This window comes from Pseudoduganella namucuonensis (genome assembly GCF_900116645.1).
Taxonomy (GTDB): Bacteria; Pseudomonadota; Gammaproteobacteria; order Burkholderiales; family Burkholderiaceae_D; genus Rugamonas; species Rugamonas namucuonensis.
The window spans coordinates 1-57,671 of the sequence record NZ_FPBO01000013.1 but is presented as its reverse complement, the minus strand read 5'-3'; the positions used below and the strand labels follow the sequence as shown (position 1 = coordinate 57,671).

At 68.9% G+C, this 57,671-nt stretch carries 42 protein-coding genes and 1 tRNA gene (1 of these 43 running past the window's edge); 24 read left to right on the top strand and 19 right to left on the bottom strand.

The genetic code is table 11. The features are described 5' to 3' along the window. The 9 genes from BM436_RS15440 to ada form a co-directional block, all read right to left on the bottom strand. Window positions 1–2,699, bottom strand: partial view of a zinc-dependent metalloprotease gene (locus BM436_RS15440; RefSeq protein ID WP_093556427.1) — the 5' portion only. Its footprint begins 46 nt before the window's first position; only the first 2,699 of its 2,745 coding nucleotides appear in the window; its start codon is at window positions 2,697–2,699; its stop codon lies beyond the left edge, outside the window. 71 nt (window positions 2,700–2,770) lie between these two features. Beyond that, window positions 2,771–3,991, bottom strand: coding sequence for an imidazolonepropionase (hutI, locus tag BM436_RS15435; protein ID WP_093556426.1), 1,221 nt, complete (start codon window positions 3,989–3,991; stop codon window positions 2,771–2,773). Then, window positions 3,988–4,587: a HutD/Ves family protein gene (locus BM436_RS15430; RefSeq protein WP_093556425.1), complete on the bottom strand. Its 600-nt coding sequence runs from the start codon at window positions 4,585–4,587 to the stop codon at window positions 3,988–3,990. Before BM436_RS15430 ends, hutI begins: the two co-directional genes overlap by 4 nt. Next, window positions 4,587–6,020 carry a formimidoylglutamate deiminase gene (locus tag BM436_RS15425; protein WP_093556424.1) on the bottom strand — a complete coding sequence of 478 codons (1,434 nt, stop codon included), beginning with the start codon at window positions 6,018–6,020 and terminating at the stop codon, window positions 4,587–4,589. The genes BM436_RS15430 and BM436_RS15425 overlap by 1 nt, the downstream gene beginning before the upstream one ends. Next, window positions 6,017–6,826 (bottom strand): N-formylglutamate deformylase, encoded by an 810-nt coding sequence (hutG, locus tag BM436_RS15420; RefSeq protein ID WP_093556423.1) that lies wholly within the window; start codon window positions 6,824–6,826, stop codon window positions 6,017–6,019. Before hutG ends, BM436_RS15425 begins: the two co-directional genes overlap by 4 nt. Before the next feature lie 15 nt (window positions 6,827–6,841). After that, on the bottom strand, window positions 6,842–8,398 hold the full coding sequence (hutH, locus tag BM436_RS15415) for a histidine ammonia-lyase (RefSeq protein ID WP_093556422.1): 1,557 nt from the start codon (window positions 8,396–8,398) through the stop codon (window positions 6,842–6,844). Window positions 8,399–8,496: 98 nt separating this feature from the next. Continuing rightward, on the bottom strand, window positions 8,497–10,200 hold the full coding sequence (gene hutU / locus BM436_RS15410; protein ID WP_093556421.1) for a urocanate hydratase: 1,704 nt from the start codon (window positions 10,198–10,200) through the stop codon (window positions 8,497–8,499). A gap of 229 nt (window positions 10,201–10,429) precedes the next feature. Continuing rightward, window positions 10,430–11,278: a 2OG-Fe(II) oxygenase gene (locus tag BM436_RS15405; RefSeq protein WP_093556420.1), complete on the bottom strand. Its 849-nt coding sequence runs from the start codon at window positions 11,276–11,278 to the stop codon at window positions 10,430–10,432. Next, window positions 11,275–12,378: a bifunctional DNA-binding transcriptional regulator/O6-methylguanine-DNA methyltransferase Ada gene (gene ada, locus BM436_RS15400; protein ID WP_093556512.1), complete on the bottom strand. Its 1,104-nt coding sequence runs from the start codon at window positions 12,376–12,378 to the stop codon at window positions 11,275–11,277. The genes BM436_RS15405 and ada overlap by 4 nt, the downstream gene beginning before the upstream one ends. A gap of 161 nt (window positions 12,379–12,539) precedes the next feature. On the opposite strand from ada, the gene hutC reads away from it, so the two are divergent. From hutC to BM436_RS15355, 9 genes are all read left to right on the top strand, one after another. Further along, window positions 12,540–13,259 carry a histidine utilization transcriptional repressor HutC gene (gene hutC / locus BM436_RS15395; RefSeq protein WP_093556419.1) on the top strand — a complete coding sequence of 240 codons (720 nt, stop codon included), beginning with the start codon at window positions 12,540–12,542 and terminating at the stop codon, window positions 13,257–13,259. A 174-nt stretch (window positions 13,260–13,433) separates the two neighbouring features. Beyond that, window positions 13,434–18,104, top strand: a complete 4,671-nt coding sequence (locus BM436_RS15390; RefSeq protein WP_143133154.1) for a PAS domain S-box protein — start codon at window positions 13,434–13,436, stop codon at window positions 18,102–18,104. Beyond that, window positions 18,094–18,555: a response regulator gene (locus BM436_RS15385; RefSeq protein ID WP_229490335.1), complete on the top strand. Its 462-nt coding sequence runs from the start codon at window positions 18,094–18,096 to the stop codon at window positions 18,553–18,555. Before BM436_RS15390 ends, BM436_RS15385 begins: the two co-directional genes overlap by 11 nt. Window positions 18,556–18,796: 241 nt before the next feature. Then, window positions 18,797–19,123, top strand: a complete 327-nt coding sequence (trxA, locus tag BM436_RS15380; RefSeq protein ID WP_093556417.1) for a thioredoxin TrxA — start codon at window positions 18,797–18,799, stop codon at window positions 19,121–19,123. A gap of 143 nt (window positions 19,124–19,266) precedes the next feature. Further along, the gene (rho, locus tag BM436_RS15375; protein WP_056402102.1) at window positions 19,267–20,529 is read left to right on the top strand and encodes a transcription termination factor Rho; all 1,263 of its coding nucleotides are present in this window, start codon (window positions 19,267–19,269) and stop codon (window positions 20,527–20,529) included. A 236-nt stretch (window positions 20,530–20,765) separates the two neighbouring features. Further along, on the top strand, window positions 20,766–21,035 hold the full coding sequence (locus BM436_RS15370; protein WP_093556416.1) for a type B 50S ribosomal protein L31: 270 nt from the start codon (window positions 20,766–20,768) through the stop codon (window positions 21,033–21,035). A gap of 80 nt (window positions 21,036–21,115) precedes the next feature. Further along, window positions 21,116–22,843 carry an ArnT family glycosyltransferase gene (locus BM436_RS15365; protein ID WP_093556415.1) on the top strand — a complete coding sequence of 576 codons (1,728 nt, stop codon included), beginning with the start codon at window positions 21,116–21,118 and terminating at the stop codon, window positions 22,841–22,843. An 87-nt stretch (window positions 22,844–22,930) separates the two neighbouring features. Then, window positions 22,931–23,662, top strand: coding sequence for a substrate-binding periplasmic protein (locus BM436_RS15360; RefSeq protein ID WP_093556414.1), 732 nt, complete (start codon window positions 22,931–22,933; stop codon window positions 23,660–23,662). Window positions 23,663–23,893: 231 nt separating this feature from the next. After that, window positions 23,894–25,825, top strand: a complete 1,932-nt coding sequence (locus tag BM436_RS15355) for an AAA family ATPase (protein ID WP_093556413.1) — start codon at window positions 23,894–23,896, stop codon at window positions 25,823–25,825. A gap of 25 nt (window positions 25,826–25,850) precedes the next feature. Here the strand turns inward: BM436_RS15355 and BM436_RS15350 are convergent, their stop codons facing one another. From BM436_RS15350 to BM436_RS15340, 3 genes are all read right to left on the bottom strand, one after another. Continuing rightward, a complete protein-coding gene (locus BM436_RS15350) occupies window positions 25,851–26,252 on the bottom strand; it encodes a hypothetical protein (protein ID WP_093556412.1) in 402 nt (133 codons plus the stop codon). Window positions 26,253–26,354: 102 nt separating this feature from the next. Further along, window positions 26,355–26,762, bottom strand: a complete 408-nt coding sequence (locus BM436_RS15345; protein ID WP_093556411.1) for a hypothetical protein — start codon at window positions 26,760–26,762, stop codon at window positions 26,355–26,357. Between the two features lie 123 nt (window positions 26,763–26,885). Further along, window positions 26,886–27,305, bottom strand: a complete 420-nt coding sequence (locus tag BM436_RS15340) for a hypothetical protein (protein WP_093556410.1) — start codon at window positions 27,303–27,305, stop codon at window positions 26,886–26,888. A gap of 201 nt (window positions 27,306–27,506) precedes the next feature. On the opposite strand from BM436_RS15340, the gene BM436_RS15335 reads away from it, so the two are divergent. Genes BM436_RS15335 through BM436_RS15325 form a run of 3 tightly spaced genes read left to right on the top strand, consistent with a single transcriptional unit; the run spans window position 27,507 to window position 33,229 of the window. Beyond that, the gene (locus BM436_RS15335) at window positions 27,507–28,022 is read left to right on the top strand and encodes a GNAT family N-acetyltransferase (RefSeq protein ID WP_093556409.1); all 516 of its coding nucleotides are present in this window, start codon (window positions 27,507–27,509) and stop codon (window positions 28,020–28,022) included. A gap of 43 nt (window positions 28,023–28,065) precedes the next feature. Continuing rightward, the gene (locus BM436_RS15330) at window positions 28,066–32,205 is read left to right on the top strand and encodes a CheR family methyltransferase (RefSeq protein WP_093556408.1); all 4,140 of its coding nucleotides are present in this window, start codon (window positions 28,066–28,068) and stop codon (window positions 32,203–32,205) included. Further along, entirely contained in the window at window positions 32,195–33,229 is a 1,035-nt protein-coding gene (locus BM436_RS15325; RefSeq protein WP_093556407.1) for a chemotaxis protein CheB, read from the top strand. Before BM436_RS15330 ends, BM436_RS15325 begins: the two co-directional genes overlap by 11 nt. 21 nt (window positions 33,230–33,250) lie before the next feature. On the opposite strand, the gene BM436_RS15320 is transcribed toward BM436_RS15325, so the two are convergent. Next, on the bottom strand, window positions 33,251–33,841 hold the full coding sequence (locus BM436_RS15320; RefSeq protein WP_093556406.1) for a hemerythrin domain-containing protein: 591 nt from the start codon (window positions 33,839–33,841) through the stop codon (window positions 33,251–33,253). Window positions 33,842–34,084: 243 nt separating this feature from the next. Here BM436_RS15320 and BM436_RS15315 point away from each other — a divergent pair, with 243 nt between their 5' ends. Next, a complete protein-coding gene (locus BM436_RS15315; protein ID WP_093556405.1) occupies window positions 34,085–34,993 on the top strand; it encodes a manganese catalase family protein in 909 nt (302 codons plus the stop codon). 2 nt (window positions 34,994–34,995) lie between these two features. Beyond that, window positions 34,996–35,886, top strand: coding sequence for a ZIP family metal transporter (locus BM436_RS15310; protein ID WP_229490333.1), 891 nt, complete (start codon window positions 34,996–34,998; stop codon window positions 35,884–35,886). 12 nt (window positions 35,887–35,898) lie between these two features. Here the strand turns inward: BM436_RS15310 and BM436_RS15305 are convergent, their stop codons facing one another. Then, window positions 35,899–36,942: an acyltransferase family protein gene (locus BM436_RS15305; RefSeq protein ID WP_093556404.1), complete on the bottom strand. Its 1,044-nt coding sequence runs from the start codon at window positions 36,940–36,942 to the stop codon at window positions 35,899–35,901. Window position 36,943: 1 nt separating this feature from the next. Continuing rightward, on the bottom strand, window positions 36,944–38,905 hold the full coding sequence (locus tag BM436_RS15300; RefSeq protein WP_093556403.1) for an APC family permease: 1,962 nt from the start codon (window positions 38,903–38,905) through the stop codon (window positions 36,944–36,946). Window positions 38,906–39,055: 150 nt separating this feature from the next. Here BM436_RS15300 and BM436_RS15295 point away from each other — a divergent pair. From BM436_RS15295 to BM436_RS15250, 10 genes are all read left to right on the top strand, one after another. Continuing rightward, window positions 39,056–39,140: transfer RNA gene (locus BM436_RS15295), tRNA-Leu, on the top strand. A 138-nt stretch (window positions 39,141–39,278) separates the two neighbouring features. Beyond that, window positions 39,279–42,128, top strand: a complete 2,850-nt coding sequence (locus BM436_RS15290; RefSeq protein WP_093556402.1) for a type VI secretion system Vgr family protein — start codon at window positions 39,279–39,281, stop codon at window positions 42,126–42,128. 3 nt (window positions 42,129–42,131) lie between these two features. Next, window positions 42,132–42,950, top strand: a complete 819-nt coding sequence (locus BM436_RS15285; RefSeq protein WP_093556401.1) for a DUF4123 domain-containing protein — start codon at window positions 42,132–42,134, stop codon at window positions 42,948–42,950. Beyond that, complete coding sequence (locus tag BM436_RS15280) at window positions 42,951–43,724, top strand: DUF3304 domain-containing protein (RefSeq protein WP_093556400.1); 774 nt, start codon at window positions 42,951–42,953, stop codon at window positions 43,722–43,724. Window positions 43,725–43,843: 119 nt separating this feature from the next. Next, window positions 43,844–45,850: a T6SS phospholipase effector Tle1-like catalytic domain-containing protein gene (locus tag BM436_RS15275; RefSeq protein WP_177307218.1), complete on the top strand. Its 2,007-nt coding sequence runs from the start codon at window positions 43,844–43,846 to the stop codon at window positions 45,848–45,850. Window positions 45,851–45,925: 75 nt separating this feature from the next. Beyond that, entirely contained in the window at window positions 45,926–46,894 is a 969-nt protein-coding gene (pip, locus tag BM436_RS15270; protein ID WP_093556398.1) for a prolyl aminopeptidase, read from the top strand. A gap of 80 nt (window positions 46,895–46,974) precedes the next feature. Next, complete coding sequence (locus BM436_RS15265; RefSeq protein ID WP_093556397.1) at window positions 46,975–48,369, top strand: MBOAT family O-acyltransferase; 1,395 nt, start codon at window positions 46,975–46,977, stop codon at window positions 48,367–48,369. After that, the gene (locus BM436_RS15260; protein WP_093556396.1) at window positions 48,369–49,574 is read left to right on the top strand and encodes an alginate O-acetyltransferase AlgX-related protein; all 1,206 of its coding nucleotides are present in this window, start codon (window positions 48,369–48,371) and stop codon (window positions 49,572–49,574) included. Before BM436_RS15265 ends, BM436_RS15260 begins: the two co-directional genes overlap by 1 nt. Window positions 49,575–49,683: 109 nt before the next feature. Then, window positions 49,684–53,289: a PAS domain S-box protein gene (locus tag BM436_RS15255; RefSeq protein ID WP_093556395.1), complete on the top strand. Its 3,606-nt coding sequence runs from the start codon at window positions 49,684–49,686 to the stop codon at window positions 53,287–53,289. Beyond that, window positions 53,286–54,278, top strand: coding sequence for an HD domain-containing phosphohydrolase (locus BM436_RS15250; RefSeq protein WP_093556394.1), 993 nt, complete (start codon window positions 53,286–53,288; stop codon window positions 54,276–54,278). The genes BM436_RS15255 and BM436_RS15250 overlap by 4 nt, the downstream gene beginning before the upstream one ends. 4 nt (window positions 54,279–54,282) lie before the next feature. Here the strand turns inward: BM436_RS15250 and BM436_RS15245 are convergent, their stop codons facing one another. From BM436_RS15245 to BM436_RS15230, 4 genes are all read right to left on the bottom strand, one after another. Continuing rightward, window positions 54,283–55,392 (bottom strand): glycosyltransferase family 4 protein, encoded by a 1,110-nt coding sequence (locus BM436_RS15245; protein ID WP_093556393.1) that lies wholly within the window; start codon window positions 55,390–55,392, stop codon window positions 54,283–54,285. Window positions 55,393–55,406: 14 nt separating this feature from the next. Next, a complete protein-coding gene (locus BM436_RS15240; RefSeq protein ID WP_093556392.1) occupies window positions 55,407–56,549 on the bottom strand; it encodes a glycosyltransferase family 4 protein in 1,143 nt (380 codons plus the stop codon). Further along, complete coding sequence (locus BM436_RS15235) at window positions 56,546–57,487, bottom strand: NAD-dependent epimerase/dehydratase family protein (protein WP_093556391.1); 942 nt, start codon at window positions 57,485–57,487, stop codon at window positions 56,546–56,548. The genes BM436_RS15240 and BM436_RS15235 overlap by 4 nt, the downstream gene beginning before the upstream one ends. Next, window positions 57,487–57,671, bottom strand: a 185-nt coding sequence (locus BM436_RS15230; RefSeq protein WP_177307216.1) for a GDP-mannose 4,6-dehydratase, incomplete at its 5' end; no start/stop codon positions are given. The genes BM436_RS15230 and BM436_RS15235, both read right to left, overlap by 1 nt.

The following is a 57,671-nucleotide window of genomic DNA, read 5'->3' as shown; positions in this document are numbered from 1 at the left end:
GTCTCGTAGCATTCCGACAGGTGCGCCTTGGCCTCCGTGCCGATGGCGCCCGACATGGCGCCGCGTATGTCGCGCTGCAGTTCCAGCGCGTGCATGCGCTGCAGGCTGCGCGCGTCCGCCCGCATGCCGGGCGTGGAGCGCAGCAGCGTGGCGGCGACCCGCTTCAGGTGTTCGCGCTGCAGGTTGCGCCGCATGCCGCCGATGTCCTTGCCGCTCTTGAGCTCACTCCACACCGCCGCCTGCAGCGTGGTGTACAGCTCGTCCAGCGACAAGGCCCGCTTCGGATCATCGACCTTTTCCTGCGAGTCGAGCAGCCGCCCCGCCACCGCGTCCGACAGCAGCTGGTCCATCGCGGCGGCCTGCAGGAACAGCACGGCGCTGTTGATCGAGATGTCCGGCCGCAGGCGGAACTCCAGCTGGTCGCCGCCCAGGCGGCTCAGCAGCGAAGGGGGAAACTTGAAGCTGTCCGCCTTGAACAGGTTGTTGGTGAGGAGCTTGAGCGCGTCGCGCTGGCGCTCCACCGGCACCGGCGTGAACGACGCGCGGCCCGTGCCCGCGTGGTCGCGCAGGTGCGTGACGCCGCCCACGTACTTGACCACCACCGGCATCGTGCGCGCGAACTGGTCGAAGCCGTAGATGAAGCTGCGGCGCAGCGATTCATAGCTCTCGCCGGGCTTCAGCTTGCGCGTCTGCACGCGGTCCCACAGTTCGCGCGAGATGGCCAGCCGGCGCTGGAAGTAGGCCAGCGGGTCGCTGCCCAGGTCGAACAGGTTCACGTCCGGATCGGACATGCCGTAATAGGCTTCCTGGTCCGTGGCGAAGGCGAACTGTGGCTCGTTGGAGCGGCTGGCGATGCGCGCCAGTTCGTCCTTCTCCTGTTCCTCCGGGATCGGCTTGTAGGCGTATTCGATGGCCCAGTAGTCGTACGGCCCCAGCGTGGACATCACGTACTCGCCCTGCTGCTCGCCCTTGATGGCGATGTTGAACGGCGTGTAGTCCATCACGGAGCCGCTCAGGCCATTCCTGGCGGTGAAGTCCTTGTCCCTCAGCTGGAACAGGCTGTAGATGGTGGACGAGCGGAAGTTGTGCCGCAGTCCGAGCGTGTGGCCGACCTCGTGCATGATGACCGAACGCACATAGGCTTGCGCCACAGCCTCGGCCTTGGGGCTGTCCATCTCGAACTCGCCGCGCGCCTCCATCAGCTCCATGGCGAAGCCCATTTCCTGCGCCGATTCCATACCGAAGTCGCAGCGGGATTCGTCGTGCGGGCCCGGCGCCGTGACGGCCGCCGAATTGGACGCCTGGGACGCGCCGTAGGCCTGCCAGCGCGAGTCCTCGCTCGCCATGCGGCGCGCGCCGCGGGCGAAGATGTCGGACATGGCGATGTCCGCGTCCAGTATCTCGCCGCTGCGCGGGTCCACTTGGCGCGGGCCGATGGCCATGCTGGCGTCGGCGCCCACGTACCAGCGCACCGACGCGTGGCGCGCGTCCATGGTGTCGAAGTTGTCCTGCGCGGTCTGCTGCTTGACCACGATGGCGTCCTTGAAGCCGATGCGCTCGAAGGCGGCGTTCCAGGCCAGCACGCCCTGCCTCACCGACTCGCGGTACTTCTCCGGGATGTTCTTGTCCAGCCAGTAGACGATGGGCTGCCTCGGTTCGGACAGCGGCAGCGACGGGTCCTTCTTCTCCAGGCGCCAGCGGTTCACCACGTGCGTGGTGAGCGTGGGCCGGACGTCGTCCGTGAAATCATAGGCCGTGGTGACGAAGTGGCCGAGGCGGTCGTCCGCCGGGCGGCCATGCATGGGCTGCTCGGGCAGCGGCGCGAAGCTGTAATAGAAGCCCAGGAACATGCTGCGCGGGTCCGGCGTGTGGCGCGGCGGCGGCACGTAGGGCGCGGTCAGGGACGGCACCATGGGCGCGGCCGCCAGGCGCGGCACGAAGTAGTGCGCGTTGACGTGGAAGCCGGTCATGCCCTCGTCGCTGCGGACGCTGGCGAAGCTGCTGTTGCGCGCGTCCAGCGCGTACTGCATGCGGAAGGCGTATTCCAGCCGCGTGGAGAAGGAGGGGATGTCGGTGAACAGCAGCGCGTTGGCCTCGATCAGCACACCCTTGGTGCGCGCATGCGGCGCGCTGACGATGGGCACGGAGCCGAGCAGGCTGTCCGTGAAGCCCTGCGAGACGGCCAGCGCCAGCGGCGTGCCGGCCTTGGCGCGGAAATCGGTGTTGAGCGCCACCAGCTGCACCAGGTTGCCCAGCCGGCGGAACGCCACCACCTCGCTGCGCTCCATCTGGCTGCCATAGACGCTGCGCTCGCCGATGCCGGTGGCCACGTTGGCGGACAGGAAGAAGGGCTTGTCGAACTGCTCCGGACGTATCTCTATCCAGACCTTTTCATCGCGCTGGTACAGCGAGAAAAAACCGCCCATGTGCTGGGCGCCCTTGACGATGTCCGCGAACGGCTTGGCGGCGGGGTCCACGCGCGCGGCGGCGGCGGCGGCCGCGGCGGCGATCGCCGCCACCGTGGCCTGCGAAGCGGACGCCGCCGGCGCCGGGGGCGCGACAGGGGCTGGCGGCGTCTCCGGCGTGGGCGCGGGAACGGGGGCGGGTGGCGTGGGCGTTGGCGAGTCTTGCGCCATGGCCTGGGAGGCCATGGCCAGCGTGACGGCGAGGCTGATAGCCTTCAGGAAGAGCGGGCGCATGATGATTCTGTGGCGGATGCTGACGATCGTATTAATGTACACGATCGCGGCCGGCCGTGGCGGCTTTCGAGCTACACCGCGGGCCGGCGCGGCACACCGCCGTAGACCACGCCCTTGCACGGATTGAAACCTATCGCGTACGACAAGTCCGCCGGCCGGGCGATGTTCCACAGCGCGAAATCGGCGCGCTTGCCCACCTCCAGCGTGCCGACGCTGTCGCGCCGTCCCAGCGCGGCGGCCGCGTGCACGGTGCAGCCGGCCAGGGCCTCCAGCGGCGTCAGCCGCCACAGCGTGCAGGCCATGTTCATCGCCAGCAGCAGGGAGGTCATCGGCGAGGTGCCGGGATTGTTGTCGGTGGCCACGGCCATGGCCACGCCGGCCGCGCGCAGGGCCGCCACCGGCGGCGGCGTGGTGTCGCGCAGGAAGTAATAGGCGCCGGGCAGCAGCACCGCGACGGTGCCGCCGCTTGCCATGGCGGCGATGCCGTCGGCCGTCAGGTGCTCCAGGTGGTCCGCCGACAGGCCTTGATACTTCGCCACCAGTTCCGCGCCGCGCTGGTCCGACAGCTGTTCGGCGTGCAGCTTGACCGGCAGCCCGCGGGCCGCCGCGGCCTGGAACACCCGCTCCGTCTGCGCGTGGCTGAAGCCGATGCGCTCGCAGAACGCGTCCACGGCGTCCACCAGGCCCTGTTCGGCGAGCGGCGCGATCATGGCGCACACCTCGTCCACGTAGTCGTCCGCCCTGCCCGCGAACTCCGGCGGCACCGCGTGCGCGCCCAGGAAGGTGGTGGCGACGCCGACCGGCAGCGTGGCGCCCACGCGCCGCGCCACGCGCAGCATCCTGGCCTCCGCCTCCAGCGTCAGGCCGTAGCCGGACTTGATCTCCAGCGTGGTCACGCCCTCGGCCAGCAAACTGAGGATGCGCGGCAGGCTTTGCGCGTACAGTTCGTCCTCGGAAGCGGCGCGCGTGGCGCGCACGGTGGACATGATGCCGCCGCCGGCCCGGGCGATGTCCTCGTAGGTGGCGCCGTTCAGGCGCGCCTCGAATTCATCGCTGCGGTTGCCCGCGTGGACGATGTGGGTGTGGCAGTCGATCAGTCCCGGCGTGAGCCAGCAGCCGGCGCCGTCGTGCACCACGGCGGCGTCGCCCGCCGCCCGCGCCTCCGCCGCCGCGCCCAGCCAGGCGATGCGGCCATCCTTGACGGCGATGGCGCCGCCGCGCATTTCACCGTAGCCGTCCACCATGGTGGCCAGGTTCACATTCGTGTACAGCGCATCCCAAACCACACTCATTCCTCTTCGCCCTCTTCTTCGTTCGGGATGATATCGACGATGAACACGGTGGCCTGCCCGGCCTCCAGCGTCCACACGTCCTCGGTGCTCAGCACCACCGCGTCGTAGCGCACCATGGAGACGCGCTCGCTGGCGCTGCTGATGAACAGGCTCTCGCCCTCGGCCAGGAACACCACGGTGGTGGCGCTGCGCCGCTCCAGTTGGGAGAAGTCGCGCACCACGCGGCGCTCCAGCTGGTGGCTGCAGCGCGCGCGGCGCGTCATCACGTTGAAATCGGTGGTGGGGCCGGAGGCCACGGTGGCGTAGACCTCGGTCTCGCCGGGGAAGGCCAATACAGGTTCGCGTTCGCTGAGCGCCACCTGGCGCTCGTTGCCCACATCCAGCACCACGCCCGGGCCGGACACCAGCGTCAGCGTGCGGTCTATCCCCGGGAACACCGAGAACGGGCCGCTGTGCGCGATGGTGGCCAGGCTGACGCGCCAGTCGAAGTTGTCGAAGGTCGCGCCGGTGGGCGCGATGGTGATCTCCGTGGTGCTGCCGCCGCCGTTTTTCCAGGGCGTGGCATGCAGGCTTGCGTACTGTATCAGCTTGCTCATTAGCGGAACTCCCGAAGTTCGGCCAGCGTCTGTCTGAACCGCGCGGCGATGGCCTGTTGCGCCGCGTGCCTCTGGCCGCGCACCACCCACCGGCCGCCGACCATTACGTCTTTCACCAGATTGTCATTGCCGCTGAAAACAAAGCCGCCGAGGACCTCGTCCGCCGCCAGCCCGTACAGATTCGGGTGCTCGCCGTCGAGCACGATCACATCGGCGCGCCTGCCCGCCTCCAGCGCGCCGACCGGGCGTCCCGCCGCCTGCGCGCCGCCCCGCAGCGCGCCCTGCCACAGGAAGTCGCCCACGTTGCGCTGGGTGGCCGACACCGCGATGTTGCGGCGCCGCTCACTCAGGCGCTGGCCATATTCCAGCCAGCGCAACTCCTCCACCGGGCTTTGCGAGATGTGGCTGTCGCTGCCCACGCCGAAGCGGCCGCCCCGCTCCAGGAAGGACCGCAGCGGGAACAGGCCGTCGCCCAGGTTGGCCTCCGTGGTGGGGCAGATGCCCGCCACGGCGCCGCTGCGCGCGATCGCCGCCACTTCCGTTTCCACCAGGTGGGTGGCGTGCACCAGGCACCAGCGATCGTCCACCTCCAGCTCATCATACAGGTATTGCACCGGCCGCCGCGCGCAGTAACCGAGCGACTGCTCCACCTCCCCCTGCTGCTCGGCGATGTGGATGTGCACCGGCCGATCGCGCGGCAGGCCCGCCAGCACCTCCTGGATTTGGCCCACCGAGGCCGCCCGCAGCGAATGCGGCGCGAAACCCACCTCCGTTTGAGCATCCCGGCACGCCTCCAGTTCCCCGATCATCCGCAAAATATCCTGGGCGCCGGTCTTGAAGCGTCGCTGCTCCGGCTTCAGCGGCGCCTCGCCGAATCCCGAGTAACTGTACAGCACCGGCAGCATGGTGATGCCGATGCCCGTCGCCCGGGCGGCGGCGACGACCCGTTCCGCCGTCTCCGCCGCGCGCGGATACATGGCGCCGTCCGGCGTGCGCTGCACGTAGTGGAATTCACAGATCGAGGTGTAGCCGTGACGCAGGCATTCGCTGAACAGTTGCGCGGCGATGGCCTCCATCTGCTCCGGCGTGATGTTGCGGGCGAAGCGGTACATCAGGTCGCGCCAGGTCCAGAAGCTGTCCGGGCCTTCCCCGGCCTTCTCCGTCAGGCCGCCCAGCGCGCGCTGGAAGCTGTGCGAATGCAGGTTGATCATGCCCGGCATGGCGTAGTCCGCCACTTCCACGCCGGCCGGCTTCAAGGCGTCCGGCGTGACGGCGGTGAGGCCGCCGGCGGCGTCCCATTGCAGCAGCACGTCGCGCGCCCAGCCGGACGGCAGCAGCGCGTTCCGCGCGTACAGCGCCCGCGCGCCGGGTCCGGCGCCGGCGCCTTGAGCCGCGCAGGCGGGCTCCCCCGCGCCAAGGACCGCGCCGCTCATTGGGTTTTGCCCTCGGCGCCGCCCCTGGCCCAGTCGGCGGCGGCTTGCGTCAACCGGCGCAGCAGCGGCCGCACCCGGCCGGCCAGGTCGTCGCGATAGGCGAACGGCGCGCTTTCATCCATATAGGTGGACTGGCACATCTCCAGCTGGATGGCGTGTACGTTGCCGGCCGGTTTGCCGTAGTGGCGCGTGATGTGGCCGCCCTTGAAGCGGCCGTTCACGGCCACCGTGTAGCCGCCGTGCGCGCGCGCCAGCGCGGCGATGGTCTCCGTCATGCCGGGCGCGCAGGAGGCGCCGTCGGCGGTGCCGAAGTTCAGGTCCGGCAGCTTGCCCTCGAAGAAGCGCGGCACCACGGAGGCGATGGAGTGCGCGTCCCACAGCACCACCCGGCCATGGATGGCCAGCAGGCGGTCCAGCTCCGCGCGCAGCTGCTCGTGGTAGGGCCGCCAGTACAGGCGCAGGCGGCGCCGCACCTCCGCCTCGTCCGGCGCGCGGCCCTCGGCGTACAGGGGTTCGCGGCCGAAGGTGTCGAGCGGGCACAGGCCGGTGGTGTCCTGGCCCGGATACAGGTTCGTGTTCTCGGGCGGACGATTCAGGTCGATCACATAGCGCGACCAGCGCGCCGACAGGATCGACGCCCCCATCTCGCCCAGGAAGCCGTACAGCCGCTCCAGGTGCCAGTCGGTGTCGGCCTTCACCGAGGCGGCGGGCGCGAAGCCGGCCGCGATGTCGTCCGGGATGTCGGTGCCCACGTGGGGCATCGACACCAGCAGCGGCAGGCCGCCCGCGTTGAATTTGAAGTCCATCTCGTCCTCCCGCGCTTATGGATGCAGCGACGTGAACAGGCTCTTGCAGGTGGCGCTCAATTCACCCTTCAGCACCATCTGCAATGCCGCCTCGATGTCCGGCGCGAAGAAGCGGTCGGCGTCGAAGAAGGGCACTTTCTGGCGCAGCTGCGCGTGCACGTGCTCAAGGTGCGGCGACGTCTTCAGCGGCCGGTGGAAATCGATGCCCTGCGCGGCCGCCAACAGCTCGATGGCGACGATGGCGGCGGTGTTCTGCGCCATGTCTTCCAGGCGGCGGGCGGCGAAGGTCGCCATGCTCACGTGGTCCTCCTGGTTGGCCGACGTCGGTATCGTGTCCACGCTGGCCGGATGCGCCAGCGACTTGTTCTCGGAGGCCAGCGCGGCGGCGGTGACGTGGGCGATCATGAAACCGGAGTTCACGCCCGGGTCGCGCACCAGGAACGGCGGCAGGCCGGACAGGGTGGCGTCGATCAGCAGCGCGATGCGGCGCTCGGCAATGCTGCCGATTTCGGCGATGGCCAGCGCCAGCGTGTCCGCCGCGAAGGCCACCGGCTCGGCGTGGAAATTGCCGCCCGAGACCACCACCGCCTCGTCGCCGTTCTTGAACAGCAGCGGATTGTCGGTGACGGCGTTGGCCTCGATCAGCAGGGTGCGGCCTGCGTTGGCGATCAGGTCCCAGCAGGCGCCCATCACCTGCGGCTGGCAGCGCAGGCAGTACGGGTCCTGCACCCGCTCGTCGCCCACCAGGTGCGAGGCGCGGATGGCGCTGTTCGACACCAGCTGGCGGTAGATGGAGGCGGCGGCGATCTGGCCCGGCTGGCCGCGCACCTCGTGCACCCGCGCGTCGAAGGGCGAATCGCTGCCCTTGGCCGCGTCCAGCGACAGCGAACCGGTCACCATGCCCGCCTCCAGCAGGCGCTCGGCCATGAACAGGCCGTGCAGCGCCAGCGCGGTCGACACCTGGGTGCCGTTGATCAGCGCCAGGCCCTCCTTGGCGGCCAGCACCACCGGCGCGATGCCGGCGGCCTTCAGCGCGTCGGCGGCCTGCATCAGCTCACCGTTCACGCGCACCTCGCCCACGCCCAGCATGGCCAGCGTCATGTGCGACAGCGGCGCCAGGTCGCCGGACGCGCCCACCGAGCCCTTGGCCGGGATGGCCGGCATGATGTTGGCGTTGTACAGCGCGATCAACGTGTCGATGATCAGCGGACGCACGCCCGAGTAGCCGCGCGCCAGGCTGCCGATCTTCATCAGCATGATCAGGCGCACCACGGCGTCCGACATCAGCGCGCCGGTGCCGACGGAGTGCGACAGGATCAGGTTGCGCTGCAGCTGTTCCAGCTTGTTGTCCGGGATGCGGGTCTTGGCCAGCAGGCCGAAACCGGTGTTGATGCCGTAGGCGGCGTCGCCCTTGGCCACGATGTCGCGCACGATCTGCGCCGACGCCTCGATGACGGGATAGGCTTCCGCGGCCAGCGCCACGGGGGTGGCGGCGGTCCACGCGTTGCGCAGCTCGATCAGCGTGATGGAACCCGGTTTCAGGGTCCAGCCGTTGTTTGCGGTTTGAGTCATGTGGCGATTCCTTATTTAATCATAGGTGTAGCAGGGAATTCGGGCGGCATGCCGCCCGCCTGCGGAACGGGCCGCCCTTGCAAGGGCGGGTTCCCGTCCTATAGGACCATAGGGAGATTCAAGCCGTTGCGCTTGGCGCAGGCGATCGCCGATTCATACCCCGCGTCCGCGTGGCGCATCACGCCCGAGCCGCTGTCGTTGACCAGAACGCGCGCCAGGCGCTTGGCGGCGGCGTCGGTGCCGTCGGCCACGATGACCACGCCGGAGTGCTGGGAATACCCCATGCCCACGCCGCCGCCATGGTGCAGCGCGACCCAGGTGGCGCCGCCGGCGGTGTTCAGCAGGGCGTTCAGCAGCGGCCAGTCGGACACCGCGTCGGTGCCGTCTCTCATGCTCTCGGTCTCGCGATTGGGACTGGCGACGGAGCCGGTGTCCAGGTGGTCGCGGCCGATCACGATCGGCGCCTTCAGCTCGCCGTTGCGCACCATCTCGTTGAAGGCCAGGCCCGCGATGTGGCGCTCGCCCAGTCCCAGCCAGCAGATGCGCGCGGGCAGGCCCTGGAAGGCGATGCGCTCGCGCGCCATGTCCAGCCAGCGGTGCACCTGCGCGTGGTGCGGGAACAGTTCCTTGATCTTGGCGTCGGTCTTGTAGATATCCTCCGGATCGCCGGACAGCGCCACCCAGCGGAACGGGCCGCGGCCCTCGCAGAACTGCGGGCGGATGTAGGCCGGCACGAAGCCCGGGAAATCGAAAGCATTTTCCACGCCCTGGTCGAAGGCCACCTGGCGGATGTTGTTGCCATAGTCGACCACCTTCGCGCCCAGCCGCTGGAACTCCAGCATGGCCTGCACGTGGGCGGCGCAGGAATCGGCGGCGGCGGCCACCAGGCGCGCGTGACGCTCGGGGTCCTGCTGGGCCGATTTCCAATCGGCGACACTCCAGCCGCGCGGCAGGTAGCCGTTCACCAGGTCGTGCGCCGAGGTCTGGTCGGTGACCATGTCAGGCACCATGCCGCCGTCCTTGGCGCGCTTGACCAGCTCCGGCAGGATCTCGGCCGCGTTGCCCAGCAGGCCGATCGAGATCGCCTCCTTGCGCCCGGTGTGGAACCTCACCAGTTCCAGCGCCTCGTCTATGGAGGCGGCCTGCTTGTCCAGGTATTTGGTGCGCAGGCGGAAGTCGATGCTGGTCTGCTGGCACTCGATGTTCAGCGACACGGCACCGGCGAAGGTGGCCGCCAGCGGCTGCGCGCCGCCCATGCCGCCCAGGCCGGCGGTCAGGATCCAGCGGCCGGCCATGTCGCCGCCGAAGTGCTGGCGGCCGGCCTCGGCGAAGGTCTCGTAGGTGCCCTGCACGATGCCCTGGGTGCCGATGTAGATCCAGGACCCGGCCGTCATCTGGCCGTACATGAACAGGCCCTGGCGGTCCAGTTCGTTGAAGTGTTCCCAGTTGGCCCACTTCGGCACCAGGTTGGAGTTCGCCAGCAGCACGCGCGGCGCGTCCTCGTGGGTCTGGAACACGCCGACCGGCTTGCCGGACTGGATCAGCAGGGTCTGGTCCGCCTCCAGCTCCTTCAACGAGGCGAGAATCTGGTCGTAGCAGGCCCAGTTGCGGGCCGCGCGGCCGATGCCTCCGTACACGACAAGATGCTGCGGGTTCTCGGCGACCTCGCTGTCGAGATTATTCTGGAGCATGCGATAGGCCGCCTCCGCGCCCCAGGTCTTGCAGACGCGCTCGGGCCCGCGCGGGGCGCGGATGACGCGCGTGGCGTCGAAACGTGGATCGTTGGCTAGGGAAGTGCTCATATCGGCTCCTTGGTGTCTGGTGGAAACGGACGGGCGCGGCGAACCACGCGCCCTCCGCGCATCCTTCCAGCATAAGTTGTCTATACAACCAAGTCAACCTCAATTTACTTATCAAACCCACATCGGTGTCAGGCGCGACATTCGGACATCGGGCCAAAATGTCCGAATGTCGCGCCTGACACTGATGTTGTTTTATCAACTATCTGCGGTGGACCTTGGGTAGCCCTGTTCAACTGGCGTCGTGGAAGATGATGCCCAGTGTGTGGCGCGAGCCCGATCGCAGCCGCGACACGCCGTGCCGCATGTTGACGCGGTAGACGCCGCGCGCGCCGTTCACGGGACGGTGGAAGACGGGGAAGACGACCATGTCGCCCCGCCCCAGCGGCACCACCTCGGCGCGCGACTGCATGCGCGGGCGCTGCTCGGTGAGCACGAATTCGCCGCCGGTGTAGTCCTCGCCCGGCGCGGACAGCAGCACGGCGGCTTGCAGCGGGAACACGTGCTCGCCGTACAGGTCCTGGTGCAGGCAGTTGTAGTCGCCGGCGCGGTATCGCAGCAGCAGCGGCGTGGGGCGGCTCTGGCCGGCGGCGTGGCAGCGGGCGATGAATTCGGCGTGCCCCGGCGGGAAGCGCGGTTCCAGCCCCATGGCCTCGTACCAGCGGTTGGCGATGGCGGCCAGCGGCGGATACAGTGCCCCGCGCAGCCGGGCGATGGGCGATGGCAGCGGGTGGGCGAAGTATTGGTATTCGCCTTTGCCGAAGCCGTGGCGCTCCATCACGACGCGGCTGCGGAACAGTTCGGACTTGGCGTAGGCGGCGGCCAGGCGCTGGCATTCCTCGGCGGACAGCAGGCCGGGGACGGTGGCGCAGCCGAAGTCGTCCAACTCGGCGGCGATGGCGGCCCAGTCGAGCGCGGCGCAGCGCCCGGACAGGCCGCTCCACGCGGGCGCGGGTTCCCCGTCCCGCGGGCCACCGCTGCCAAAACCGGGGACGGACTCGCGGTCCGCTCCGCCTATCCCCGCGACGGCTTGTGGCGCGGAGAGTCCGTCCCCGGGGTGAGGTAGGTGGCCCGCGCTCATTTGGAGCCCTCGCGCTCGAGCAGCGCCTGCTTGCGCTCCACGCCCCAGCGGTAGCCGGAGATCGAGCCGTCGTTGCGCACCACCCGGTGGCAGGGGATCGCCACGGCGATCGCGTTGGCGGCGCAGGCCCCGGCCACCGCCCGCGCCCCCTTCGGCGCGCCGACGATCGCGGCCAGCTCAGCGTAGCTGACGGTCTTCCCGGCCGGGATCTCGCGCAAGGCCCGCCACACGCGCTGCTGGAAGGCCGTGCCGCGCACGTCCAGCGGCAGGTCCAGCCCCGTGCCCGGCGCCTCCACCATGCCGACCACGGCGGCCACCACCCGCTCGTACCCCGGCTCGGCGCCGATCAGCTCGGCCTTGGGGAAGCGGTCCTGCAGGTCGCGCGCCAGCAGGTCCGGGTCGTCGCCCATCAGGATGGCGCAGATGCCCTTGTCGGTGCTGGCCACCAGGATGGCGCCCAGCGAGCACTCGGCGATGGCGAAGCGGATCGCGGCGCCGCTGCCGCCGCCGCGCCAGGCGCCCGGCGTCATGCCCAGCGCGCCGGGCGACTTGGCGTAGAAGCGGCCGCTGGAATTGAAGCCGGCCGCGTAGATCGCGTCCGTCACCGTGCCCTCGCCCGCCAGCCCGGCCTGCATGCGGCGCTGCTGCGCGCCGGCCGCGTAGGCCTTGGGCGTGAGCCCCGTTTGCGCCTTGAAGATCCGGTGGAAGTGGAAGCGGCTCATGCCGCTGGCCTCGGCCAGGCTGGCCAGGTCCGGCTCGGTTTCGGCCTCGTCGATCAGGCGGCACATGCGCGCCACCATGGCGGCGTGGCGCTCGGCCAGCGGCGGCTGGTCGGGTTTGCAGCGCAGGCAGGGACGGTAGCCGGCCAGCTCCGCCTCCTCGCGGCTGGCGTGGAAGCTGACGTTGGCGCGCAGCGCCGGCCGCGAGCCGCACGAGGGGCGGCAGTACACGCCGGTGCTGCGCACCGCGTAGTAGAAGCGGCCGTCGGCCGCGCCGTCGCGCCGCCGCACGGCGGCCCAGCGTTCGTCGTCGCTGTCGTATTCCCCGCGCCCGGGCTCCTCGCGTCCGCGCTCATCGTGTTCGTACTCTTGGTCGTTCATGGTGCCCATGGTTGCGCTCCGCTGTCGTTGTGTGGGATGGCGCCATCGTAGCGGCGCGCCACCGTCCCCGCACTCCGGGTCTTGCTTTTGAATTCTTCTCCGCCGCAAATGTTAAAATCGCCCCTCGCCAGCGCCGGCCCGGCGCAGCTCCGGAGACCGGTTTGGACGAACAACAAATACAAGACAATACCCCTATTTTCCAGCGCATCAAGGATTACCTGCTGGCCCAGATCGCGGCCGGCCAGTGGAAGGAGGGCGACGTGATCCCCTCGGAACAGGCGCTGGTCAAGCAATTCGGCGTCTCGCGCATGACGGTCAACCGCGCCGTGCGCGAGCTGACCGCCGAGCAGGTGCTGACCCGCCGCCAAGGCTCGGGCACCTACGTCGCGCAGCAAAAATACCAGGCCACGCTGCTCGAGATCAAGAGCATCGCCGACGAGGTGCGCGCGCGCGGCCACGCCCACCGCAGCAGCCTGCAACTGCTGGAGCAGACCAAGGCGGCCGAATTGATGGTCAAGCAATTCGAATTGCCGCCGGGACATGTGCTGTTCCATTCCGTCATCGTCCACTTCGAAAACGGCGTGCCCATCCAGGTGGAGGACCGCTGGGTCAATCCGCTGTGCGCGCCGGACTACATGAGCCAGGACTTCGCCGCAATCACCCCCAACGAATACCTGATGGCGGCCGCGCCGCTGCAGGGCGCCACCTACAGCATCGAGGCGCTCAGCCCGCCGCGCGACATCGCCGACATGCTGGCCATCGACACCCGCCAGCCCTGCCTGGTGCTCAAGCGCCAGACCCGCTCCGGCGGCCAGGTGGCATCCATCGCCACCATGTGGCATCCGGGCCACCGCTACCAGTTCGCGGGCAGTTTCAACTAGCCTCGCGGCATGGTCGCTAGCATGGCGCAAGTGCGCCCGAGCCGATACGCGCGGCGTATTCTTGCCATTGGAAAAGTTAACACTGCCGGCAAACCTTCGATGCTATAGTTGATTGGACCAACCGGCCCCGCCGGCGCGGACGCGCGCCGGCATCGCCTATCGAAAGGGAAGCTCTTGCCGCACCGCCGTCCTCCGATCCGCCTGTCACCGGGCATGCGCCGCTTCGCGGCGGCGCTGGCCTTCGCCTGCGCCGCCGCGCCGGCCGCGGCGATCGAGCAGATCACGGTGCAGTTGAAATGGCTGCACCAGTTCCAGTTCGCCGGCTATTACGCGGCGCAGGACAAGGGCTATTACCGCGAGGCCGGCCTGGAGGTGACCTTGCGCGAGGCGCCGCCCGGCAGCGACCCGGTGCGCCAGGTGCTGGACGGCCAGGCCCAGTACGGCGTGGGCAACAGCAGCCTGCTGCTCAACCGCGCGGCCGGCGCGCCGGTGGTGGTGCTGGCCTCCATCTTCCAGCATTCGCCGGCCACGCTGATCGCCCGCCGCGGCGAGGACGGCCAGCCGCTCAAGCTGCAGGGCAAGCGCGTCATGCTCGCGCCCAACAACGAGGAATTGCTGGCCTACCTGAACAATGTCGGCGTGCGGCCCGACACGGTGCAGCGCGTGGGACACAGCTACAACCTGGAAGACCTGATCGGCGGCAAGGCCGACGCGATCTCGGCCTATATCACCGAGGCGCCCTACGTGCTGGACCGCAGCAACCTGCGCTACGACATCCTGTCGCCGCGCGCGGCCGGCATCGATTTCTACGGCGACAACCTGTACACCACCGAGAGCGAGCTGCGCGAGCACCCGCGGCGGGCCGCCGCCATGCGCGCCGCCACCCTGCGCGGCTGGCAGTACGCGATGGCGCATCCGGGCGAGATCGCGGACCTGATCCGGGCCCGCTACCCCAACAGCCACAGCCGCGAGCACCTGATGTTCGAGGCGCAGCAGACCGTGCCGCTGCTGGAGCAGCGCCTGATCGAGCTGGGCTACAGCAACCCGGCGCGCTGGCGCGCCATCGCCGACACCTACGCCAACCTGGGCATGCTGCCGCCCGGCTTCAGCCTGGACGGCTTCCTGTACCAGCCGCCGGCGCCCTACCTGGCCTGGCAGTACGGCGCCGGCGCGGCGCTGCTGCTGCTGTCGCTGATCGGCGGCGCCGGCTGGCGCATGCGCCAGCTGCGGCGCGCGCTGGCGGCGGCCGAGGAGCGCGGCGCCAAGGCCGAGCGCCTGACCAGCTTCGCGCTGGAGGGCTCGGGCGAGGGCGTGTGGGATTTGCTGCCGGGCGACAACGCGCTGACGCTGTCGCCGCGCTACTGCCAGATCCTCGGCTACGAGGCGGAGCGGTTCAAGCCCACGCTGGACGAGATCCTTGAACGGGTGCATCCGGACGACCGCGCCCGCGTCGACGAGGAATTCCTGTCGCACATCGCGCCGCCGCCCGGCTGGGAGCCCGGCCTCGCCGAGCGCGCCCCGCTGTCCTGCGAGTTCCGCATCCGCTGCCGCGACGGCGCCTGGAAATGGGTGCTGGGGCGGGGCATGGTGGTGGCGCGCGACGGCACCGGCCGCGCCGCGCGCATGACCGGCACGCTGGGCGACATCAGCCACCGCGCCGCCGCCGAGGAGGCGCGCGTGGCGGCCATCCTGGAGGCGACCCCGGCCGCGATGCTGCTGGCCGACCGCCACGGCCACGTGCGCCTGGCCAACGAGGCCTGCGCGCGCTGCTTCGGCTACGAGCCGGAGCGGATGGCCGGCCTGTCGATGGAGCTGCTGGTGCCCGACACCATGCGCGGCGCGCCGGGCCGTCCGCGCGAACTGTTCACGCGCCCCGGCCTGCCGGGCCGGGTGCTGACCGCGCGCCGCCAGGACGGCGGCCACTTCCCCGCCATGGTGCACCTGGCGCCGATCCAGATGGCCGGCCAGGGCCTGTCGGTGGTGTCGCTGCGCGACATGACGCAGCGCCAGCGCGCCGAGGAGGCGCTGCACGCCAGCTCGGAACGCTACCGCCTGATCGTGCAGACCGCCTCCGAGGGCATCTGGATGACGGACGCGCGCGACCAGACCACCTTCGTCAACCCGACCATGGCGCGCATGCTGGGCTACGAGCCGGACGAGATGCTGGACCGCCCGCTGGGCAGCTTCATGGACGAGGACGGCCAGGAACTGCTGCGCCTGCACCAGCGCAGCCGCCCGTCCGGCCAGGCCGAGCAGGGCGACGTGCGCTTCTTCCGCAAGGACCATTCGACCATGTGGGGCCTGCTGTCGACCACGCTGATCAACGACGAGCACGGCGCCTACGCCGGCACGCTGGCGATGATCACCGACATCACCGACCGCCGCCTGTCCGACCTGGCGCTGCGCAACTCCAGCCGGCGCATGGCCTCGGTCTTCAACGCCGTCACCAACGGCCTGGTGGTGCTCAACGCGGACGGCCTGATCCTCGAATCGAACGCGGCCGCCGGACGCATGCTGGGCGCGGCCGCGCAGCCGGGCGCCGGCCTGTGGCCGGGCGTGCACGAGAACGGCGAGCCGTTCGAGCGCGGCGAGCACCCGGTCTACCTGGCGCTGGTGTCGGGGCGCTCGGTGCGCGACGTGGTGATGGGCGTGCTGCCCGCCGGCCAGCGCGGCGACGGCGAGCGCAGCTGGCTGTCGGTGAACGCCGAGCCCATGCGCGACGAGCTGGGCGCCACGCCGATGGCGGTGGTCAGCCTGACCGACATCAGCTACCGCAAGCGCAGCGAGGACGCGCTGCGCCACGGCGAGCAGCGGCTGCAGGAGATCATCAAGATGATGCCGACCGGCCTGTTCATCAAGGCGCCGGACGGCCGCTTCCTGCTGATGAACCCGGCCTGCGAGGCGCAGTTCGGCTTCCGCTTCAACGAACTGAACGGCGGCGACGACACGCCCTTCCACTCGCCCGACGTGGTGGCGGCGATCCGCGCGCGCGACCGCGAGGCCTTCGAGGGCGGCGTGCTGATGGACTACGAGGAAACCGTGTGGAACCCCACGCTGTGCGAGCAGCGCCACCTGCGCACCTTCAAGAACCCCGTGTTCGACGAGCGCGGCCGGCCGGCCTACCTGATCTGCATGGCGATCGACATCACCGACAGCAAGCGGGCCGAGCAGGAGCTGCGCGAACTGAACGAGCACCTCGAGGAGCGCGTGGCGCGCCGCACCGAGCAGCTGGACCAGGCCAAGCAGGTCGCCGAGGAGGCCAGCCTGGCCAAGGGCCAGTTCCTGGCCAACATGAGCCACGAGATCCGCACCCCGATGAACGGCGTGATCGGCATGGCCTACCTGGCGCTGAAGACCGACCTCGACCCGCGCCAGCGCGACTACCTGGAAAAGATCCGCTTCGCCGGCGAGCACCTGCTGGGCATCATCGACGACATCCTGGACATCTCGAAGATCGAGGCCGGCAAGCTGGAGATCGAGCACGTCGACTTCTCGCTCGACCACGTGATCCAGACCCTGACCACGGTGGTGGCCCCGAAGGCGGCCGGCAAGGGCTTGAACCTGGTGTTCGAGCTGGACCCGGCGCTGCCGCCGGTGCTGCGCGGCGACCCGCTGCGGCTGGGCCAGGTGCTGATCAACTACACCAACAACGCCATCAAGTTCAGCGAACAGGGCCACATCGTCGTCAAAGTGCGCAAGCTGCGCAGCGACGCCGCGCACTGCCTGGCGCGCTTCGAGGTGCGCGACCACGGCATCGGCCTGTCCAGCGAGGAGATGGGCAAGCTGTTCCAGTCCTTCCAGCAGGCCGACACCTCCACCACGCGCGAATACGGCGGCACCGGGCTGGGCCTGGCGATCTGCAAGCAGCTGGCGCAGTTGATGGGCGGCGAGGTGGGCGTGGAGAGCGAACCGGGGGTGGGCAGCACCTTCTGGTTCACGGCCCAGCTGGGCGTGTCCAGCCGCGCCGTGCCGGAGCTGATCAGCCAGGTCAGCGACGCCGCCGCCGAGCTGCTGGCCAGCGCGCGCACCGCCGCCGTGATGCAGGCGCTCAAGCACGCCCGCATCCTGCTGGTGGAGGACAACACCTTCAACCAGCAGATCGCGCTCGAGATGCTGGAGGAGGCCGGCGCCTCGGTGTGCCTGGCCAACAACGGCGAGGAGGCGCTGGCGCTGCTGCGCCAGGCCAGCTTCGACTGCGTGCTGATGGACGTGCAGATGCCGCTGATGGACGGCCTGGAGGCCACCCGCCGCATCCGCGCCGACCGGCAGCTGGCCGGCCTGCACGTGCTGGCCATGACGGCCACCGCCACCAGCGAGGACCGGGTGCGCTGCCTGGACGCCGGCATGGACGACTTCATCTCCAAGCCGATCCAGCCGGCGCTGATGTACCAGACCATCGCCAACTGGCTGCCGGCGCAGCGCGCCGACGAGGCCGAGCGCGCCGCGCAGCCGGCGCGCGCGGCGCCGGCGTTCAAGCCCACGCTGGCGGGCGACCCGGCCGTCATCGACCTGTCCATCCTGGCCCAGCTGGTGGGCTACCACCCGCAGAAGATCCGCAAATTCGCCTTCAAGTTCCTGCAGACCACCAAGGACGGCTTCGAGGAGATGGAACGCGCGCTGGGCAAGGGCGACGTGGACCGCGTGCGCGAGCTGGGCCACCGCATCAAGTCCTCGGCGCGCACCGTGGGCGCGCTCGGCACGGCCGAGCTGTGCCAGGCGCTGGAGGACTTGCCGCCCGGCGCCGGCGCCGCGCCCGCGCGCGCCATCCTGGCCCGGCTCTGGCCGCTGCTGGAGCGGATCACCGAACAAATCATGACCAACACCACTTTCGCCAATGACGACTAAGAACGACAGCGCCAAGAACGGCAGCGCCGAGCTGTCCCTCGACACCCCGCCCCCGTTGCGCATCCTGCTGCTGGACGACGACGACTTCATGCTCGCGCTGCTGGAGGACATGCTCGACGACCTGGGCAGCTTCGACGTCGCCTGCGCCACCAGCGCGCGGGCCGCGCTGGCCATGGTCGCCCAGGCCCCGCCGGACCTGCTGATCTGCGACCTGTCGATGCCGGACATGGACGGCATCGAATTCCTGCGCCTGGTGGCCGAGGGCAGCTACGGCGGCACCGTGGTGCTGCTGTCCGGCATGGACGCCGGCGTGCTGAAGGCGGCCGAGCGGCTCGCCATGGCCCAGGGCCTGACCATCCTGGGCGCCTGCCGCAAGCCGGTGGCGCCGGCCGAACTGGGCGACCTGGTGAACCTGGCGGCCATCTACCGCCAACCCCGCCGCGAGGGCTGAAAGTTGTTACCGTACGACAACAAAACCGAAATTCCGCACAGGCGTCCAAAATGCGTTATTATTTGAGCCATTCCCCGCCTGTTATCCTCTTGTCATCCTCCAGAGTACCTACCCGGTAACTGTTGAATTCATGGACATAATCTCCATCTGCGGCCTGTAATGCGGCAGCGTCGAGACGATCTCCAGTGACAATGGCATAATCATCAGGCGTACAACCAACAACACCTCCCTCGAGGAAAACATGAGCGAAAATATCAAACACATTACCGATGCCTCCTTCGAAGCCGACGTGCTGAAGTCCGACCGTCCCGTGCTGGTGGACTTCTGGGCCGAATGGTGCGGCCCTTGCAAGAGCATCGCCCCGATCCTGGAGGAAGTGGCCAAGGAATACGACGGCAAGCTGACCATCGCCAAGCTGGACGTGGACGCCAACCAGGCCGTGCCGGCCAAGTTCGGCATCCGCGGCATTCCGACCCTGATCCTGTTCAAGAACGGCGTCGCGGCCGCTCAAAAGGTCGGCGCGATGGCGAAAGGCCAGCTGACCTCTTTCATCGACAGCAATATTTAAGTAAGATAGGCGTCGCCGCGCCCGCGGCGCCGCCTGCCCGACCGCCCGGTGACAGGCACATCGCGGGCCATACCGTTACCGTTTGATCAACCCCACGCAGTCCCCTCCCCTACCTTTATTCCCGTCACGGGACACTCAAACATATGCATCTATCTGAACTGAAGGCCTTACACGTCTCCGCCCTGCTGGAGATGGCGATTGGCCTGGATATCGACAACGCGGCACGCTTGCGCAAACAGGAACTGATGTTTGCGATCCTGAAAAAGCGCGCGAAATCCGGCGAGCAAATCTTCGGCGACGGCGCCCTGGAAGTGCTGCCGGACGGCTTCGGCTTCCTGCGTTCGCCCGACGCCAGCTACATGGCCTCGACCGACGACATCTACATCTCCCCCTCGCAGATCCGCCGTTTCAACCTGCACACGGGCGATTCCATCGAGGGCGAGGTGCGCACGCCGAAGGACGGCGAGCGCTATTTCGCCCTGGTCAAGGTAGACAAGGTCAACGGCGAATCGCCGGAGGCCTCGAAACACCGCATCCTGTTTGAGAACCTGACGCCGCTGCACCCGAACGAGCCGCTGCGCCTGGAGCGCGAGATGAACGGCGCCGAGAACATCACCGGCCGCATCGTCGACCTGATCTCGCCGATCGGCAAGGGCCAGCGCGGCCTGCTGGTGGCCTCGCCGAAGTCCGGCAAGTCGGTCATGCTGCAGCACATCGCGCACGCCATCACCGCCAACCACCCCGACGTGACCCTGATCGTGCTGCTGATCGACGAGCGTCCCGAGGAGGTGACGGAGATGCAGCGCTCGGTGCGCGGCGAGGTCGTGGCCTCCACCTTCGACGAGCCGGCCACCCGCCACGTGCAGGTCGCCGAGATGGTGCTGGAAAAAGCCAAGCGCCTGGTCGAGATGAAAAAAGACGTGGTGATCCTGCTGGACTCGATCACCCGCCTGGCGCGCGCCTACAACACCGTGATCCCGGCCTCCGGCAAGGTGCTGACCGGCGGTGTCGACGCCAACGCGCTGCAGCGTCCGAAGCGCTTCTTCGGCGCCGCCCGCAACATCGAAGAGGGCGGCTCGCTGACCATCATCGCCACCGCGCTGATCGAGACCGGCTCGCGCATGGACGACGTGATCTACGAGGAATTCAAGGGCACCGGCAACATGGAGGTGCACCTGGAGCGCCGCCTGGCCGAGAAACGCGTGTACCCGGCCATCAACCTGAACAAGTCCGGCACCCGCCGCGAGGAACTGCTGATCAAGGCCGACCAGCTGCAGAAGATCTGGATCCTGCGCAAGCTGCTGTACTCGATGGACGAGATCGAGGCGATGGAGTTCATCCTCGACAAGATGAAGGCCACGAAGACCAATATGGAGTTCTTCGACATGATGCGCCGCGGGGGATAACACCGCCAAACCGGGGACAGACCCGCGTTCGTTACCGCGTGCCTAAGCTGAGGCGTGTGGCGCGGAAGGTCTGTCCCCTACGGCCAAGCGGCAAGCCTTCCCCGGCTTGCCGCTTTTTTTTATCCGCTGTATAATCGACGGTTGTTTTTAACCACTGGCAAGTGAGCGGCAATCGGGTCAAGAAGCGGGACGACCGACGAAGTGCTGTTTGGCTACCTACCTCTCGAAAGAAGCACATGAAACCAGAAATCCATCCAGACTACCGCGAAGTCGTGTTCCACGACCTGTCGTGCGACTTCAAATTCATCACCCGTTCGACCATCCAGACCCGCGAGAAGATCACCCACGAAGGTCAAGAGTACCCACTGGTCAAGATCGAGGTGTCGGCTGAATCGCACCCGTTCTTCACCGGCAAGCACAAAATCGTCGACACCGCTGGCCGCGTTGAGAAATTCCGCCAGAAATTCGGTTCCGTCGGTTCGAAAACCGCCGTCGCCGCGGGCTAATCGCCTCCCATGCGAACAAAAGGCAGCTGCGGCTGCCTTTTTTTTCATTCATACTGTTTTCCTTTTAGCCCCGCTCCACGATGAAGCCAGTCCGACTTCCCGCCGCCGCCACCCTCGCGCTGCCCCGCTGGGCGCTGTACGCCCTGGGCCTGCTGTACATCCTGCCGGGGCTGATCGGGCGCGAGCCGTGGAAGAACGACGACGCGGCCAGCTTCGGCATCATGTGGACCATGGCGCGCGGCGGATGGCAGGACTGGCTGTGGCCCAACATCGCCGGGCTGTCGATGTCCGACGAGGGCCCGCTGGCGTTCTGGCTGGGCGCGCTGTGCATCAAGCTGTTCGGCTGGCTGCTGGGCGACGTGCTGGCCGCGCGCGTGGCCACCGTCGGCGTGTTCCTGCTGGGTACGCTGTCGCTGTGGTACGTGACGTTCGCGCTGGGCCGCCGCCAGGACGCGCAGCCGCTCAAGCTGGCCTTCGGCGGCCAGCCCGAGCCGGACGACTTCGGCCGCACGCTGGCCGACGCCGCCACCCTGATCTACCTGGGCAGCCTGGGCCTGATCATGCACAGCCACGTCACCACCGCCGAGCCGCTGCAGGTGTCGCTGCTGGCGCTGCTGCTGTACCGCTCGGTGCGCTACATGGAATTGCCGTCGCTGCGCAACGCCGCGCTGATCGGCCTGGCGCTGGGCCTGATGGCGCTGGCGCGCGGCTGGCTGCCGCCGGTGTTCTTCGCCGTCGCGCTGTTCCTGTGCGGGCGCTTCCTGGCCATGCCGGCCGCGCGCACCGTGCGCGACCTGGCGCTCGCGCTGGCGACGGGCGCGCTGCTGGTGCTGCCCTGGGCGCTGGCCGTCACCCTGCTGCGTCCCTACGGCGCCTCGCCGCTGCCGGGCTGGCTGAGCTGGAACCTGAACCAGCTGGCGCCGCCGACGCTGTTGTCGGTGCGCTATTTCTTCCGCGTCGGCGTGTGGTTCTTTTGGCCGGCCTGGCCGTTCGCCGGCTGGGCCATCTACGCCTGGCGCCGCCAGACGCGCGCGCTGCACATCGTGGTGCCGGTCACCTTCGTCGCCATGGCCGCGCTGCTGGCGCTGTGCCATCCCGCGCCGGAACAGGGCCAGTTGCTGATGCTGCTGCCGCCGCTGGCCATCATGGCCGCCTTCGGCCTGCTGACGATGAAGCGCGGCGCCATCAACGCCATCGACTGGTTCTCGGTCATGGTGCTGACCTTGTGCGCGGCCACGCTGTGGCTGTTCTGGAACGCCAAGCTGAGCGGCTGGCCGGCCAAGGCCGCGCGCAACGCGCTCAAGCTGGTGCCCGGCTTCACGCCGCAATTCGACACGCTGGCCGTGCTGGTGGCCCTGCTGTCGACCGCCGGCTGGTTCCTGCTGGTGCACTGGCGGCTGTCGCGCCAGCCGGCGGTGCTGTGGCGCGCCGTGGTGCTGTCCTCGGGCGGCGTGATCCTGGTCTGGATCCTGCTGATGACCTTGTTCCTGCCGGACATGAACTACAGCAAGAGTTACGCCGCCGTGGCGCGCCAGGCCGCCAGCAAGCTGCCGCCGGGCGCGGACTGCGTCGAAACCAACGTCGGCCCGGCGCAGCGCGCCTCGTTCGCCTACTTCGGCGGCATGCCGTTCACGGGCGTGGGCGGGGGCCGCTGCCCGCTGGTGCTGGTGCAGGACGACCAGCGCGTGGACGACGAGCGGGAATTGCCGGCCGCCTACCGCCAGCCGGACTGGACGCTGCTGTGGGAAGGCCGCCGCGCCTCCGACCGCCACGAGCGCTTCCGCCTCTACCGCCGCCCCGGCCAGTAACGCCTGCCGCTCGCCGTAAATACCCCAGGGTTAATTTCGAATTAACCCTGGGGTATTTTTGCGTTGGGGCCATGCTATGCTGTGTCCATGGCAAAGCATCTTCCCCTCCTGGCCTTGCTGCTGGCCGCTTCCGGCGCGATGGCGGAGACGCTGTACATCGCGGCGGAGCATTCGCCGCCGGCCAGCATGCGCGAGGGCGGCGAGGTGACCGGCCGCGAGACGGAGAAGATACGGGAAATGCTGGCCCGCCTGGCCGTGCCGTACAAAATCGACATCCTGCCCTGGAAGCGCGCCTACACCATGGCGCGGGAGCGGCCCCACACCTGCGTGTATTCCACCGCCCGCACGCCCGAGCGCGAGAAACAGTTCAAGTGGGCGGGGCCGACCGACGAGGCGGAATGGATCTTCCTGGGCCGGGCCGACCATAAATTCCAGCTGCGCACGCTGGACGACGCCCGCTCGCTGCGCATCGGCACCTACCACGGCGACGCCCGCGACGAATTCCTGCGCGCGCGCGGCTTCAACGTGGAGCCGGTGCTGAGCGACGCCTCCAATCCCAAGAAACTGCTGCTCAACCGCATAGACCTGTGGGCGGTGGGCGTGCGCGTGGGGGCCGCCCCGCCGCAACAGCAGATCGGGGCCGACGGCGCCATCGTGCCGCTGCTCGTCTTTCATCGCGTCAAGGTCTATCTCGCCTGCAATCCAACGGTGCCGGACGCGCTGGTCGAGCGCATGAACGCGACCCTGGAGGCGATGCGCAGGGACGGCAGCTTCGCCCGCCTGGAACGCAAATACGCCGAATTGGAAAAACGGAAATAGTCCTTGTAATCAAGGCATTACAAACCGTCTACTACTGTTGTGCCCGCCGTTTTTTTTCCGCGGTGCCCCGCACATGAAAGCCGGAAACGCGCTATAGTCGCGATAACCCATTGCCTCCCGGCACGTAAGAAAACAGCTGGACAGCGCCCCGCCTTGCGCGCCAGAACGTTACGGCAATCCGCTGTCGCGCCCCATGGCCGCGCCTCAGCCCGCCCTTATCCCGGTACTAACATGTTCAATTTATACAAACTTCAGCTCGCCCTCAAAAACACCTGGGTCCGTGTCGCCCTGCTGGCGGCGCTGGCGCTCGCCATCGGCCTGGCGGCCTGGACCACCGAGGTCGCGCAGGACGCCAGCCCGGTGCTGCGCTCGCAGGACATTTCCCGGATCACCGCGCTGGCCACCCAGCGCGACAAGCTGGAATACCTGCTGGTGGCCAAGCCGCTGTCGGAGGCGCCGCGCTACATCTACAAGTTCAAGGACGCCGCCGCGCTGCACGTGGTGAAGGTGCCCAGCACCTCGCACCTGAGCCTGGAACGCGAAGTGCTGCTGCGCAACGGCATTCCCTACGCGATCGCGCAGGACCAGTGGCTGGCCAGCCACAAGGCCGTGCTTCAGGACGACGGCGGCGCCTGGACCGGCGCCAAGGACTGGCTGCAGCGCCACGCCTTCGACATCGCCGTCGTGGTGCTGTTGCTGTTCGTGCTGAAGTTCGGCATTCCCGGCATGGGCATGAGCGCCAGCGTGATCTCGCCGGACCAGCTGAAGGGCAGCCTGGACGACCTGATCGGCATGGAGGACATCAAGCAGGAGGTGCTGCACCTGGAGGACATGATACGCAACCGCCACGTGTACAAGTCGCACAACATCGACAAGCCCTTCAACGTGATGCTGACGGGCCCGGCCGGCACCGGCAAGACCAAGCTGGCCGGCTACCTGGCCAAGCGCCTCAACGTGCCGCTGATCCAGGCCTCCGGCTCGGCGCTGGAATCGGGCTTCATCGGCGGCGGCTCCAAGGCGCTGAACGCGCTGTACCGCAAGGCTTGCGCGCGCGGCAACTGCATCATTTTCCTGGACGAGGCGCAGGCCTTGTTCATGCCGCGCGGCCGCGGCGAGAAGAAGTGGGAGGACGACACCGCCAACACCCTGCTGGGCCTGCTGGACGGCGTCAAGAGCTCCGAGGGCGCCGGCGTGATCTGGGTGGTGGCCTCCAACTTCGACGACAGCAGTTCGCAGATGGACGAGGCCATGCTGCGCCGCTTCTCGGTGAAGATCAATTTCCGTCTGCCGAACAAGAGCGAGCGCAACGCGCTGCTGGCCTCCTTCCTCAAGCGCAAGCAGGACGGCTGCGTCGACTGGAACGACATGGACCTGGACCAGGTGGCCGAGATCACCGCCAACCTCAGCCCCGCGCTGCTGGAAACGGTGGTCGAGCGCGCCAGCATGATCTCGATCCAGGAAGACAAGACCATCAACACGGACATGCTGTTCCGCGCCTTCGAGCGCGCCACCATCGGCCTGACCGACCGCGCCACCACGGCCGAGAAGGAGCGCCAGCGCGAGCGCATCGCGCTGCACGAGCTGGGCCATTTCTTCATGCAGATCGACCCCTTCCTGCGGGCCGGCATGCCGCTGGCCGAGGTGAAGGAGAAATCGCACCTGCTGAAGATCAGCACGGAATCGGTGTCCAAGCTGGGCGCGCTGGGCTATGTGCTGTCGGCCGGCGACGACCTGTCGCTGCGCACGCTGGAGGAATTGGAGCGCGACGTGATCCAGCTGTACGGCGGCGTCGCGGCGGAGGAACTGTTCTACGGCGCGCGCGGCATCTCCGTCGGCAGCCAGAACGACATCCAGAAGGCCACGCGCATGCTGGACACCATGGTCAACCAGCTGTCGATGTATTCGCGTTCCAAGCTGGACTACAGCCAGTTCAAGCGCGAGGGCGGCGGCGAGCACACGCTGGTGCAGGTGGAGGCCAAGGCCGACGAGCTGTACAGCTACACGCTGGGCGCGATCGGCGATTACCGCGACGCGATGGACTCGATCAAGGGCGTGCTGCTGGAGCGCTACGTGCTGTCCAAGGACGCGATCTTCGAGCTGCTCGAGGAGCGCCTGGACGTGCGCACGCTGGGCCCCGCGCCCACGCTGGTGCAGGCGGCCTGAACCCAGACCGCCCGCCGCGCGGCGCCTAGCGCGCCGCCATCATGTGGGTGTTCTCCGGCAGCGCCGTGCCCAGCGCGAGCCGTTCGTAGTTGCGGATGCCGACCGTGGCGCCCTCCTCGGTGAAGGCGATGCGGGCGCCGGACGGCGTGACGAAGTGGCCCGGCGCCACCGCCAGCAACTGCACCTTGGGCTCCCCCTCCAGTTGGGTGTAATAGGTCCGCACGCGCTGCGTGAATTTGATGCGCTTGCCGTTGTCCAACTGGTAGGTGTAGGCGTATTCGTCGAACTCGCCCGGCGCCAGCCTGTAGCTGGCGGGGACCTGGACCTGGACGGTCTCGGTGCCGGTGGCCGTTTGTGGCTCGGCGTAGGCGCAAGCCATGCCGGTCCACGCGATCGCGCAGGCGATCGTGCGTAGGGTGGTGTTCATTTGGTGCTCCCGATATTGGTATAAGTAGAGATGCAAGCAAACCGCCGGCCCCGCGGGCCGGCGATGCGATTCATGCTGGTCTGGCGTTTCGCGTGGCCGTGCTTAACGGCTCGCCATGTAAACGCGGTCGGGTACGATCGGCGTCAATCCCGAGTAGGGCATCCGATCCAGCCGGGTGATGGCGATGGTGTCGCCGTCGTCCGTGAATTCCAGTCTCGCGCCGTTCGCCGTGCTGAACTTGCCGGGCGCCTGCGCGTAGAGTTCCACCGGTGCTTCGTTGTACAACTGGGTGTAAAACCGCTGGCGTCGTTGATACAGATGGATGACGATGCCATTGTCCAGCAGGTAGGCGCGGGCGAACTGTTCAAACTCGCGCGGAGCGAGCCGGTATGCCGCGGCACCACTTGCCTTGATTTGTATGCTCTCCGGCGGCGCCGAAGGCTGCGCCTGGGCCGCGCACGCCACGGCCAGCATGGCCGCGGCGCATCCGCCGCTGGCGATAACTCCCATGATTTCATCTCCGAATGCGACTACTCCATACTAGCAGCCGCGCGCCAAGGTGTAAGAGCCGGCGCGGCTGAAATATTTCTATGTCCAGGGCAAAAGCCATAGCCTATGGACCCTGTGGACGCTTCAGCGCGCCGCCAGGTCGACCTTGCCCGTGGCCGGCATCGCCACCGCCATCGGCAGGCGCTCCAGGTTGGTGATCGCCACCGTTTCGCCGGCGTCGCGGAATTCGATGCGCGTGCCGCGCGCCGTCACGAACACGCCGGGCGCGCGCTCGAAGATCTGCGTTTTGGGTTCGCCCTTGAGCTGGGCGTGGAAGGTGGTCACGCGCTGGCTGAACTTGATGACGCGACCATCGTCGAGCCGGTAGGAATAGGCGTAGTCGTCGAATTCGTTCGGCGCCACCTTGTAGCCGCTCTTGGCTTTGATCTGCACGCTGTCGGCGTCGTCGCCGACCACTTGCGGCGCGGCGTGGGCGGTGGACAGGGCGGCGAGTGCGACGGTGGCGGTCAAAGCGAAATGCGCGGCGATGCGGGCTGGGTTCATGATGCGTCTCCTGAGGGGTTGGGCCTGGTGGTCCCGGCGTCGTGCAATGCGCGGGGACGGGATCAAGATAGCAAAGCGGCCGGCGGGCCGCGCCCGACGCGCGACAAACGGTCAATTCGGTGGCACAGAATGCGCGCCGCGCGGACGGACTGCGACGGCGGGGCCGCTGACAAGCGGGCGGCGCGCGGGTAAGATGGGGGGATGCGGATCCGTCCCTATCTCCCCGGCGAGGAAGCGCGACTGCGCGCGATCTTCCACTCGGCCGTGCATGGCCTGGCGCGGCGCGACTACAGCGCCGAGCAGTTGCACGCGTGGGCGCCGCCCGAGTACGACGCCGCGCTGTGGGCCCAGCGCATGCGCGCCAACCAGACCCTGGTGGCCGAGGTGGACGGCGAACCGGCCGCCTTCACCGACCTGCAGCCGTCCGGCTATATCGACATGTTCTTCGTGGCCGCGTCCCATGCGCGGCGCGGCGTGGGCGGCGCGCTGCTGCGTCATGTGATACAGCTGGCGACGGAACGCCGGATTCTTGCATTGCATTCCGACGTCAGCCTGACCGCCGAACCCTTCTTCGCGCGCCACGGCTTCAAGGTCGAGACGCGCAACCGGGTCGAGGTGCGCGGCGCCGTGCTGGCCAACGCCACCATGCGCAAACTGCTGTTCCCGGGTTCGGGAGGAAAGTCCGAGCACGGTACGATTGCACGGGCGGCAAGCTGATTGGTGGCGTAAAATTAACAATCCACCATTGCCTTGATCCGCCATGAACTCTCAGCAGCGCGACACCAGCCAGCCCGCCGTCATGCCCGGCAGCCAGACGTTCCCGGTGGTGGGCATCGGCGCCTCCGCCGGCGGCCTGCAGGCGCTGATGGCGTTTTTCGAGCAGTTGCCGGCCGAGCCCGGCATGGCCTTCGTGGTGGTGATGCATTTGTCGCCCACCCACGAAAGCAACGCCCAGGCCATCCTGCAGCGCAGCAGCAAGATGCCGGTGCGCGAAGTGACCAGGGCGCTGCCGGTGGAGGTCAACACCGTGTACGTGATCTCGCCCGCGCTGCAGCTGGAAATGAACGACGGCTACCTGGGGGTGCGCGAGCGGCCGCGCGAGAGCGGCCGGCCGGTGGCGATCGACCGTTTCCTGCGCACCATGGCGCTGGCGCACAAGGAGCGCGCCTTCGGCGTGATCCTGTCCGGCACCGGCAGCGACGGCGCCGACGGCCTGGCGATGGTGAAGGACCAGGGCGGCGTGATCCTGGTGCAGGACCCGGAGGAGGCCGAGCACGCCGGCATGCCGAAGGCGGCCATCGATACCGGCCTGAGCGATTTCGTGCTGCCGGTGCGCGCGATCCCGGCCAAGCTGCTCGGCCTGTGGGCCAACGCGCGCCAGATCCGCCTGCACGACGTGGGCGGCGACGAACTGGCCGAGCCGGCCGAGCCGGACCAGCGGGCGGCGGCCGAGGAGGCGCTGCGCGACATCGTCAACCTGCTGCGCGTGCGCACCGGCCATGACTTTTCCAAGTACAAGCGGGCCACCGTGCTGCGCCGCATCGAGCGGCGCCTGCAGGTGCGCGAGCTCAAGGAACTGAGCGCCTACCGCGACCTGCTGCGCGACGACCGCGGCGAGGCCCACGCGCTGCTCAAGGACATGCTGATCGGCGTGACGCAGTTCTTCCGCGACCGCGAAGTCTTCGAGGCCGTCGAGCGCGACGTCATTCCCCAGCTGTTCCGCAACCGCGCCGAGGGCGACCAGATCCGCGTCTGGAGCGTGGCCTGCTCCACCGGCGAGGAAGCCTACACGCTGGCCATGCTGCTGGCCGAGCGCGCCGCCGCGCTGGAGAACCCGGCCGATTTCCAGGTGTTCGGCTCCGACATCGACGAGCGCGCCATCGCCGTGGCCCGCGCCGGCGTGTATTCGGCCAGCATCGCCGACGACGTGTCGGCGCCGCGCCTGTCCGAACACTTCGCCAGGGACGAGGGCCGCTACCGCATCAACAAGGCGGTGCGCGACAAGATCCTGTTCGCCAACCAGAACCTGCTGCGCGACCCGCCCTTCTCGCGGCTGGACATGATCAGCTGCCGCAACCTGCTGATCTACCTGAACCGCGACACCCACGCCCAGGTGCTGGAAATGTTCCATTTCGCGCTCAAGAGCGACGGTTTCCTGTTGCTGGGCAGTTCCGAATCAGCCGACACGGTGGCCGACTATTTCATCCCGGTCGACAAGAAGCACCGCATCTACCGCGCCAAGCCGGCCCCGCATTTCGCGCGCGCCGCCATCCCGATGGCGATGGCGCCGGTGGCAGCCATACCGGTCGCGCCGCCGGCGCAGCAGGACAAGGGCAAGCGCTCGTACGCCGGCGTGCACCAGCGGGTACTGGCCGAGTACGCGCCGCCCAGCGTGCTGGTGGACCAGCACGCCAACATCGTGCACTTGTCCGAAGGCACCGGGCAGTTCCTGCGCCACGTGGCCGGCGAGCCGTCGCGCCACCTGGTCGACCTGGTCGAGCCCGAGCTGCGGCTGGAGCTGCGCACCGCGCTGTACCACGCGACGCAGAGCGGCAAGAGCGTCGAAACGCGCCGCCTGCGGCTGGAACGCGGGCAGCGCGTGTTTTTCGTCAACATGACGGCGCGGCCGTTCTTCGACGCCGGCATCGGCGCCGACTTCGTGCTGGTGCTGTTCCACAAGGCCGAGCAGACCACCGAGGAGCAGGCGCCGGACAGCCGCGGCGTGGGCCAGGAGGCCATGCTGTCCGGCCTGGAGGAGGAACTGCAGCGCACCCGCGCCCAGCTGCAGGAAACCGTGGAGCATTCGGAGACCTCGAACGAGGAGTTGAAAGCGTCCAACGAGGAACTGCAAGCCATCAACGAGGAGCTGCGCTCGGCCACCGAGGAGCTCGAGACCAGCAAGGAGGAGTTGCAGTCGGTCAACGAGGAACTGACCACCGTCAACTACGAACTGAAGAGCAAGGTCGAGGAGACCGGCAAGGTCAACGACGACCTGCAGAACCTGATCGCCTCCACCGACCTGGCCACCATCTTCGTCGACCGCGGCATGCGCATCAAGCGCTACACGCCGCAGGCCAGCAAGCTGTTCAACCTGATCCCGGGCGACGTCGGGCGGCCGCTGCACGACATCACGCACAAGCTGGACTACCCCGAGCTGGCGCGCGACGCCACCACCGCGTTCGAATCGCTGCAGTCGGTGGAGCGCGAGGTCGCCAGCGGCGAGGGCCGCTGGTACATCGCGCGCCTGCTGCCCTACCGCACCGCGCACGACCGCATCGACGGCGCGGTGCTGACCTTCATCGACATCACCGGCCGCCGCCAGGCCGAGGACAAGGTGCGCGCCAGCGAGGAGCGCATGCGCCTGGTGGCCGACAGCACCCGCGACTACGCCATCATCACCATGGACCGCGACGGCCTGATCACCAGCTTCAACAGCGGCGCCGAGCGCCTGTTCGGCCACACCGAGGAGGAAATCCTGGGCCAGCCCGACAGCGTGATCTTCACCCCGGAGGACCGCTCGGCCGGCATTCCGGAGCAGGAGAAGCGCCGCGCCCGCGAGGACGGCAGGGCCGAGGACGAGCGCTGGCATCTGCGCAAGGACGGCAGCCGCTTTTATTGCAGCGGCGTGATGACGCCGCTGCGCGACGGCGAATTCTACGGCTACGCCAAGATCGGGCGCGACCTGACCGGCCGCCTGGAACAGGAAAAGCACCAGGGCGAGCGGCTGCGGCAGGCGCAGCACAGCAGCGCCGAGGCGCGCTCGGCCAGCGCCCAGAAGGACGAGTTCCTGGCCATCATGTCGCACGAGCTCAAGCACCCGCTGAACCTGATCCACATGAACGCCGAACTGCTGCTGCGCTCGGCGGCGGTGGGCGCCGCGCCCCTGATCGGCAAGGCGGTGCAGGCGATCCGCGCGGCGGCGGTCAGTCAGGCCAAGATCATCAACGATCTGCTTGACATGTCGCGCATCAACACCGGCAAGCTGACGCTCAGCCTGCACAACCTGGACCTGTGCGAGCTGGTCAAGGGAATCGCCGGGATCGCCACCGAGGACCCGAACGCGGCCGGGCTGCGCATCGTCTGCGAGGACGACAGCGGCCCCTTGTTCGTCTACGCCGACCGGGTGCGAATGGAGCAAGTGGTGTCGAATTTGCTGAGCAACGCCATCAAGTTCACACCGCAGGAGGGCGAGATAGCGCTGCGGCTGGGCGCGCAGGACGGCTGGGTGCGGCTGCAGGTGCGGGACAGCGGCCAGGGCATCGCCGCCGAGTACCTGCCCACCATTTTCGAGATGTTCGGCCAGGGCACGCCCAGCATCATGCGCGGCGCGCGCGGACTGGGCATCGGCTTGGCGCTGGTGCGCCAGATCGTCGAGCTGCACGGCGGGCGCATCGAGGCCGAGTCCGCCGGTCCCGGCCAGGGGGCCTGCTTCACGGTCTGGCTGCCGCGGGCCGAGCAGCGCCGCCACGAGCTGGCCACGGTGGCGGCCGCGCCGGCCCCGGCGCTGACCGGGGTCAAGGTGCTGCTGGTCGACGACAGCCCGGAAGGCCTGGAAACCTTCCACATGCTGCTGGAAATCGTCGGCGCCGAGGTCCGCTCCACCACGTCGGCGCTTGAGGCGCTGGACCTGCTCGTCGCCGAACGCTACGACCTGATCGTGTCGGACCTGGCGATGCCGGGGATGGACGGCTACAGCTTCATCCGCGAAGTGCGCAAGCGCAACGGCTACGGCGACGTGCCGGCCATCGCCATCACCGGCCTGGGACGGGCGGGGGACGTGGAGCGGGCGCTGGAGGCCGGCTTCAGCGGCCATCTGGGCAAGCCGATCGACGTCGACACGTTGGTGGCCTACGCCAGGCGGCTGCTGGACAGTCGCGAGGGCCAGCCGGATGCGCGATGACGCCGCCCCGCCGGGGTTGATCGTGATCGGCGCCTCGGCCGGCGGGCTGGAGGCGCTGACCGAACTGGTGGCGGCCTTCCCCGCCGGGCTGCCGGCCACCGTCCTGATCGTCATGCACGTGGGCGCCAACCGCAGCATGCTGCCCGAGCTGCTGGCCCGGCGCTGCGCGCTGCCGGTGCGCCACGCGCGCGACGGCGAGCCGCTGACTCCCGCCACGGTGCTGGTGGCGCCGCCGGACCGGCACCTGCTGGTGGCCATGGACGGCGGCCAGGGCCGGGTGCGGCTGTCGCGCGGCCCCAAGGAGAACCATACCCGCCCCGCCATCGATCCGCTGTTCCGCTCGGCGGCCGAGGCCTGCGGGCCTCGCACCGTGGGCGTGGTGCTGACCGGCTACCTGGACGACGGCACGCTGGGCCTGCGGGCCATCAAGGCCTGCGGCGGGGTGGCCGTGGTGCAGGACCCGGCCGACGCCGCCGTGCCGGAAATGCCGGCCAGCGCGCTGCGCCATGTGGCGGTGGACCACGCGCCGCCGCTGAGGGAAATCGGAGCGCTGCTGTGCGGCCTGGCGGGCGCCTTCAAGCCCGCCCCGGCCGCGCCCCGGGCCGCCGCGCCGGAATGGGTCCGCATCGAGAATGGCTTTGCCAGGGGCAAGGGCGATATGAAAGATCTGAAAAAACTGGGGTCGCCTTCGACCTACACTTGCCCGGACTGCGGCGGCGCGCTGTGGCGGCTGTCCGGCGCGCCGCCGCATTTCCGCTGCCATACCGGCCACAGCTACGCGGCGCACACGCTGCTGGCGCAGCAGGACTTGGTGATCGAGGAGGCGCTGTGGGCCGCCGTGCGGGCGCTGCAGGAAAAAGCCAGGCTGGCCGAACAGCTGGCGGAACAGGCGGGCGAATCATCGCCCGAACAGCCGGCCGCCGCGACGCCGGCGGGGCACGCGTCCTACGCGGCGCTGGCCGCCCGGGCGCACGACACCGCCCGCTGGCTGCGCGACCAGTTGCTGGCCCGGGACGCGCCGTAGGCCGGCCGGGCCGCGAGCCGCTCAGGCGGCGGCCCGGCGCCGCCCTTTCATCACCAGCCCCGCCGCGACCGCCACGCCCACCACGCCGGCCACGATGGCCGAGGTGCTGCGCGAAAAGCCGAGCGCGGTGTTGGCGGCCACCTTGCCGGCCTGCGGCGCCAGCAATTGCACACGGCGCTTGGTCATGTCCGCGCCCAGTTCGCACAGGCGCCGGTGGTCCAGCAGGCGCTCCGCCTTCGGCAGCAACACGGTTTCCTCGTCCGCCATGTGGTGCATGACCTCGCGCATCAGCTCCGGCAGCAGTTCGTCGCGCCGTTCGTCGTCGTCGACCGCCGCGCGCAGGTCGGCGATGATCTGGCGCATGGCGTTGTGTTCGGGCACGCTCTTCTGGAGGATCGGTTCGCCGCCGGTCACCGCGCGCAGGGCCGGGTAGAAGATCTCCTCCTCCAGCGTGGCGTGGACGTCCAGCGCCGAGCAAATGGTTTCGGCCAGCGCGATCCCCACCTTGGACGGCTTGTCGGCCGTGTACTGGTGGTAGGTGACCAGCACGTGCGAGTGGTCGAAGCGGATCATGTCGGTGATCGTCGGGCTCAGGGATTTGAGTGAAAACATGGCGGTGTCCTTTCATGGTGGATGTAGGCACTGGCCAGCATCGCACCTTCGACGCGCGCTCACCGTTAGCCGGCGCACACAGCGCGCCGCAACTCATCAGCAAGCCATTGATTCTAAATGGTATTTTTTCAAACCAGGCAGGCATCCTCCTACAGGCGGGCCGGCATCGCACCGATGCCGCGAGCGGCGCGGCGGCCGCATTATGCGTTGGCGCGACCGCGCTCCATCAATCTAGGAGGGATTATGTTTTCCCACAACAAGCGTTTGCAGTACACCGTACGGGTCAGTGAAACCAACCCCGGGCTGGCCAACCTGATGCTGGAACAGTTCGGCGGCCCGCAGGGCGAACTGGCCGCCGCCTGCCGCTACTTCACCCAGGCGGTGGCCGAGGACGACCCGGGCCGGCGCGACATGCTGTTCGACATCGCGACCGAGGAACTGAGCCACCTGGAGGTGATCGGCAACATCGTCGTCATGCTGAACAAGGGCGCCAAGGGCCGGCTGGCCGAGGGCGTCGACGAGGCCGGCGAGATGTACCGTTCCATCACCGGCGCCGGCAACGACAGCCACTTGACCCAAGTGCTGTACGGCGGCGGCGCGGCGCTGGTCAATTCGGCCGGTGTGCCCTGGACCGCCGCCTACATCGACACCATCGGCGAACCCACCGCCGACCTGCGCTCGAACATCGCGGCCGAGGCGCGCGCCAAGATCGTCTACGAGCGCCTGATCAACCTGACCGAGGACCCGGGCGTGCGCGAGGCGCTGGGCTTCCTGATGACGCGCGAGATCGCGCACCAGAAGTCGTTTGAAAAAGCGCTGTACGCCATCCAGCCCAATTTCCCCCCCGGGAAGATGGCGGGCCGCCCGGAGTTCGACAGCGTGTACTTCAACATGTCGCAGGGCGAGGGCGGGGCCGAGGTGCGCGGGCCGTGGAACGACGGCGCCAAGTGGACGGTGGTGAGCGACCGGGTGCACCAGGCCGCGGTCGATGGCGGCGACGGCGGCGCCAGTGTCCAGCTGAGCAAGGAAGAGGCGCAACTGCTGGACGCGATGGCCGCGCGCACCATGTCCGACCCGGCGGCCGAGCCGCTGACCGGCGCCGAACTGGGCATGACGGGGGCCGCCGCGTCCCCCGTCCGGACGCCGGGCTGACCGTGCAAGCCGCGCGCACCGCGCCGCGCTGGCATTGGCGCCTGGCGCTGGGCGCGGCGATCGGCCTCGCCGGCGCCGCCGTACTGCTGCGCGATTTCGCCGCGCTGGTGGCCGGGCTCGAACCGGGCATGCGCGGGGCCTTGAACGGCGGCGCGATGGCGGCGCTGGCCACGGCCACCGGCACCTTGCCGGTGCTGTGCTCGCAGACCCTGTCCCAGCGCACCTACGACGCCTTCCTTGGCTTCGGCGCCGGCGTGATGCTGGCGGCCACCGCGTTCTCGCTGGTGCTGCCCTCCATCGCCGCCTCGCGCGGCGCGGGCGCGGGACCGTTCACGGCCAGCGGCGTCACCGGCGCCGGCATCCTGCTGGGCGCCGCGCTGGTGCTGGGGCTGGGGCGGCTGGTGCACGCCAATCGGCCGCCGGCGGACATGAGCGCCGAGCGCGCCGATTCGCTCAAGCGGGCGTGGCTGTTCGTGGCCGCCGTGGCGATCCACAACCTGCCCGAGGGCGCGGCGATCGGCGTCGCCTTCGGCGGCATCGACCCGCTGAAGGCCCAGAGTCTGGCCACCGGCATCGCGGTGCAGGACATCCCGGAGGGCATGGTGGTGGCGCTGGCGCTGCGCACGGTGGGTTATGGCCGCGTCTACGCGGCGTTGATGGGCACGGCCTCCGGCTTGGTCGAACCGGTGGCGGCGGTGGCGGCGGCGGCGGTCATCGACGTCAGCGCCGGCGTGCTACCGTGGGGACTGGCAATCGCCGCCGGCGCCATGCTATTCGTCATCTGCCATGACGTTGTGCCCGAATCCCACCGCAACGGCAACCGCGCCAGCGCCTCGTCGGCGGTGGTGGTGGGCTTCATCACCATGATGATGCTGGATACGGCGCTGAGTTGAGACGCGGGCGGTTCAGACGGCCGCACGGCGGGCCGACGGAGCCGCCCCGATGGCCCACGGCGCCCAGCGCCGGAACAGCATGGCGAACGGCACCAGCAGCAGGATGGACAGCGCCGCCGCCAGGCCGGACTTCAGCAGCGTGCCCTCGATGGCGAAGCGGGACACGAACGCGTGGGCGTAGCCGTTGCTGACGCCATGGAAGCACAGGATGAACAGGGTGTTTTCGGAAACGAAGCGCACCGCCCGGTTCCGCAACAGCGGACTTTCCCGCACGTTCAGCGCGAAGGCGATCATCATCGCGATCCCGGCGACGCCGCCCAGCACCGAGCGCATGTAGGCGCCGCCCGTGTACCAGACGTTGCCGGCCAGGGCCAGGTCCACCACCACCGCCAAGCCGAGGCCGGCCAGCAGCGCGGCGGCCAGCGGGACCCGCGCGAGACGGTCGACGACGCCGGTGGAGCGGGCCAGCGCGCCGAGCAGGAAATAGTTCAACCCCAGCAGCGCCAGGTCGACGCTCATGAACAGGTCGATCTTGCCGTTGTGGTACAGCCAGAGCGAGACGCCCAGCGCCACCGGATACAGCGCCCACAGGCGGCGCTGGAACGCGAAATACAGCAGCTCGACGACGACCAGGGCCGGCACGAACCACAGCGGCGCCGAGATGAAGCCCGGGTAGCTGTGGGTGCCGTGGAAGGCGCCGGTCAGGACCGGTCTCAAGACGCCCCAGTCCAGGGTGCGCAGCATGATCAGGGTCAGCAGCGCGTAGGCGACGAAGTAAGGCAGCACCAGCCGCAGGGACAGGCGCCGCGCGAACGCGCGCGCGCCGGCGGGCCGGGACAGGTAGCCGGACAGGAAGAAAAACAACGGCACGTGGAAGGTCCACAGGAATTTCGCCACCAGGGGCTCGACGGGCAGGTGGCCGAACACGATCAGGAAGATGCCGGCCGCCTTGACGATGTCGACCCACGCCATCCGCCCGGTTTCGGCCAGGGACGCGGCCACGGGGGCCGCCACGGCGCCCGGCCCGACGGCCAAGCCTTGTGCCAGATCGTTCATCTCAGACCTTCATCGGCAGGATCACCATCTGCAACCCCTCCAGGTGCAGACGGCGCTGCACCGCGAGCGAGGCCTGGTTGTGCAGCGCGCGGGTGAACCAGTTGTCGGTGGCGAAGATCAGTTTGCTGGTGAAGAAGATGGCGTTCGGGAACTCGTTGCTGATCTCCTCGCACATGCGGGTCACCTCGTCCACCGCGTCGGTGCCGAAGCCCAGGTAGGACGAGGAGGCCATGTTGTGGCTGTGGCAGAAGTCGACGAAGTACTCCAGCGTGGTTTCCGCGTCGCTGCGCATCTGCTCCAGCGCGCCCTCGCCTCCATAGGCGTGCGAATCCACGGTGCGGGCGTTGATGAAGATGAAGTTCTTGAAGTGGCCGGGGAACATGCGCTGCACCCACAGCAGCGCGTGCAGGCCGCCGCCGCGCGAGGTGCCGACGATGAACACGGCGGTCTGGTCGTCCGGATTGGGCTCGACCGCCTCGCGGTTGGGGCCGAAGGGCTGGCTGGCGAACACCTCGTCCACCGAGTGGATGGCGCTCTTGGTCTCGCGGTAATGACGGCGCACCAGCACGCACATGCCGGCGATGGCGCCGATGATGACGGCCGTGGCCCAGCCGCCCTCCATGAAGCGCTCGATCAGCAGGATCGCCAGGATGCCGGCGCAGATGGCGAAGCCGACGAAGGACAGCGCCAGGCGGCGCAGCCAGGCCGTGCCCTTGTTGCGGTTGCGGGCCCAGTACAGCACCAGGCCCAGCAGCGAGATGGCGAAGGTCAGGAACACGGAGATCGAGTACAGCACCACCAGCAGGGTCACGCTGCCGCCGGTCCAGAACAGGATGGCCAGCGCCGCCAAGCCCATCACCAGGATGCCGTTCTGCGTGACCAGGCGGGTGGACAGGTAGCGGAACTTGTGCGGCACCCACGAGTCGCTCGCCATATTGGCCAGCACCGATGGCCCGCCCAGGAAGCCGGTGTTGGCGGCCACGAACAGCAGGCCGGCCTCGAACGCCAGCACCACCGCCAGCAGCACCTGGTTCAGCAGCGGCGAGCCGGGGTTGGCGTAGTCGATGATGCTCTTGAAGGTGGACGCGTTCAGCGTCTCGCCCGGCACGTGCTTCGCGTCCCACAGCAGGTACAGCATGATGATGCCGCCGGCCGTGAAGGCCAGCGACAGCGCCATGTACAGCATGGTCATCTTGCCGGTGCGCACCCGCGGCTCGGCCAGCAGGTTGATGTTGTTGGACACCGCCTCCAGCCCCGTGTAGGTGCCGCCGCCCTGCGAATAGGCCAGCAGCAGCATGCCGGCCACGCCGGCCCAGCCGATGCCGTCGGCCAGGTTCACGGTTTCCTCGATGGTGCCGGGGATCAGGCCGGGCAGGTTTTCCGAGTGGGCGTAGACGCCGTACACGATCAGGATCAGGTGGGTGATGACGAAGCCGATGAAGATGGGCAGCAGGATCTGGATCGCCTCCTTCAGGCCGCGCAGGTTCATCACGATCAGCAGGCCGATGAAGAAGGCCTCGGCCCAGAGCTTGTAGGGCTGGAAGCCCAGCGGCAGGAAGGACGCCAGCGCGTCCACGCCGGAGGCGATGGAGATGGCGATGGTGAGCACATAGTCGAGCACCAGCGCGCAGCCGGAGATCAGCCCCATGTAGGGGCCGACCAGCTTGGTGGCCACGCGGTAGCCGCCGCCGCCGGTGGGGAACAGCTCGATCACCTGGTTGTAGGCCAGCGCGATGATGAACACCGTGATGGCGGTGGCGACGGCCATGTAGAGGCCGAGGTGGGTGTGCGCGCCCAGCGCCTTGAAGGTCTCCTCGGGGCCGTAGGCGGACGAGGACAGGCCGTCGGCGCCCAGGCCGACCCAGGCCAGGAAGGCCACCAGCGCCATCGAGTGGCGCGTCTCGCTCTTCATGGGGTCGAGCGCCTTGCCCAGGATGATTTCGCGTATCTTTTTATTCTTCATGCTGCGGTCGCCGGACCCGGCGGTAACGGAAGGTAGGCCGAATGATGACACAAATGCCAGGTCCGGTGAGGGCATGCGTCGGGATGTGCATTTCGCATTACAATTTCGCCCAACCTGCACTATAATGTCACGCTTGCATGTGCACGTGCCGCCCTGGTGGTGGAACTGGTAGACACAGCAGACTCAAAATCTGCCGAAGAAATTCGTGCCGGTTCGATTCCGGCCCGGGGCACCAGCACCCTGCAACACCGTAACACCAAGCTCAGAACCCGCATGTCGCCAGGCATCGCGGGTTTTTTGTTGTCTGCCGTGCGCCGCAGAATTATTGAGCAGAGTAAAGTTGCCACAAACTTAACCTACTCAAAATAGCAATATGCAAGCCGCCCTGACAGAACAGGCTTTGGCCGCCTTGGCGCAGTTCTCCAGCGCCAGCCGGTTGTACGAGCTCAAACTCGCCGCCGACGCCGGCCCCCTGCTGGTGGAGGCGTTCGCCGCCGACGACGCGCTGCAGGGCACGGGCGCGCGCGACATCATCGTCCTCTCGACCGACGCCCGTTTCAATATCGCCGCGCTGCTGGGCAAGCCCGCCACGCTGGAGATCAGCCTGGCCGACGGCACGCGTGCCTCGTTCAGCGGCGACGTGACGCAGGCCGCCATGTTGGGCAGCAACGGCGGCCTGGCGCGCTTCCGGCTGCGATTGACGCACTGGGTTTGGCGGCTCAGCCAAGTCCGCAACAGCCGCGTATGGCAAGACAAGAGCGTGCCCGACATCGTCGACGCCGTGTTCGGCGCCTACACGCCGCTGGCGCGCTGGCGCTGGAGCGAGGAAACCGCCGCCTTCATGGACGGCACCGTGCCGCGCAGCTATTGCTGCCAGTACCGGGAGAGCGACCTGACCTTCGTCGAAAGACTGCTGGCCGAGGAAGGCCTGGGCTGGCGCTTCGAGCAGGACGAGGACGGGGCACAAATGGTGCTGTTCGCCGACAGCAGCCAACGCGGCGCCGTGCCCGAAGATCCCTGCAGCGAGGCCGATGGCGGCATCCGCTTCCAGGGCGCGCGCGCCGGCGAGCGGGGCGACACCATCCAGTCGCTGCAAGCCAGCCGCGCGGCCTGCGTGTCGCTCACCACCCTGCTCAGCCACGACTACAAGGCCAAAAAGGCCGTGGGCGCCAGCGCCCCGTCGCGCCTGCGGGGGGCGGACATGCTGGCGGCGCTGGAAAGCTACGACGCGCCCGGCCAATACCACTACGCCAACGCCGCGCAGGCGCGGCGCTATGCCGACCTGCAGATGCAGGGCCGCGAGGCGCGCAGCCAGCTGTGGCGCGGCCGCTCCACGGTGCGCACGCTGCGCGCCGGTACCCGCGTCACGGTCACGCAAGGCCCATTGGGCGGGGATGGTGCCGATCCCGTCTACACCGTGCTGCGCGTGCGCAGCGTGGGCGTCAACAACCTGCCCCTGCCCGCCACCCAGGCGCTGGCCGAGCTGTTCGGCCCGATCGCGGAACTGCTGGCCGAGACCGTGCCACCGGACGCGGCCGAAGACTTCGCGCTGACCATCGCCCAGGCCAGCGCCAGCGGCTACGCCAACAGCTTCGAGGCCATCGCCAACGAGCTGCCCTGGCGTCCGCAACTGCCCGGCAGCGACGGCCGCAGCCATCCCAGGCCGACCGCGCCCGGCGCGCAAAGCGCCATCGTGGTGGGTCCGGACGGCGCCGACCGGCCGCGGGGCGTGGACGAACTGTATTGCGATCGGCTGGGCCGGGTGCGCATCCGCTTCCACTGGCAGAACAGCGGCGCCGCCACTTGCTGGGTGCGGGTGGCGCAGCGCTCGGCCGGCGGCGGCATGGGCAGCCAGTTCCTGCCGCGCATCGGCCAGGAGGTGCTGGTGCAATTCCTCGAGGGCAACATCGACCGCCCCATCATCGTCGGCGCGCTGTACAACGGCCAGGGGGAAGGCGGCGTCGCGCGCACGCCGGGCGGACAGCCGGCGCAGGACGCGGCCCGGCCCTTCGGCAAGGCGCACGACCACGCCGTGTCCGGCCAGGGCAATCTGGCGGGCGGCAACAGCCCGCTGTGGCACGGCGCGTCGGCCGACAGCGCCGGCCACCGCAGCAACGCCGCGCAATGGGGCGTGCGCAGCAAGGAATTCGGCGGCGGCGGCTACAACCAGTTGCTGTTCGACGACACCGACGCGCAGGGAAGAGTCCAGCTCAAGAGCAGCCACGCGGCCAGCGAGCTCAATCTCGGCCACCTGATCCACAACGCCGACAACCACCGGGGCTCCCTGCGCGGCCAGGGCGCCGAGCTGCGCACCGACGCGTATGGCGCGGTGCGCGCGGGCGCGGGCCTGCTGGTGAGCAGCTACAAGATCGGCCACGCGGCCGGCGCGCGCGAACCGGCGGGCGACAACGCGGCCGGCATCGCGCTGATGAAGCAGGCGGTCAAGCTGGGCGAGGCCTTCAGCGAGGCGGCGACAAAACACGAGACCGTGGCGCTGGCCAGCCACCTCGGCCCGGCGAAGGCCGGGGCCAGCGCGCTGGACGACAAGTCCGCGCCGCTGAAAGCGCTGCTGACCGCCGTCTCCGGCATGGTGGGCGGCGCCACGCTGGAGGCCGCGCGGGCCGACGCGGGGGACAAGAAAACCGCGCCCGCAGACGGCGCGCTGCCGCACAGCACGGACGCGGTGATCGCCGTTTCCGCCAAGGCCGGGCTGGGCGTGACCGCCGGCCAGGATCTGCAGTTGGCCAACGGCGAGACCGCCACCCTGATGAGCGGCGGCGACAGCCAGTTCGTCACGGGCGGACAGATGCGCGTGCATACGCGGCAGGCGATCGGCGTGCTGGGCGGCGCGGTGGCGCCGGGCGGCAACGGCGTCGGCGTGCAGCTGATCGCCGCGCAGGACGCGATCGACATCCAGGCCCAGGCCGACGCGCTGATGGTGCAGGCGCGCGACGACGTGAGCGTGATCAGCGCGGCCGCGCATGTGGACTGGGCGGCGGCCAAGCGCATCAGCCTGTCCACGGCGGGCGGGGCGAACATCACCATCGAGGGCGGGAATATCACCGTGCAGTGCCCTGGCAAGCTCACCATCCACGCGGGGAAGAAGAGTTTCATCGGGCCCGAGAAGATGACCTATCCCATGCCCGCCATGCCACGCAGCGTCTGCGTCGAGTGCCTGAAAAAATCGCTCGCCGCCGCACCGGCGTTCACCTCCGTGGAGTAAGGAATGCTGATCGATTCATACAACGACAATTGGCTCGACCACTTGAACACGCGCGCGGCGCGGCTGGAGCACGACAAGCGGCTTTACTTGCTGGTCGATGGCGTGTTCGTGCCCGGCCTCCACCGCCACGTCGCCATCGCGACGCCGGCCAACTCTCCGGCCTTGCTGTTCGAGTCGCTGCCCGGTTGCTCGGAAGCCGCGCGGGATGTGTCGCCGTTTGTGATGCTTTATGATGCGACGGCAAAGCGCTTGCCGGCGCTGCTGGCCAAATGCAGCGGCTGGCCGATGGTCAGCGCCATCGAGACCACCGAATCGCTGGAGGAGTTGGCGGCACGGCTGGCCGCGTGGTGCGTGGTGTATGCGGACGGGCAGCGCTTCAATTTCCGTTTCCCCGACACGCGGCGACTACCCGGCATCTTCAGCGCGCTCACGCCCTGGCAGCAAGGGCTGTTGACGGGACCGGCGTCGCGCTGGTCGTATATCGGCAGGAATGGCGAATGGATGGAATTGAGCGTCCCGGCGATTGACAGCGCCATCGCGGAGGACAGTCCCGAGCTGGATGATGCGCAGTTTGGGCGGATGGTCGGCGACAGCGAGGCCGATGAGGTGCTGGTCCAGCTGGCGGACCGGGGTTATGTTCCGAAGCGGCCATCGCGCAGCCATGCCATCGTATCGCGCGCGCTGCTGGCCGCCGATGCCGGCAAGCTTGATCGGGAATTGCGCGTGGACTGGTGCGCGGCCTGCCTGGCCGACGGAGAGCCGGCGTTGGATGCGCACGCGAAGCTGGAAAATTGGCGACAGACCGTCGCGCTTGAATCTTGAATGGAATTCGAAATGAAGTCGAAGGTTTTCGCTTTGATGGGATACCGCCGCCTCGCGGCGTTGTGCGCGATAGCGCTGCCGGCGCTCACTGGGTGCGCCAAGGAGAACGTCCCGGTCAGCATCCACGGCGTCAATTACACCGCCCAGGAGTTCACCTATACGATCGTCGATCCGAACAACAAGAAGAACTTCGGTGGTGGGGAGTTGATCGCGCCCTTTTCAGCTGGGGGCACCATGTGCTGCTACGAGCTGCCGACCAAGTGGCGGGCGGGCATCCAGGTACAGATAAACGGCACGCACTGGCTTCCTGAAAAACCCGATGGGAGCCTGCCCGAAGTGAAAGAGACGAAACTAGTCGAGGTTCCTCGGTACGTAGACGGCAAGCCAGGCGAATTGTGGGTGCTGCGCGGTGCGGATGGGACGCTGAGCCTGGTGTCGAGCGACTACCAGCCGGACCACGCCAAATGGCCGGGCAAGGTAAAAGGTTGGCCCATCCCGTCTCTTGAATACCAGCGGGAGCGCTGGGATCTTTACATCAAACACGAAGAAGGTGGCGTTCGCCTCTTTCAGAAGTTACTGAAGGAGTTGCAGACGTCTCCTATGACGCGCGCAGCAGAGGAGTGGGCATTTTCCAAAGAAAGAGAACCCGAGACCATTTCCCAGTTCACTGGCTCGCAAGATCCGAAATATCTGGCCCACCTAAAGCAAGACTACGAAGAGGGCTTGCAACGATCTGAGAAGAAACTCAAGGAATTGAAGGAGCGCCGCCCATGAGCGTGAAACTGTGTCCGGACATTCCGAATGCGTTTGTCTCCGCTTCAAACTTTGACGAGTTCTTTACTTTGGTCGAGGGGAAGAAGATCCGTAATGGCCCCGAGCTCCGGGAGCAGCCCATGCTCGGAAAACCCGGCGATTCCTGCAAAACCAACCTCTTCTTCGGCTTCTTTTTCGACGGCACCAAGAACAACTACGTCCAAGCCGAGGCGGGCAAGAACCACTCCAACGTCGCCCGTCTGTACGACATCTACCCCGGCCTGAGCGTCCCCGGCGTGCTGCCTGCGGATACGGACTGGCAGTACAACCCCGCGCGCTATACGCATTTTTTCAAGGTGTACGTCCCCGGTGTCGCCTCCCCCTTCAAGGAGATCAACGACAGCGGCCAAGGCCTGGAGTTGACAAGGGGCGCGGCCGCCGGCTTTCGCGGCGAGGCGCGCATCGTGTGGGGCTTGATCCAGGCGATCAACAACGTGCATCGCTATTTCCTCAAAACGCCGCTGCTGTCGTCCAAGGAGACCCAGTCGCTGGTGCACCGGCTGGAGCTCGACAAGGAATACCGCCGCAAAATGACGCCGCGCCGCCGCTTCGGGCTGTTCGCCCCCAACGAGGAGGACAACGATAAAACTCGGCTCGAGTTCGAGAAAATACTCAAGCGCCTGCACGCCGCAGTCTCCCAGCACTGGCCCAACAAACGCACAGGGAAGCCAGCCAAGCTCGATCCGGCCCAGGTCATGACGATCTATATCTCCACGTTCGGCTTTTCGCGCGGCGCGACCCAGGCCCGCGCCTTCACCAACTGGCTGATGGCCTTGTGCAAACTGGATGCCCACCTTTGCGGCCGCGCCGGATCGATGACGCTGGGCGGTTTCGACGTGCAGTTCGATTTCCTGGGCCTGTTCGACACCGTCGCCTCGGTCGGCGCCGGCAACACCATGGGCAACAGCGTCCTGGGGCGCTTGTTCGACGGCCATGGCGACTGGGCCGACGCGGAGGAGAACCTGCGCATACCCGCGGGCCTGCGTTGCGTGCATCTGGTCGCCGCGCATGAGATACGGCGCAGCTTCCCACTGGATTCGGTCTCGGTGGGCCAAGTCATGCCCGAGAAATGCGACGAAGTCGTCATCCCCGGCGTGCACTCGGACCTGGGTTGCGGCTACAGCCCGCAGGAGCAGGGCCGCGGCACCGACCCGTTCGGCGAAGACATGCTGGCCCGCGTCCCCCTGCTCTATATGTACCGCGAGGCGCGGCTGGCCGGCGTGCCGCTGAAACTGGAGCTGGCCAGTCCCGTCGCGAAAAGGAAGTTCCGCATCACCGCCGCGGCCATCAAGGCGCTGAACGATTATCTGGCCGTCTGCCAGGTGAAGACGGGAACCCTGACCGCCATCATGCGCGAGCAAGGCAAGCACCATATCCTGTGGCACCGCGCGCGGCGCTCGACGGGCAAGACACCACTGGAATCGACCGCCAGCTTCCAGCGCGCGACCAACTTCGACAAGAACGACCTGCACAGCGCCAACCTGGAATTCGAACAGGAGATCGCGGCGTTCGAGGCCTGGCAGGCGAAGAAAGGCGCGGCCTTCGTCCCTCGATCGCAGGAGCCCGGCTTCGACAACGAGCACGAGAACGAGTGGGAAGAGATCGCGACGTGGTGGAAAACCGCCCCGCCGCCCCCGGCCGCGCTGCTCAATTTCTTCGACGACTACGTGCATGACTCGCGCGCGTGGTTCAAGCTGCATGGCGACTTTCCGGACAACGAGCCGGAACTGCAAGAAAACCTCAAGAAATGGGAAGCGCAGCGCAAGCGCGTTGCGGATTACAACGCCCGCGAACAGAAGGCCGCCGACGACCGGAAGGCGATGGCGGGCAAGCGCCACGGAGGCCGTGGCTATGGCGGCGTCGAGCCATTCCGCCCACTGCCCGATGGCTTGACCGACAACCAGCGCCAGGCCGCGATCGAATACGCGAAAACCAATCAGACGCCGCGCATGCTGACCGAGGGCAGGGAACCGTGGTCCTTGAGCCGGGGCGGATACCTGCGCTTCCGCAAAGTCTACGCGGGCCGCGACAGCGTGCTGATCTCGAAGACGCCACGACCGGAACCCGCCGAGACGGCTGTCGCCTAGTAGGGGGCGCCAGCGGGGGTTGGTGCATTTCCGCCAAGCTATGCTACAGTTCACCGCCCCCGCAGACATGCCGCCATGACCGCCACCACCCTCTACCCTCCCCTCGAACCCCACCGCCACGGCATGCTGCCGGTCGACGCCCTGCACACGCTGTACTGGGAGGAGTCCGGCAACCCGCACGGCATGCCCGTGCTGTTCCTGCATGGCGGGCCGGGGGCGGGCGCGTCGCCGCTGTTCCGGCGCTTCTTCGACCCGGCCTACTACCGCATCGTGATGTTCGACCAGCGCGGCTGCGGCAAGTCCACGCCGCTGGGCGAGTACCGCGCCAACACCACGCCGTTGCTGGTCTCGGACATCGAGAAGCTGCGTGCCCTGCTGGGCGTGGAGCGCTGGCTGGTGTTCGGCGGCTCCTGGGGCGCGACGCTGGCGCTGGCCTATGGCCAGGCGCATCCGGCCGCCTGCCTGGGCTTCATCCTGCGCAGCCCCTTCCTCGGCACGCGCGCCGAGATCGACTGGTTCTTCGAGGGCGGCCGCCTGTTCCACACCGAGCTTTACGCGGAGCTTGCCGCCCAGGTCCCGCCCGCGGAGCGCGACGACCTGCTGGCCGCCTACACGCGCCTGGTGTTCCATCCCGATCCCGCGGTCCACCTGCCCGCCGTGCGCGCGTGGAGCCGCTTCGAATGCCTGCGCGCGTCGCTGCGCGGCCCGGCGCGGGACGAGCCGCTGCCGCAATCGGATCTGCTGGACATCGGCCTGGCGCGGCTGGAGGTGCATTACTTCCGCCACGGCTGCTTCCTGGCCGAGGACCAGTTGATCGCCGGCATGCCCCGCGTCGCCCATCTGCCGGGCGTGATCGTGCAGGGCCGCTACGACATGCTGTGCCCTCCGCTGTCGGCCTTCCGGCTGGCCGGCGCCTATCCCGGCGCCGATCTGTTGATGGTGCCGGACGCCGGCCACACCGCCTTCGAGCCTGGCACCATCGCCGCGCTGATGGGCGCCACGGAGCGCTTCAAGCTGCAGGGGCATTTCCGGCGGGCGGTGTAACGCGGCGCGGGTGCGCCCCCTGCCTTTTACACTACAATTGCCGGCATTTTCCCGCGATACATAAAAGGCACTGCCCCCGCATGGTTTTCAGTTCCGTCACGTTCCTGTTCTATTTCCTGCCCGCGTTCCTGCTGCTGTACTACGCGCTGCCGTGGAAGAACGCCATCCTGCTGGTGGCCAGCCTGCTGTTCTACGCCTGGGGCGAGCCGCGCTTCGTGCCGCTGCTGCTGGCGTCGGCGCTGCTGAACTACGGCTTCGGCCTGGCCATCGCGCGCGCCGGCGCGCGCCGCAAGCTGGCGCTGGGACTGGGCGTGGCGGCCAACCTGGGCATGCTGGGCTATTACAAGTACGCGGGCTTTTTCGCCGACATCGCCGGCGCCCTGCTGCAAAGCCGGTTCGAGCTGCCGGCTATCGTGCTGCCGCTGGGGATCTCCTTTTTCGTGTTCCAGGGAATCTCCTACCTGGTGGACGTGTACCGCGGCCAGGTGGACCCGCAAAAGAGCTTCTGGAACTTCGCCATGTACAAGGCCATGTTCCCGCAGCTGATCGCCGGCCCCATCGTGCGCTACCGGCAGATCGCCGGCGAGATCGAGCACCGCGAGGTGCCGGCCGGCCGCCTGTGGCGCGGCTTCAAGCAGTTCGTGCTGGGCCTGGCCCAGAAGGTGCTGGTGGCGAACACCGTGGCGCAGGCGGCGGACGCGCTGTTCACCGCCGGGCCGGCCCACCTGTCCACCGCCGGCGCCTGGCTGGCCGTGGCCTGCTACAGCATCCAGATCCTGTACGATTTCGCCGGCTATTCCAACATGGCCATCGGCATCGGCCACATGATCGGCTTCAGCTACCCTCCCAATTTCGACCGGCCCTACAGCGCCCGCTCCATCACCGAGTTCTGGCGCCGCTGGCACATCAGCCTGTCGAGCTGGTTCCGCGACTATGTCTACATTCCGCTGGGCGGCAACCGGCTGGCGCCGTGGCGCACCTACGCCAACCTGGCCATCGTGTTCCTGCTGTGCGGCCTGTGGCACGGCGCGGCGTGGACCTTCGTGCTGTGGGGCGCCTGGCATGGCGCGCTGCTGGTAGCCGAGCGCGGCTTCCTGGGCGCGTGGCTGGCGCGCATGCCGCGCGCGGCGGCGCAGGCCTACACGCTGCTGATGGTGATGCTGGGCTGGGTGTTCTTCCGCGCCAGCGACGTGCCCACCGCGCTGCGGCTGCTGCAAGTGATGTTCAGCCCCGGCGACGGCGGCCCGTTGGCGCATCCGTGGCGGATCGACGTCGGCCCGGTGCAATGGACCGCGCTGGCGGTGGGCGCCGCGCTGGCGGTGCTGCCCGCCCCGTGGTCCGCGCCGGCGGCCGCTCCGGCCCGTCCGGGCTGGCGCGTGGCGCTGCAAGTGCCGCTGGCGCTGGCCACCTTCGTGCTGTGCAGCGCCAGCCTGGCCTCCGGCACCTACAACCCCTTTATCTATTTCCGCTTCTGATGACGCACGCGAAACAAGGGGCCGCGCTGTCCGGCCTGGCCAAGCTGACGCTGGTGGCGCTGCTGGCGGCGCCCGCCCTGTTCTCCCATTCCAGCGGCAGCGACGGCGCCGAAAACCGCCGCATGGCGCCGCCGCCCCAGCGCCCCGCCTCGGTGGAGGAGGCGCTGAAATACAGCGCCTCCTTCGACGCCTGGGCCAGGGACAACTTCAGCCTGCGCGAGGCGCTGGTGCGCCTGAACACGCGGGTGCGCTACCACCTGTTCGGCGTGTATCCGACCAACCAGGTGATCCAGGGCCGCGAGGGCCGCTCCTTCCTCACCACCTCGCATCCGCTGGTGCCGCCGTACGACGACGTGTTTTCCTCCTGCGGCTACCAGCGCGAGCTGACCGGCATGCTGAACCAGCAGATCGGCCGCCTGCTGACGCTGTCGCGCGAGCGGGGCATCCAGGCCAAGTTGCTGGTGGTGCCGTCCTCGCCGGTGGTGCACGTGGACCAGCTGCCGGCCTGGACCAGCGCGCTGTGCCACACCGCCACCCCGCCGATGGCGCGCTGGCTGGCCCAGCCCGGCCTCGATCCGGCGCTGCGCCGCGACGTGGCCTACCCGCTGGAGCAGATGCGGGCGGCGGCGCGCGAGACCGATCTGTTCCCGCGCACCTTCTTCCACTGGGGCGGCGCCGGCCCGCGCCTGGTGGCCGAATGGTCACTGGGGCAGTTCTACGGCGCGCGGCCGGAACAGGCCACGCCCTACACCAGCGGCAAGCAGTGGCTGCCGTCCGACGTGTCGCACCTGTTCCCCGGCCTCGAGCGGCGCAGCGAGGTGGAGGTGATGGACCTGGACGCCTCCGGCATCGCCGCCTGCCACGGCGCGGCCTGCTTCCCCGGCGGCCCGGCCGTGCTGGAGAAGTTCGAACTGGCGCTGTACCGCAATCCCAAGGCGGCGCGCGGGCGCCTGCTGCTGATCACGGATTCCTTCGGCCCGCCCGCCGCGCCGTGGTTCGCCCGTTATTACCGCGAGACGGTGTTGTTCAACGTTAACACGCTGTATCTGCTGGAAGGGCCGCGCCAGGAGCGGGACCTGGAGCGGGTGCGCCGCTTCCTGTTCGACGGCCGCGAGGGCGACGACGTGGTGGTCATGTACCACGACGCCACCGTGCACGCCAAGCGCATCGCGCTGGACTTCCCCAAGCTGCTGCCGGGATTCTAGGGCGGCGGTCCGGGCGCGGAGCGGGATTTCGCGCTATTTCCATACGGAAATGTGTTAAGGTATGCTGCTAAGTTTTTGGCAACAACCTTGTACAACAGCTACCCCGCCCATGGACACGACCGCGCTGCTGCACCTGTTTTCGCCCCCCGCCACCCTGGCGCCGCTGACGCATGGCCGTTACGACGCCGGCCTGGTCGCGCTGTCGCTGGGCCTGGCCGTGTTCTGTTCGTGGATGGGGCTGCAGATCGCCGGGCGCGACCAGGACCGCGACCAGGCCCACCGCATGCTGCACACGGTGGCGCTGCTGGCCGGCGGCCTGGCGCTGGGCATCGGCGTGTGGGCCGCGCACTTCATCGCCATGCTGGCGCTGAACCTGGGCGCGCACGTCGGCTACGACCCCGCCATGACCCTGCTGTCGCTGCTGCCCGGCGTGGCCGGCGCCACCGCCGCGCTGCTGCTGGCGCGCCGGCGGCGGCCCTCCCCGCGCCTGCTGGCCTGTGCCGGCGCGGTGGCGGCGCTGGGCTTCGGCGCCATGTACGGCATGGGCATGGCCGCCATGCGCACCAGCCTCGCGCTCAGCTACCGGCCGGACATCCTGGCGCTGGCCCTGGCCGCCGGCGCGCCGCTGGCGGCGCTGGCGCTGTGGCTGCGCCACGGCCAGTCGGCGCGCCTGGCCGGCTTGCGCGACAGCCGGCGCCTGGCGCTGGCCGCGCTCGCCATGGCCGGCGCCATCGCCGCCATGCACCACACCGCCATGGCCGCCGCGCGCTTCGCCGGCGCGCCGCCGCCCGGTTCGCACGCCCAAGCCGGCAGCGCCTTCCTGGCGCTGGCCATCTCCGCCATCACCATGGCCTTCACCGTGCTGGTGATGGCGGCCTACGCCCTGCTGCGCTACCGCGAGCTGTACCGCCACCAGCGCCAGAGCGAGAGCTGGATGCGCGCGCTGCTGACCACCACCATCGACGGCGTGATCACGCTCGACGGCGAGGGCGCGATCGAGGAATTCAACGCCTCGGCCGAGCGCATCTTCGGCTGGCGGCGCGAGGAGATCGTGGGCCGCAACATCGCCCTGCTGATGCCGGACCCGGAGGCCTCGGCCCGCCACGGCCTGCTGTACCACATGGCGCGCGGCGACGTGCGGCCGGCGCAGGCCGGCGCCGAGCTGATGGGCCTGCGCAAGGACGGCACGCAGGTGCCGATCCGCCGCGCGCTGGGCCACGCGCGCGCGGCCGGCCGGGACCAGTTCGTGCTGTTCATCACCGACATCAGCGAACGGCGCGCCATGCTGCAGGCGCTGCGCGAAAGCGAGCAGCAGTTCCGCTCCCTGATCGGCCACATTCCCGGCGTGTCGTTCCGCTGTCTGGCCGGCGAGGGCTACCCGCTGGTGTTCCTGAGCGACGGCGTGGAGCACGTGGCCGGCTACCCGGCGCGCGACTTCACCGGCCCGGGCGCCAGCCGCACGCTGTCCGGCCTGGTCGAGCCGGACGACGCCCCGCGCCTGGCGCGCACGCTGGCCAACAGCGTCGCCAGCGAGCAGCCCTACCTGATCGAATACGCGCTGCGGCACGCGGACGGCGGCCTGCGCTGGATCTGGGAGCACGGCGCGGTGGTGCGCGACGCCGGCGGCGAAGTGCGCTGGCTGGACGGCGTGATGCTGGACATCACCGAGCGGCGCCAGATGGAGCAGGACCTGCGCCAGGCCAAGGAAAAGGCCGAGCAGGCGGCCGCCGCGCGCGCCACCTTCGTGGCCAATATGAGCCACGAGATCCGCACGCCGATGAATTCCATCCTGGGCTTCACCGACGTGCTGCTGGACACGGACCTGCAAGCGGAGCAGCGCCGCCACCTGGACACGATACGCAAGGCCGGGCGCTCGCTGCTGCGGCTGCTGAACGAGGTGCTGGACACGGCCAAGCTGGACAAGGGCGCGGTGGAGCTGGAGCTGGCCGACTACGAGCTGGCGCCGCTGCTCGACGAGGTCATCTCCACGCTGGGCGCCGCCGCGCAAGCCAAGGGCCTGGCGCTGCGGCTGCACTGCGCGCCCGAGCTGCCCGCGCGCCTGCACGGCGACGCGCTGCGCATGCGCCAGGTGCTCACCAACCTGCTGGACAACGCGGTGAAGTTCACCGCCAGCGGCGAGGTCGCGCTGCACGCCGGCATCCGGGACGGCCGGCTGCACCTGCTGGTGCGGGACACCGGCATCGGCATCGCGCCGGACCGGCTGGCCGCCATCTTCGAGCCCTTCACGCAGGCCGATCCGTCGATGACGCGGCGCTACGGCGGCACGGGCCTGGGCACCACCATCAGCAAGAAGCTGGTGGAACTGATGGGCGGCACCATCTGGGCCGAGAGCGCGCCGGGCGCCGGCGCCGCCTTCCACATCCTGCTGCCGCTGCGCGCGGGCGCCGCCGCGCCGGCCGCGCGCCAGCCCAGGCCGCACGGCGAGTACCCCCTGCCCGCGCTGCGCGTGCTGGCGGCGGACGACGTGGCCCAGAACCTGGAACTGCTGCGCCTGTTGATGGAGAAACGCGGCCACGCGGTGACCACCGCCGGCGACGGCGAACAGGCCGCGCGGCTGGCGGCCGAACACGATTTCGACGTGATCGTGATGGACGTGCAGATGCCGAGGCTGGACGGCCTGGACGCCACCCGCGCGATCCGCGCGGAGGCGGCGCGGGCCGGCCTGCCGCGGGTGCCCATCATCGCGATGACGGCCAGCGTGCTGGACGCGCACCGGCGCGCCAGCGTGGAGGCGGGCATGGACGGTTTCGCCACCAAGCCGGTGGACTGGGTGCTGCTGTCGCGTGAAATCGCGCGGGTGCTGGCGCTGCCGGAGGACGCCGATCCGCTGGCCGAGCCGGGACGGCGCGGCGGCCACGCGCAAGTGATGAACCGGGAGGCGGGCCTGGCGCGCTGGGATGGCGAACGGGCCTACCGCACCGCGCTGCGGCGCTTCGCGGACGACTACAGCGGCGCGGCGCGGCAATTGCAGGCGCTGCACGCGACGCGGGACTACCCGACCATGCAGGCGCTGGCGCATCGCGCGCGCGGCGTGGCGGCCAACCTGGGACTGGAACAGCTGGCCCGCGCCCTGGGCCATGCCGAGGAGGCCGCGCAAAGCGCGGCGAACCCGGCGGCGAACCCGGCGACGCAACCGCCCCCCGCGCGGACGCCGCGCCCCGCGCCGGCGGCGACGGCCGAACGCATGCAGGCCCTGTGCCTGGCCGAGACCCTGGCGGAGACCCTGGCCGAGAACCTGGCGCGCGTCGGCGAGGCGCTGGACGAGGCGCTCGCCGCCATGCGGACCGACCTGGTGCGCGGCGGCGCCGCCAAGCCCGCCGCGCGCCACGGCGGCGACATCGCCGTCCGGATGCCGGCCGGCGCCCCCGCCCCTGCCGCGCCCCATGCCCCGGCGTATGCGCTGGCCGACGCGCCGGCCGCTGTGCGGGCCACCGCTCCGGCCGTCCACTTCGACGCCGACGCCGCGCGCGCGGCCGCCCTGGCGCTGATGGATGCGCTGCGGCGCGGCGCGCTGGACGACGCCGCGCTGGCCCGCCTGGCGGCCAGCCTGCAAGGCCGCGCGCCGGCCGGCGCGCTGGCGCAGCTGCGGCGCGCACTGGACGATTTTGACTTTTCGCTGGCGCAAACTAAACTGGACGCGGTCATGGACGCCATCCCGGCCGGCGCCGACTGCAACGAGGAAGCCCCCCTATGAACCAGGTCCCCCTGCAACCGCTGATCCTGGCGGTGGACGACGAAGCGAGCAACCTGCAGCTGCTGCGGCAGATCCTGCAGGACCATTACCGGCTGCTGTACGCCAAGGACGGCCCCCGCGCCCTCGAGCTGGCGCGCCAGGAGCGCCCCAACCTGATCCTGCTGGACGTGATGCTGCCCGGGATGACGGGCCACGAGATCTGCCGCGCGCTGAAGGCCGATCCTGCCACCGCCGCCATCCCCGTCATCTTCGCCACCGCCCTGGCCGACCCGAACGACGAGGTGGTCGGCTTCGAGGCGGGCGCGGTCGACTACATCGCCAAGCCGCTCAGCCCCGCCATCGTGCGCGCCCGCGTGCGCACCCACCTGTCGCTGGTGCGGGCGGACGAGCTGAAGGAGACGCGCCTGCAGATCGTGCAGCGCCTGGGCCTGGCCGCCGAGTACAAGGACAACGAGACCGGCCTGCACGTGATCCGCATGAGCCACTACGCGCGCGTGCTGGCGGTGGCCGCCGGCATGGGCGAGGCCGACGCGGAGGACATGCTGCACGCCGCCCCCATGCACGACGTGGGCAAGATCGGCATCCCGGACCGCATCCTGCAAAAGCCGGGCGCGCTGGACAAGGATGAATGGAAGGTGATGCAGTCGCACGCCACCATCGGCGCGGACATCATCGGCGAGCACGATCACGGCATGCTGGCGCTGGCGCGCAACATCGCGCTCACGCACCACGAGAAGTGGGACGGCAGCGGCTATCCGCGGGGATTGAGGGAGCTGGAGATACCGCTGGAGGGCCGCATCGTGGCCATCGCCGACGTGTTCGACGCGCTGACCTCGGCGCGCCCCTACAAGGCGGCCTGGCCGGTGCCGGACGCGCTGGCCTACCTGCAGCAGCAGCGCGGGCTGCATTTCGACCCGGAGCTGGTGGACCTGTTCCTGGCCCAGCTGCCCGCCATCCTCGAGATCAAGGAGCGCTGGGCGGAGCGGTGACGCGCTAGCCCTTCAGCTCGCGGTACAGCGACACGTAGTTCTGCGCCATGCGCTCGGCCGTGAACAGTTCCCAGTAGCGCTCCTCGGCGCGCCTGCCCATGTCCGCCGCCAGTTGCGGGTTTTCCCACAGCGTGGCCATGGCTTGGCCCAGGGCCGCCGGATCGCTGGGCGGCACCACCAGGCCGGTCACGCCGTCGGCGTTGATGTAGGTGGTGCCGGTGCCGATCTCGCTGGAGATCATCGGCTTGCCGTACATGGCCGCCTCCAGCAGCGAGATGCCAAAGGCCTCCGAGCGCAGGTGCGACGGGAAGGCCATGGCGTAGCACAGCTCCAGCAGCGCCACCTTGTCCTCCTCCTCCAGCGCGCCGACGAACATCACGTGGGTCAGGCCCAGGCGCTCGGCCTGCTGCTTCAGCTCCTGCTCCAGCGGCCCGGCGCCGACGATCACCACCGGGTAGTCGGCGTTGACCAGCGCGTCCAGCAGGATGTGCAGGCCCTTGTAGTAGCGCAGCATGCCGATGAACAGGAAGAAGCGCTCGCCGCAGCGCGCGCGCCACTTGTCCAGCGTCGCTTGGGCGGGCTTGGGGTAGATCGACTTGTCCAGGCCGTAGGTGATGGTGCGGGTCTTGTTGCGGTAGCGGCCCAGCACCGGCGACGACGCCATGTAGTTGGGCGAGGTGGCCACGATGGCGCTCACGCTGCGCAGGAAGCGCTGCTTGAGCGGCGTGTACACGCGCAGCAGGGTTTTCTGGCGCACGATGTCCGAGTGGTAGGTCACCACGCTGGGCTTGTCGATGCGCGCCATGAAGTGCGCCAGGTCCATGAAGGGCCAGGGGAAGTGGTAGTGGATCACGTCCGCGTTGCGCGCCAGGCGCGCCAGCTTGCGGATGGCCGCGAACGACATCGCGTTGGAGGCGATCTCGAAATTGTTCGGCACCCGGTGCACCGTGTGGCCCTCGATCACCATCTCGGTCGGGCCGCCGTTGCGCGTCAGCGTCAGCACCTCGTTGGTGACGCCCAGGCGGCCGGTGCCCACGCACATCTGGCGTATCACCTGTTCGATGCCGCCCCAGGAGTCGGGGTAATAGGTTTTGTAGAAATGGAGGACGCGCATAATCGGCTTACAAGTCAGCTTAATAGGGTTTGGTACACCGCCGCCGTCTTGCGGGCGGTCTCGGACCAGGTCAGCTCGACGGCGCGCACGCGGCCGGCGGCGGCGCAGCGCGCGCGCAGCGCGTCGTCGCGCGCCAGCTCCAGCATGGCGGCGCCGATCTCGGGCACCGACAGCGGATCGACTTCCAGCGCCGCGCCCCGGGTGACTTCCGGCAGCGAGGTGGTGTTGGAGGCGATCACCGGCACGCCGGAGGCGAAGGCCTCCACCACCGGGATGCCGAAGCCCTCGTACAGGGAAGGAAAGACGAAGACGCCGGCGGCCGCGTACACATGGCGCAGCTGCTCCTGGCCCGTGAGGCGGTCCAGCCACAGCACGTTCTCGCCGTTCTGCACGGCGGCCCGCATCTGCGCCTGCTGCTCCTCGCTGCGCCAGCCGGGCGCGCCCACCACCACCAGCTGGCGCCTGGCGCGCACCACGGGCGGCAGCGCCAGGTAGGCCTGCAGCACGCGGCCGACGTTCTTGCGCGGCTGCAGCGTGCCGACGAACAGGAAGTAGCCAGGTTTCAGGCCGTATTGCGCCAGGGTCTCGGCCACCGCGTCCGGCGCGGGCGCGTCCAGCCATTCCTCGTCCACGCCGCAGGGCACCACGCTGACGCGGCGCTCGTCCACGCCGAAGCAGTCCACCAGTTCGCGGATGGAGAAGGCGGTGTGGGCGATCACGTGGTCGGCCTTGCGGGCGGCTTTTATCTGCAGCCAGTTCTTCAGACGGCGCAGGCGCGGGTTGCACCATTCGGGATGGGACACCGGCAGCGCGTCGTGCAAGGTCGCCACCACCGGGCGGTCCATGCGCACGATGCGGTAGTCGGTGGCGTGGTACAGGTCCAGCGACGGCATGGGCTGGCGCACGGCGTCCGGCAGCGCCAGGTCGCGCAGCGTGGCGAGCGGAAAGGAGAGCGGCAGCGGCTTGCCCGCGCTCAGGGCCGGCGCCCCCTGGCGGACGGGCGCGAACGACAGCGGCAGCACCGCGCCGCCGGCCGGCAGCGCCGCCGGCAGGTGCCGCAGCAGCGCGCGGGTGTAGACGCCGATTCCATCCAGGCGCCCTCCGGTCAGCGCCGGTTCTATGGTGGTGGTGGAGAGGCCGATGCGCAAAGCACTCAAGCCTCGTACATCCAGCGCAGGGTCTGTTCCAGCGGCACCGGCGCGATGCCGCCCACGGCGGCGGCCAGGCGGCTGTTGTCGCCCACCAGCCGCACCACTTCGTTGGCGCGCACGAAGGCGGGATTGACGCGCACCGCGATCTCGTAGCCGGCGATGCGGTTCATCATGTCCAGCGCCTCGCCCAGCGAGTAGCCGGTGCCGGAGCAGATGTTGTAGGCCCGCCCGGCCGGCGCCCCGGCCAGCAAGGCGCGGTAGGCCGCGGCCACCATGCGCACGTCGGAAAAGTCGCGCCACACGTGCAGGTTGCCCAGTTCGATCTCGGCGGCCTTGCGGCGGAAGTGCGACACGATCTTCGGCAGCAGGAAGTTCTCGTGCTGGCCGACGCCGGTGTAGTTGAACGGACGGGTGATGATGACGGGCAGGCGGTCCATCCACAGCCGCGCCATGTATTCCATGGACAGCTTGCTGACCGCGTAGTCGTTGGCCGGCGACGGTTTCACGTCCTCGTCCAGCACCGGCAGCTCGGCGTTGCCGTAGATGTTGGCGCTGGACGCCAGCAGCACGGCGGACGGCCGATGCGGCGACGCCGCCAGCGCCTCCAGCAGGTTGCGCGTGCCCACCACGTTGACGCGGTAGATCTGTTCGATGTCGGCGTGGCCGACGAAGGCGATGGCCGCCAGGTGCACCACCACGTCCGGCCGCACGCGCTGCACGGCGGCGGCCACGGCGGCGCGGTCGGTCAGGTCGACCGGCAGCATGTCCTCGCCGGCCTCGTGGCCCGGCACCGAGGTGCCGAACACGCGGTAGCCGGCGGCGCGCAGTTCCTGCGCGACGTAGCGGCCGGTGAAGCCGGCCAGGCCGGTGACCAGGGCGCGCTTGCCCTCGCCTTCACGGGCCGGGGACAACAATTGCAGCGGCGCTTCCACGGCGGCGCCCATCAGAAGGAAAAGCCGGCCTCGTTGCGGCGCAGGTCGGCCTCCACCATCATCTGGCACAGTTCCTCCAGCGTGGTCTTCGGCGCCCAGCCCAGTTCCTTCAGGGCCTTGGCGGGATCGCCGATCAGCAGCTCGACCTCGGCCGGACGGTAGAACTTCGGCGACACGCGCACCAGCACCTTGCCGG

Coding starts and splice junctions, on each gene's coding strand:
- hutI (WP_093556426.1), bottom strand. CDS start 3,991: ATGAGTGTGGTTTGGGATGCGCTGTACACGAATGTGAACCTGGCCACC.
- BM436_RS15430 (WP_093556425.1), bottom strand. CDS start 4,587: ATGAGCAAGCTGATACAGTACGCAAGCCTGCATGCCACGCCCTGGAAA.
- BM436_RS15425 (WP_093556424.1), bottom strand. CDS start 6,020: ATGAGCGGCGCGGTCCTTGGCGCGGGGGAGCCCGCCTGCGCGGCTCAA.
- hutG (WP_093556423.1), bottom strand. CDS start 6,826: ATGGACTTCAAATTCAACGCGGGCGGCCTGCCGCTGCTGGTGTCGATG.
- hutH (WP_093556422.1), bottom strand. CDS start 8,398: ATGACTCAAACCGCAAACAACGGCTGGACCCTGAAACCGGGTTCCATC.
- hutU (WP_093556421.1), bottom strand. CDS start 10,200: ATGAGCACTTCCCTAGCCAACGATCCACGTTTCGACGCCACGCGCGTC.
- BM436_RS15405 (WP_093556420.1), bottom strand. CDS start 11,278: ATGAGCGCGGGCCACCTACCTCACCCCGGGGACGGACTCTCCGCGCCA.
- ada (WP_093556512.1), bottom strand. CDS start 12,378: ATGAACGACCAAGAGTACGAACACGATGAGCGCGGACGCGAGGAGCCC.
- BM436_RS15385 (WP_229490335.1), top strand. CDS start 18,094: ATGACGACTAAGAACGACAGCGCCAAGAACGGCAGCGCCGAGCTGTCC.
- trxA (WP_093556417.1), top strand. CDS start 18,797: ATGAGCGAAAATATCAAACACATTACCGATGCCTCCTTCGAAGCCGAC.
- rho (WP_056402102.1), top strand. CDS start 19,267: ATGCATCTATCTGAACTGAAGGCCTTACACGTCTCCGCCCTGCTGGAG.
- BM436_RS15370 (WP_093556416.1), top strand. CDS start 20,766: ATGAAACCAGAAATCCATCCAGACTACCGCGAAGTCGTGTTCCACGAC.
- BM436_RS15365 (WP_093556415.1), top strand. CDS start 21,116: ATGAAGCCAGTCCGACTTCCCGCCGCCGCCACCCTCGCGCTGCCCCGC.
- BM436_RS15360 (WP_093556414.1), top strand. CDS start 22,931: ATGGCAAAGCATCTTCCCCTCCTGGCCTTGCTGCTGGCCGCTTCCGGC.
- BM436_RS15355 (WP_093556413.1), top strand. CDS start 23,894: ATGTTCAATTTATACAAACTTCAGCTCGCCCTCAAAAACACCTGGGTC.
- BM436_RS15350 (WP_093556412.1), bottom strand. CDS start 26,252: ATGAACACCACCCTACGCACGATCGCCTGCGCGATCGCGTGGACCGGC.
- BM436_RS15345 (WP_093556411.1), bottom strand. CDS start 26,762: ATGGGAGTTATCGCCAGCGGCGGATGCGCCGCGGCCATGCTGGCCGTG.
- BM436_RS15340 (WP_093556410.1), bottom strand. CDS start 27,305: ATGAACCCAGCCCGCATCGCCGCGCATTTCGCTTTGACCGCCACCGTC.
- BM436_RS15335 (WP_093556409.1), top strand. CDS start 27,507: ATGCGGATCCGTCCCTATCTCCCCGGCGAGGAAGCGCGACTGCGCGCG.
- BM436_RS15330 (WP_093556408.1), top strand. CDS start 28,066: ATGAACTCTCAGCAGCGCGACACCAGCCAGCCCGCCGTCATGCCCGGC.
- BM436_RS15325 (WP_093556407.1), top strand. CDS start 32,195: ATGCGCGATGACGCCGCCCCGCCGGGGTTGATCGTGATCGGCGCCTCG.
- BM436_RS15320 (WP_093556406.1), bottom strand. CDS start 33,841: ATGTTTTCACTCAAATCCCTGAGCCCGACGATCACCGACATGATCCGC.
- BM436_RS15315 (WP_093556405.1), top strand. CDS start 34,085: ATGTTTTCCCACAACAAGCGTTTGCAGTACACCGTACGGGTCAGTGAA.
- BM436_RS15305 (WP_093556404.1), bottom strand. CDS start 36,942: ATGAACGATCTGGCACAAGGCTTGGCCGTCGGGCCGGGCGCCGTGGCG.
- BM436_RS15300 (WP_093556403.1), bottom strand. CDS start 38,905: ATGAAGAATAAAAAGATACGCGAAATCATCCTGGGCAAGGCGCTCGAC.
- BM436_RS15290 (WP_093556402.1), top strand. CDS start 39,279: ATGCAAGCCGCCCTGACAGAACAGGCTTTGGCCGCCTTGGCGCAGTTC.
- BM436_RS15285 (WP_093556401.1), top strand. CDS start 42,132: ATGCTGATCGATTCATACAACGACAATTGGCTCGACCACTTGAACACG.
- BM436_RS15280 (WP_093556400.1), top strand. CDS start 42,951: ATGGAATTCGAAATGAAGTCGAAGGTTTTCGCTTTGATGGGATACCGC.
- BM436_RS15275 (WP_177307218.1), top strand. CDS start 43,844: ATGCTCGGAAAACCCGGCGATTCCTGCAAAACCAACCTCTTCTTCGGC.
- pip (WP_093556398.1), top strand. CDS start 45,926: ATGACCGCCACCACCCTCTACCCTCCCCTCGAACCCCACCGCCACGGC.
- BM436_RS15265 (WP_093556397.1), top strand. CDS start 46,975: ATGGTTTTCAGTTCCGTCACGTTCCTGTTCTATTTCCTGCCCGCGTTC.
- BM436_RS15260 (WP_093556396.1), top strand. CDS start 48,369: ATGACGCACGCGAAACAAGGGGCCGCGCTGTCCGGCCTGGCCAAGCTG.
- BM436_RS15255 (WP_093556395.1), top strand. CDS start 49,684: ATGGACACGACCGCGCTGCTGCACCTGTTTTCGCCCCCCGCCACCCTG.
- BM436_RS15250 (WP_093556394.1), top strand. CDS start 53,286: ATGAACCAGGTCCCCCTGCAACCGCTGATCCTGGCGGTGGACGACGAA.
- BM436_RS15245 (WP_093556393.1), bottom strand. CDS start 55,392: ATGCGCGTCCTCCATTTCTACAAAACCTATTACCCCGACTCCTGGGGC.
- BM436_RS15235 (WP_093556391.1), bottom strand. CDS start 57,487: ATGGGCGCCGCCGTGGAAGCGCCGCTGCAATTGTTGTCCCCGGCCCGT.